The organism is Sinorhizobium garamanticum (genome assembly GCF_029892065.1).
Taxonomy (GTDB): Bacteria; Pseudomonadota; Alphaproteobacteria; order Rhizobiales; family Rhizobiaceae; genus Sinorhizobium; species Sinorhizobium garamanticum.
This window is the reverse complement of record NZ_CP120373.1, coordinates 278,067-334,111: the sequence shown is the minus strand read 5'-3', so window position 1 is coordinate 334,111 and position 56,045 is coordinate 278,067. Positions and strand designations below refer to the sequence as shown.

The 56,045-nt window shown below is 62.1% G+C and carries 54 protein-coding genes, 1 pseudogene and 1 riboswitch (2 of these 56 cut by a window edge); of the genes and pseudogenes, 33 read left to right on the top strand and 22 right to left on the bottom strand.

The genetic code is table 11. The features are described from left to right. Positions 1–302, bottom strand: the 5' portion of a protein-coding gene (locus PZN02_RS01650) for a DUF6656 family protein (RefSeq protein WP_280659912.1). 298 nt of this gene lie to the left of the window's left edge; the window shows 302 of its 600 coding nt (coding positions 1–302); its start codon is at positions 300–302; its stop codon lies off the left edge, out of view. 311 nt (positions 303–613) lie between these two features. Next, positions 614–813, top strand: a riboswitch (cobalamin riboswitch). Positions 814–920: 107 nt separating this feature from the next. Here PZN02_RS01650 and PZN02_RS01645 point away from each other — a divergent pair. Continuing rightward, positions 921–2,165 carry an aromatic ring-hydroxylating oxygenase subunit alpha gene (locus tag PZN02_RS01645; RefSeq protein WP_280659911.1) on the top strand — a complete coding sequence of 415 codons (1,245 nt, stop codon included), beginning with the start codon at positions 921–923 and terminating at the stop codon, positions 2,163–2,165. Between the two features lie 2 nt (positions 2,166–2,167). Further along, entirely contained in the window at positions 2,168–3,262 is a 1,095-nt protein-coding gene (locus PZN02_RS01640) for an FAD-binding oxidoreductase (protein WP_280659910.1), read from the top strand. A 26-nt stretch (positions 3,263–3,288) separates the two neighbouring features. On the opposite strand, the gene PZN02_RS01635 is transcribed toward PZN02_RS01640, so the two are convergent. After that, positions 3,289–4,353, bottom strand: coding sequence for a glycoside hydrolase family 25 protein (locus tag PZN02_RS01635; RefSeq protein WP_280659909.1), 1,065 nt, complete (start codon positions 4,351–4,353; stop codon positions 3,289–3,291). 313 nt (positions 4,354–4,666) lie between these two features. On the opposite strand from PZN02_RS01635, the gene PZN02_RS01630 reads away from it, so the two are divergent. Then, positions 4,667–5,098 (top strand): BA14K family protein, encoded by a 432-nt coding sequence (locus PZN02_RS01630; RefSeq protein ID WP_280661576.1) that lies wholly within the window; start codon positions 4,667–4,669, stop codon positions 5,096–5,098. Positions 5,099–5,171: 73 nt separating this feature from the next. Here the strand turns inward: PZN02_RS01630 and PZN02_RS01625 are convergent, their stop codons facing one another. Beyond that, positions 5,172–6,161: a transporter gene (locus PZN02_RS01625; protein ID WP_280659908.1), complete on the bottom strand. Its 990-nt coding sequence runs from the start codon at positions 6,159–6,161 to the stop codon at positions 5,172–5,174. 187 nt (positions 6,162–6,348) lie between these two features. Between PZN02_RS01625 and PZN02_RS01620 the strand changes: the two genes are divergently transcribed. From PZN02_RS01620 to mcpU, 3 genes are all read left to right on the top strand, one after another. Next, the gene (locus PZN02_RS01620) at positions 6,349–8,130 is read left to right on the top strand and encodes an acyl-CoA dehydrogenase family protein (protein WP_280659907.1); all 1,782 of its coding nucleotides are present in this window, start codon (positions 6,349–6,351) and stop codon (positions 8,128–8,130) included. A 16-nt stretch (positions 8,131–8,146) separates the two neighbouring features. Continuing rightward, positions 8,147–8,899, top strand: a complete 753-nt coding sequence (locus PZN02_RS01615; RefSeq protein ID WP_280659906.1) for a crotonase/enoyl-CoA hydratase family protein — start codon at positions 8,147–8,149, stop codon at positions 8,897–8,899. 698 nt (positions 8,900–9,597) lie between these two features. Beyond that, positions 9,598–11,697: a methyl-accepting chemotaxis protein McpU gene (gene mcpU, locus PZN02_RS01610; protein ID WP_483414601.1), complete on the top strand. Its 2,100-nt coding sequence runs from the start codon at positions 9,598–9,600 to the stop codon at positions 11,695–11,697. 49 nt (positions 11,698–11,746) lie between these two features. Here the strand turns inward: mcpU and PZN02_RS01605 are convergent, their stop codons facing one another. Continuing rightward, positions 11,747–13,003, bottom strand: a complete 1,257-nt coding sequence (locus tag PZN02_RS01605; RefSeq protein WP_280659904.1) for a class I SAM-dependent RNA methyltransferase — start codon at positions 13,001–13,003, stop codon at positions 11,747–11,749. Then, complete coding sequence (locus PZN02_RS01600; RefSeq protein WP_280659903.1) at positions 13,000–13,755, bottom strand: TlyA family RNA methyltransferase; 756 nt, start codon at positions 13,753–13,755, stop codon at positions 13,000–13,002. The genes PZN02_RS01605 and PZN02_RS01600 overlap by 4 nt, the downstream gene beginning before the upstream one ends. 242 nt (positions 13,756–13,997) lie before the next feature. Between PZN02_RS01600 and PZN02_RS01595 the strand changes: the two genes are divergently transcribed. Further along, positions 13,998–15,920 carry a methyl-accepting chemotaxis protein gene (locus tag PZN02_RS01595; RefSeq protein ID WP_280659902.1) on the top strand — a complete coding sequence of 641 codons (1,923 nt, stop codon included), beginning with the start codon at positions 13,998–14,000 and terminating at the stop codon, positions 15,918–15,920. A gap of 73 nt (positions 15,921–15,993) precedes the next feature. Here the strand turns inward: PZN02_RS01595 and dxs are convergent, their stop codons facing one another. From dxs to PZN02_RS01570, 5 genes are all read right to left on the bottom strand, one after another. Further along, positions 15,994–17,907 carry a 1-deoxy-D-xylulose-5-phosphate synthase gene (gene dxs / locus PZN02_RS01590; protein ID WP_280661575.1) on the bottom strand — a complete coding sequence of 638 codons (1,914 nt, stop codon included), beginning with the start codon at positions 17,905–17,907 and terminating at the stop codon, positions 15,994–15,996. A 160-nt stretch (positions 17,908–18,067) separates the two neighbouring features. After that, positions 18,068–18,991: a pirin family protein gene (locus PZN02_RS01585; protein WP_280659901.1), complete on the bottom strand. Its 924-nt coding sequence runs from the start codon at positions 18,989–18,991 to the stop codon at positions 18,068–18,070. A 284-nt stretch (positions 18,992–19,275) separates the two neighbouring features. Next, a complete protein-coding gene (locus tag PZN02_RS01580) occupies positions 19,276–19,530 on the bottom strand; it encodes an exodeoxyribonuclease VII small subunit (RefSeq protein WP_280659900.1) in 255 nt (84 codons plus the stop codon). A gap of 3 nt (positions 19,531–19,533) precedes the next feature. Next, positions 19,534–20,463 (bottom strand): histone deacetylase family protein, encoded by a 930-nt coding sequence (locus PZN02_RS01575; protein ID WP_280659899.1) that lies wholly within the window; start codon positions 20,461–20,463, stop codon positions 19,534–19,536. 62 nt (positions 20,464–20,525) lie between these two features. Beyond that, complete coding sequence (locus PZN02_RS01570; protein WP_342394708.1) at positions 20,526–21,494, bottom strand: zinc-dependent alcohol dehydrogenase family protein; 969 nt, start codon at positions 21,492–21,494, stop codon at positions 20,526–20,528. 14 nt (positions 21,495–21,508) lie between these two features. Here PZN02_RS01570 and PZN02_RS01565 point away from each other — a divergent pair, with 14 nt between their 5' ends. After that, positions 21,509–21,910: an acyl-CoA thioesterase gene (locus PZN02_RS01565; protein ID WP_280659897.1), complete on the top strand. Its 402-nt coding sequence runs from the start codon at positions 21,509–21,511 to the stop codon at positions 21,908–21,910. On the opposite strand, the gene PZN02_RS01560 is transcribed toward PZN02_RS01565, so the two are convergent. Genes PZN02_RS01560 through PZN02_RS01540 form a run of 5 tightly spaced genes read right to left on the bottom strand, consistent with a single transcriptional unit; the run spans position 21,898 to position 26,456 of the window. Then, a complete protein-coding gene (locus PZN02_RS01560; RefSeq protein WP_280659896.1) occupies positions 21,898–23,091 on the bottom strand; it encodes a thiolase family protein in 1,194 nt (397 codons plus the stop codon). The two genes, PZN02_RS01565 and PZN02_RS01560, sit on opposite strands and share 13 nt — an antisense overlap. Further along, positions 23,075–24,577 carry a class I adenylate-forming enzyme family protein gene (locus PZN02_RS01555; RefSeq protein ID WP_280659895.1) on the bottom strand — a complete coding sequence of 501 codons (1,503 nt, stop codon included), beginning with the start codon at positions 24,575–24,577 and terminating at the stop codon, positions 23,075–23,077. The genes PZN02_RS01560 and PZN02_RS01555 overlap by 17 nt, the downstream gene beginning before the upstream one ends. 4 nt (positions 24,578–24,581) lie before the next feature. Continuing rightward, positions 24,582–25,145: a biotin transporter BioY gene (locus PZN02_RS01550; RefSeq protein WP_280659894.1), complete on the bottom strand. Its 564-nt coding sequence runs from the start codon at positions 25,143–25,145 to the stop codon at positions 24,582–24,584. Positions 25,146–25,176: 31 nt separating this feature from the next. After that, entirely contained in the window at positions 25,177–25,782 is a 606-nt protein-coding gene (locus PZN02_RS01545) for a CbiQ family ECF transporter T component (protein ID WP_280659893.1), read from the bottom strand. Continuing rightward, complete coding sequence (locus PZN02_RS01540; RefSeq protein ID WP_280659892.1) at positions 25,776–26,456, bottom strand: energy-coupling factor ABC transporter ATP-binding protein; 681 nt, start codon at positions 26,454–26,456, stop codon at positions 25,776–25,778. Before PZN02_RS01540 ends, PZN02_RS01545 begins: the two co-directional genes overlap by 7 nt. Before the next feature lie 122 nt (positions 26,457–26,578). On the opposite strand from PZN02_RS01540, the gene PZN02_RS01535 reads away from it, so the two are divergent. The 3 genes from PZN02_RS01535 to PZN02_RS01525 all read left to right on the top strand — a co-directional run bounded on the left by PZN02_RS01535 (position 26,579) and on the right by PZN02_RS01525 (position 29,922). Beyond that, positions 26,579–27,778 carry a winged helix-turn-helix domain-containing protein gene (locus tag PZN02_RS01535; protein ID WP_280659891.1) on the top strand — a complete coding sequence of 400 codons (1,200 nt, stop codon included), beginning with the start codon at positions 26,579–26,581 and terminating at the stop codon, positions 27,776–27,778. Between the two features lie 178 nt (positions 27,779–27,956). Beyond that, positions 27,957–29,372 (top strand): metalloprotease TldD, encoded by a 1,416-nt coding sequence (gene tldD / locus PZN02_RS01530; protein ID WP_280659890.1) that lies wholly within the window; start codon positions 27,957–27,959, stop codon positions 29,370–29,372. Positions 29,373–29,406: 34 nt separating this feature from the next. Then, positions 29,407–29,922 carry a GNAT family N-acetyltransferase gene (locus PZN02_RS01525; RefSeq protein ID WP_280659889.1) on the top strand — a complete coding sequence of 172 codons (516 nt, stop codon included), beginning with the start codon at positions 29,407–29,409 and terminating at the stop codon, positions 29,920–29,922. 20 nt (positions 29,923–29,942) lie between these two features. Here PZN02_RS01525 and PZN02_RS01520 read toward each other — a convergent pair whose 3' ends face one another. Then, entirely contained in the window at positions 29,943–31,199 is a 1,257-nt protein-coding gene (locus PZN02_RS01520) for a D-alanyl-D-alanine carboxypeptidase family protein (RefSeq protein WP_280659888.1), read from the bottom strand. Between the two features lie 202 nt (positions 31,200–31,401). On the opposite strand from PZN02_RS01520, the gene PZN02_RS01515 reads away from it, so the two are divergent. Continuing rightward, positions 31,402–32,457: a polysaccharide deacetylase family protein gene (locus PZN02_RS01515; RefSeq protein WP_280659887.1), complete on the top strand. Its 1,056-nt coding sequence runs from the start codon at positions 31,402–31,404 to the stop codon at positions 32,455–32,457. Between the two features lie 12 nt (positions 32,458–32,469). On the opposite strand, the gene pdxH is transcribed toward PZN02_RS01515, so the two are convergent. Next, the gene (gene pdxH, locus PZN02_RS01510) at positions 32,470–33,090 is read right to left on the bottom strand and encodes a pyridoxamine 5'-phosphate oxidase (RefSeq protein WP_280659886.1); all 621 of its coding nucleotides are present in this window, start codon (positions 33,088–33,090) and stop codon (positions 32,470–32,472) included. Between the two features lie 141 nt (positions 33,091–33,231). Between pdxH and PZN02_RS01505 the strand changes: the two genes are divergently transcribed. From PZN02_RS01505 to PZN02_RS01490, 4 genes are all read left to right on the top strand, one after another. Then, entirely contained in the window at positions 33,232–33,684 is a 453-nt protein-coding gene (locus PZN02_RS01505) for an RT0821/Lpp0805 family surface protein (protein ID WP_280659885.1), read from the top strand. A gap of 212 nt (positions 33,685–33,896) precedes the next feature. Continuing rightward, a complete protein-coding gene (locus PZN02_RS01500; protein ID WP_280659884.1) occupies positions 33,897–34,955 on the top strand; it encodes a DnaJ C-terminal domain-containing protein in 1,059 nt (352 codons plus the stop codon). 200 nt (positions 34,956–35,155) lie between these two features. Next, the gene (gene fabI / locus PZN02_RS01495; RefSeq protein ID WP_280659883.1) at positions 35,156–35,974 is read left to right on the top strand and encodes an enoyl-ACP reductase FabI; all 819 of its coding nucleotides are present in this window, start codon (positions 35,156–35,158) and stop codon (positions 35,972–35,974) included. Between the two features lie 51 nt (positions 35,975–36,025). Beyond that, positions 36,026–36,610, top strand: a complete 585-nt coding sequence (locus tag PZN02_RS01490; protein ID WP_280659882.1) for a histidine phosphatase family protein — start codon at positions 36,026–36,028, stop codon at positions 36,608–36,610. 72 nt (positions 36,611–36,682) lie between these two features. On the opposite strand, the gene PZN02_RS01485 is transcribed toward PZN02_RS01490, so the two are convergent. Further along, entirely contained in the window at positions 36,683–37,111 is a 429-nt protein-coding gene (locus PZN02_RS01485) for a DUF4279 domain-containing protein (protein WP_280659881.1), read from the bottom strand. A gap of 116 nt (positions 37,112–37,227) precedes the next feature. On the opposite strand from PZN02_RS01485, the pseudogene PZN02_RS01480 reads away from it, so the two are divergent. Next, positions 37,228–37,407: pseudogene (locus tag PZN02_RS01480) on the top strand (transposase); the annotation flags it as partial. A gap of 105 nt (positions 37,408–37,512) precedes the next feature. On the opposite strand, the gene PZN02_RS01475 reads toward PZN02_RS01480, so the two are convergent. After that, a complete protein-coding gene (locus PZN02_RS01475; RefSeq protein ID WP_153442227.1) occupies positions 37,513–37,773 on the bottom strand; it encodes a DUF1344 domain-containing protein in 261 nt (86 codons plus the stop codon). Between the two features lie 286 nt (positions 37,774–38,059). Between PZN02_RS01475 and PZN02_RS01470 the strand changes: the two genes are divergently transcribed. From PZN02_RS01470 to ribB, 3 genes are all read left to right on the top strand, one after another. Continuing rightward, positions 38,060–40,777 carry a bifunctional diguanylate cyclase/phosphodiesterase gene (locus PZN02_RS01470; RefSeq protein ID WP_280659880.1) on the top strand — a complete coding sequence of 906 codons (2,718 nt, stop codon included), beginning with the start codon at positions 38,060–38,062 and terminating at the stop codon, positions 40,775–40,777. A gap of 214 nt (positions 40,778–40,991) precedes the next feature. Then, positions 40,992–42,089, top strand: coding sequence for a chorismate synthase (aroC, locus tag PZN02_RS01465; RefSeq protein WP_280659879.1), 1,098 nt, complete (start codon positions 40,992–40,994; stop codon positions 42,087–42,089). 17 nt (positions 42,090–42,106) lie between these two features. Beyond that, positions 42,107–43,207: a 3,4-dihydroxy-2-butanone-4-phosphate synthase gene (ribB, locus tag PZN02_RS01460; protein WP_280659878.1), complete on the top strand. Its 1,101-nt coding sequence runs from the start codon at positions 42,107–42,109 to the stop codon at positions 43,205–43,207. A gap of 76 nt (positions 43,208–43,283) precedes the next feature. On the opposite strand, the gene PZN02_RS01455 is transcribed toward ribB, so the two are convergent. Next, entirely contained in the window at positions 43,284–43,814 is a 531-nt protein-coding gene (locus PZN02_RS01455) for an invasion associated locus B family protein (protein WP_136507335.1), read from the bottom strand. Positions 43,815–44,165: 351 nt separating this feature from the next. Here PZN02_RS01455 and coxB point away from each other — a divergent pair, with 351 nt between their 5' ends. The 11 genes from coxB to rnhA all read left to right on the top strand — a co-directional run bounded on the left by coxB (position 44,166) and on the right by rnhA (position 53,426). After that, positions 44,166–45,050, top strand: a complete 885-nt coding sequence (gene coxB, locus PZN02_RS01450; RefSeq protein ID WP_280659877.1) for a cytochrome c oxidase subunit II — start codon at positions 44,166–44,168, stop codon at positions 45,048–45,050. A 20-nt stretch (positions 45,051–45,070) separates the two neighbouring features. Further along, entirely contained in the window at positions 45,071–46,759 is a 1,689-nt protein-coding gene (gene ctaD / locus PZN02_RS01445) for a cytochrome c oxidase subunit I (protein WP_280659876.1), read from the top strand. A gap of 98 nt (positions 46,760–46,857) precedes the next feature. Then, positions 46,858–47,814, top strand: a complete 957-nt coding sequence (locus tag PZN02_RS01440) for a heme o synthase (RefSeq protein ID WP_280659875.1) — start codon at positions 46,858–46,860, stop codon at positions 47,812–47,814. Then, positions 47,814–47,954 (top strand): hypothetical protein, encoded by a 141-nt coding sequence (locus PZN02_RS01435; protein ID WP_225105255.1) that lies wholly within the window; start codon positions 47,814–47,816, stop codon positions 47,952–47,954. The genes PZN02_RS01440 and PZN02_RS01435 overlap by 1 nt, the downstream gene beginning before the upstream one ends. Positions 47,955–47,965: 11 nt before the next feature. Then, complete coding sequence (locus PZN02_RS01430; RefSeq protein WP_280659874.1) at positions 47,966–48,568, top strand: cytochrome c oxidase assembly protein; 603 nt, start codon at positions 47,966–47,968, stop codon at positions 48,566–48,568. A gap of 64 nt (positions 48,569–48,632) precedes the next feature. Then, positions 48,633–49,511, top strand: coding sequence for a cytochrome c oxidase subunit 3 (locus tag PZN02_RS01425; RefSeq protein WP_280659873.1), 879 nt, complete (start codon positions 48,633–48,635; stop codon positions 49,509–49,511). 75 nt (positions 49,512–49,586) lie between these two features. Further along, entirely contained in the window at positions 49,587–49,970 is a 384-nt protein-coding gene (locus tag PZN02_RS01420; protein WP_280659872.1) for a DUF983 domain-containing protein, read from the top strand. Then, positions 49,963–50,751: an SURF1 family protein gene (locus PZN02_RS01415; RefSeq protein WP_280659871.1), complete on the top strand. Its 789-nt coding sequence runs from the start codon at positions 49,963–49,965 to the stop codon at positions 50,749–50,751. The genes PZN02_RS01420 and PZN02_RS01415 overlap by 8 nt, the downstream gene beginning before the upstream one ends. Before the next feature lie 158 nt (positions 50,752–50,909). Beyond that, a complete protein-coding gene (gene ispH / locus PZN02_RS01410; RefSeq protein WP_280659870.1) occupies positions 50,910–51,920 on the top strand; it encodes a 4-hydroxy-3-methylbut-2-enyl diphosphate reductase in 1,011 nt (336 codons plus the stop codon). Positions 51,921–51,987: 67 nt separating this feature from the next. After that, positions 51,988–52,968, top strand: a complete 981-nt coding sequence (locus PZN02_RS01405; protein WP_280659869.1) for a homoserine kinase — start codon at positions 51,988–51,990, stop codon at positions 52,966–52,968. Next, the gene (gene rnhA, locus PZN02_RS01400) at positions 52,965–53,426 is read left to right on the top strand and encodes a ribonuclease HI (protein ID WP_280659868.1); all 462 of its coding nucleotides are present in this window, start codon (positions 52,965–52,967) and stop codon (positions 53,424–53,426) included. The genes PZN02_RS01405 and rnhA overlap by 4 nt, the downstream gene beginning before the upstream one ends. Before the next feature lie 41 nt (positions 53,427–53,467). Here rnhA and PZN02_RS01395 read toward each other — a convergent pair whose 3' ends face one another. Further along, positions 53,468–53,953, bottom strand: coding sequence for a peroxiredoxin (locus tag PZN02_RS01395; RefSeq protein WP_280659867.1), 486 nt, complete (start codon positions 53,951–53,953; stop codon positions 53,468–53,470). 72 nt (positions 53,954–54,025) lie between these two features. Next, positions 54,026–54,883, bottom strand: a complete 858-nt coding sequence (locus PZN02_RS01390) for a protein-disulfide reductase DsbD domain-containing protein (protein ID WP_280659866.1) — start codon at positions 54,881–54,883, stop codon at positions 54,026–54,028. Between the two features lie 165 nt (positions 54,884–55,048). On the opposite strand from PZN02_RS01390, the gene PZN02_RS01385 reads away from it, so the two are divergent. Continuing rightward, positions 55,049–55,654 carry a YqgE/AlgH family protein gene (locus PZN02_RS01385; RefSeq protein WP_280659865.1) on the top strand — a complete coding sequence of 202 codons (606 nt, stop codon included), beginning with the start codon at positions 55,049–55,051 and terminating at the stop codon, positions 55,652–55,654. A gap of 114 nt (positions 55,655–55,768) precedes the next feature. Continuing rightward, positions 55,769–56,045 carry the 5' end (the start) of a zinc-binding metallopeptidase family protein gene (locus PZN02_RS01380; RefSeq protein WP_280659864.1) on the top strand. Its footprint extends 788 nt past the window's final position, so the window shows 277 of its 1,065 coding nt (coding positions 1–277); the start codon lies at positions 55,769–55,771; the stop codon falls past the right edge of the window.

Here is a 56,045-nt window from a genome sequence, read left to right as displayed (position 1 = left end):
GCGGTCACATGGCAGTAGCCGAGATGCGGACTGTTCGGCAGCGTGCGGTGAAAGATCATCCTCGGAAACTGGATCGATGCATGGAAAGCGTTGAGCCGCTTGTGGGTGGTCTCTCCGGCCGCCGCCAGTTTCCGCCCCGTGCGCTCGGCGACTTCCTCATGTGTCAGATAGCGCCGCTGCTCGGCTACCCAGTGCCGTCGGCGGTCGATCCGTCCGGTTCGGAGGAACTCCGCATGTGGTGTGGTCCTCGGCGCCGGCAGCGAGGCTCTCGGGGCGGCGTCATAATATCTGAGCTTTGCCATTAGCGTCGGCGCCATCCTGCACGCGAAAAGAAGTGATCCGTCTCGGAATGCTAGCCCCTCACGGTTAACAGATGATTTTTCAAACGCATTCGTCGATGGCGCTCGCTCGGGACGATGTCGCAAAATGGCCGGTCCACTTCGTGCCGGAGATGGCGCTGCCGAAAAAATCGCCAATTGCTTAAATTTTCCACTATCACATTGTTTATAATGAATAATCTTGATGGCTGCTTCGCGATTGAACACGAGAATATCGTGTCGTCTTTCCGGAAGCGGATGTCGTCAATCGGCAAATGGAAAGACACTGCGCGCGCTTAGATATGAACACTCAAGGTGCCGCTCCAGGGAGGGCGGAGAATTGGGAAGCCGGTCAGATCCCGGCGCTGCCCCCGCAACGGTGGTGGAGCGAAAGCCACGGCAAAAGGCCACTGGACGGTGTGTCCGGGAAGGCGCCGGGCGGGTCCCTCTGGGGCCGCTCCAGAGCCCGGAAACCAGCCTTGGGACGAAAATCGACCGTAACTGGTTGCGGCGGGCAGCCGGATCGGAGCCTTTGACGCGCCGGCATCATTGTCGGCGTCGGTTCCTGTCCTGCCTCTCCGAACTGATGAACGAGGACAGGACATGGACATTCAGAACGATATGCTGCGCCGGCTCACAAACCGCCGTGAGGGCTATAGCCTCGACCGGGCCTTCTATACCGACCCGGATTATTACCGGCAAGACCTCGAGCACATCTGGTACAGGGACTGGCTTTTCATCGGCCACGACTGCGAAATTCCGAAAGCCGGGAACTACTTTACCGTTCAGGTCGGCGACTATCCGATCGTTGTCGTCCGCGACCGGCAGGGAACGATCCGGGCGCTCCACAATTCCTGCCGCCACCGCGGCTCGCGCGTCTGCACGCAGCACAAGGGCTCATCGGCCAAGCTCGTCTGTCCCTATCATCAGTGGACCTACGAACTGGACGGCAAGCTGCTTTTCGCGCGGCAGATGCCCGAAGGCTTCGACCCGGCTCAGCACAGCCTGAAGCCTGTCCATTGCGAAACGGTTGGCGGCTACATCTTCATCAGCCTCGCCGACCAGCCGATGGACTTCCAGCCGTTCCGTGAAACGGCCGCAGCCTACCTCGCGCCGCATCGCCTTGGCGAAACCAAGGTCGCCTATGAGAGCACGATCGTCGAAAAGGGCAATTGGAAGCTTGTCTGGGAGAATAACCGCGAGTGCTATCATTGCGCTGCCAACCATCCGGAGCTTTGCCGCACCTACCCGGAAGCCCCGACGGTGACCGGTGTCCAGGGTGCGATGGATGATCCGGAGATCGGCTCCCATTGGGAAAGGTGCGAGGCAGCGGGGCTTCCGAGCACCTTCAGGATTGCGCCGACCGGCCAGTTCCGGATGACGCGGATGCCGCTGATCAACGGGGCTGAGAGCTACACCATGTCCGGACACGCGGCGGTCCGCAAACAGCTTTCCGCGGGCGTCAGCGAGCGCGGGATCGGCACGCTCTTGCTCTTCCATTACCCGACCACCTGGAACCATGTGCTCGGCGATCACGCGATCACCTTCCGCGTGCTGCCGCTCGGGCCGGAACTGACGCAGGTCACCACCAAATGGCTGGTCAGCAAGGATGCCGTCGAAGGTGTCGACTACACCATCGAGGATCTCATCCACGTCTGGACCGAGACCAACGACCAGGATCGCCAGATCGTCGAGGAAAACGCCTTTGGCGTCCGCTCGCCGGCCTATGAGCCAGGCCCGTATTCGGCCGAGCACGAGGGCGGCGTGATGCAGTTCGTCGAATGGTACTGCAACTTCATGCAGAGCCGGCTGCAGGGCGACGTAGCTCCTCTCTCGCGGGTGGCATAACCATGGAAATGGGCTCTTCCTTCCGCCATTTCGATGAGTTGCACCCGTGGATCGATCGGCAGCATATGCTTGAATGCATATCGTCCGTGGTCGAGACCACGGACGTGATGACCTTCACCTTCCGCTCGGACAAACCTGCCTGGTTCCGTTATCTGCCGGGGCAGTTCGTCACGCTGGAACTGCCCGTCGGCGATGAACCGGTGATGCGCACCTACACGCTGTCATCCTCGCCATCCCGTCCGCTCTCGGTTGCCGTTACCGTCAAGGCGCAGCCGGACAGCATCGGCACGCGCTGGATGTTCGACAATCTGAAACCGGGCATGAGGCTGAAGGCGCTCGGGCCGCTCGGGGATTTCAGCTTCGTTCGCCATCCGGGTGAGAAATACTTATTTGTCTCGGCCGGCTCGGGTGTCACGCCGATGATGTCGATGACGCGGTGGATGGCGGACTGCGCGCCCGACACGGACGTCACCTTCATTTCCTGCGCGCGCCGGCCGGAGGATCTCCTGTTTCGCTCCGAACTGGAGGTTCTCGCCCGGCAAATGCGGCGGCTCAATCTCGGGTTTCTCGTCGAAGGTCATGAGGCGCGCCACGGCTGGCACGGGCTGCGTGGTCGCATCGATGCGACGAAATTGCCTCTGCTCGCGCCGGACTTCCTGGAGAGGACGGTGTTTTGCTGCGGGCCTGAACCCTTCATGCGCGGCGTCAGGGAGATGCTGAAGGGCGCCGGCTTCGATATGGTGCGCTATCACGAAGAGAGCTTCCAGCCTGCCGCTGCACCGGCGGCCGAGGAGCTTGCGGTGCGCGCCGGACCCGGCGCCGGGGCCTCGGCGGAGGCGGCGCGGGTAACCTTCACCATGAGCGGCAAGGACGTGACGGTCGTGCCAGGTCAAACCATCCTGCAGGCGGCCCGCGCCAACGGCGTCCGGATCGGCGCTGCCTGCGAGGGCGGCATCTGCGGTACATGCCGGGTGATGAAGGTCGCCGGCGATGTCGAGATGAATCACAATGGCGGCATTCTCGATGACGAGATCGAGGAAGGCTACATCCTTGCCTGTTGCTCGCGGCCGCTCGGCGACGTGCAGATCGAGGCGTAAGGGCCGCGGCTTCCTGGAACGGGGCCTTAGCGCCGCTCCGCCTGGTGGGGCAGGTGTGCTTCGGCTGCTTTTACGGCAATCGAGCCGGTAACGGTCATGTCGACGCCGCTGCCGGACTTGCTTGCGGCCGTCGCGCGGCTGACGAGGAAGGCAGGCCGATCGAGGGAGACAACCGCCTTGGCGCTGGCCGCCGGCGCCGTCCCGCGCGTCGCCGAGGCGACAACGGTCAACACCGGCGGTTTCTCGGGCAGCAGGGCGCCCTGTGCCCAGACGGCCTTTAGCGCGGAGGCCGACATGGCGGCGACGTTGACGTCGATATCGTTAAGCGTGCCGGGCACCCGGTAGGGGCAGCGCCGCTTGCCACAATTGTGCGAAGAGGAGAACTGCCAGAGGGCGTAGCTGTCCCAGTTCCCCATCGGAAAGACCGTGCGGATGTCCGGCTTATAGCGGGCGTACCAGAGCGGAAGACGCGACAACAGCCGGTGCTTGTAACGGTTGGCGGCGATGTATTTCGCGGTGATGTGGTTGGTGTAGAGGATCGGGTAGCGGCCGGTGCGGGCCCTGATATGCCCGGCGAAGATGGCGGCGTCCTCCAGCGACATGAATTTTTCCGGATCGATCCCCTCGAGGTCGAGGACCATCACCTCGTCGTCACGGGGATCGGCATAGTCGAGGAAATGGTTGGCCTGATCGACAGGATTTCCGGGCCGGGCCAGATGATAGGCGCCCCAGAGCAGCCCGTGCGAGCGGGCGATCATTCGGCGCGTCTGGTAGAGTTCGCGGCTGACGGCGTACTTGCGCCACATCGTCTTGCAATGGGCGACCGTATCGCCGCCATGATCTCCGGTGCAGGAAAAACTTTCGGGCAGGCCGTCGGAGGCTTTCGCGATGAAGCCGACGATGCGCTTGTCCTTCAGCATCGCTTCCCAGTCGATGCTGTTCAATTCATAGGCATCGACGATGATGGCGTTCTGCCGCTGCTTCCAGGGTTCGAGATCACGCGCGTGAACATGCACCGCCGCGAAGGTCAGGCCCATAAGGGCCGCCAGGCGCAAGATCATCCCCCAGATCGAGAGTCCCCGCTTTTCCATTCTCTGAGATTGCCGACATTAGCGTTAAAAGGTCGTAAATCTCAGCCCCCTGTCGATCCTGCGCGAGACGATCGCTCCTGTACACCGACCTCCAGCAGAAGCGTCATGCGCAAGTTCGGCTTTGGATTGTGGCCGATCTGACCGGCAAAATCCTTGCCGAGGCGGTTTTCATCCCGCCATCCGTCCACTAAGTGTTGCGATGGCGAGGTGCAATCGCCGGCTGCATGTTCCAAAAAGAGGGAAAAAACCCGGTACTTATGCGTCCTCCGCCGTTGATTTCTGGCTTTCGGTCATGGAGGAAACCATGAAGACAATGACTGGGAAGTGGCTCTCGGCGGCGTTCGCCGCCTTGTTGCTGGCGACGTCCGCCGCACCGTCGCAGGCTTTCACACCCACGCCTCCAAAAATCGAAGCTGAGAGCGAAGTCACCGACGTCCAATACCGGCCGCGCGGATATTATCGCTACGGCGACCGTTATTATTACAACGGCTACCGCGGCTATCGTTACTATCGCCCTGGCTATCGCTATTACGATGGCTGGTGGTACCCAAGGGGAGCCTTCGGCACTGGCGTGATTATCGGCGGACCGATCGTCCGTCCACCGGTCGCCCGTCCGCCGGTTGTTCGCTATGGCAACAGGCACGTCGAATGGTGCTATGCCCGTTATCGCTCTTACAGGGCTTATGACAATACCTATCAGCCCTATGGCGGCTCGCGGCGGCAGTGCTATTCGCCCTACAGCTGAGGCGACCTGACTTAAAAGCCGGATGACGAAGGCCGCAGAGTTGCGGCCTTTCCACTGCGAACACCGCTGTGTCCTACAGAATGCCGATCCGGCGGAGAATGAGCCAGGCAAGGCCCATGGAGAAGGCGATGATCAACGCCGCGTAGAGCGTGCCGCTTCCATCGGCGAAGGGCAGGGCTCCCGTGTTCATGCCGAAGAAACCGGTCACCAGCGTCGGCGGCAGAAGGAACGCCGTCATCAGCGACAGAATATAAAGATGCCGATTGGTCTCCGAGGAAATCTTGCTGTCGATTTCCTCGTGCAGAAGCCTCGCGCGTTCCTGGAGTGCGAAGACATCCCGGTCTACCGCCTCCAGTCGATCGGAAAGCCTCTCGGACGCGTCGATGAAACCCGGCGGCACCTCGTCCTCCTCCGATGCCCCGGCCCGCCGCAAGAGGGCGAGAATGGTCCGCAGATGCCGATGCAGTCGCACCACAGTCCTGCGCAGCGGTGCCAGCCCTGGTTGCTGCCTATGGCCAGCCTCTCCGTAGACATGATCCTCGATGACATTCAACTCTTCGGTCAGTTCCAGGACGAGTGTGATCAACGTTCTCTGGAACTCGACAACCAGCATTTCGAAGAGGTCGATCGGCCGGTTGCATTTGGCGCTTTTCTCGACGGCCGCCTTCACGCGGTCGAGGCTGCGCAGCGGGTGCAGCCGCGTCGTGATGATGATCTTGTCGCTGACCGCGAAATGCAGCCAGCCGATCGTCTTGGTGACCGCGTCGAACGTGCGCTCGAAGTCCACCAGCGTTCCATGGACAACGTCCTCGGAAACGGTGATCGCAGCCTGTGTGTCGTGACTGGTCAGCGTGGCGATCGCGGCCTGCGGCAGTTTGCTGATGCGTTCGATCAACGTGGGCGTGCGCGCATCGCTGAGCGCCAGGTGCAGCCAGACCCAACCGTCGCCTGCCGAGAGGCTCTCTACCGAGGCGTCGGCTGCGATGCGCTGGCATCGGCTTTCCCCCGGTATGAAGCGGTAGGCCCAGACAAGGCCCGGTATCTCGGGAGAAATCAGGTTCATCGCAGCGCCTTGCCGAGGGCAATCCGGACTCGGCTTCTAATCGCCCTCGATGACAGTTTTGTTACAATCCTACGCAGTTCGAACCGACTGCAATTGACGTTGACGTTTACGTAAAAATAAATAGTGTCGGTTTGAACAGGACGCGCAGCGTGGTCGACAATGGCAATGGCTGCACGGGGAGGATATCATGTACAAGGCACCCGTCGACGAGATCGCATTCACACTGAAGCACGTGGCCGGCATGGCCGAGGCGTTGGACGCCGGTGTTTTTGGTGAGCTTGGTGAGGATTTGGTCGATGCGATCCTTGCGGAAGCCGGGCGTTTTGCGACGGAAGAGGTGGCCCCCCTTGGCGACGTCGGTGACCGGCAGGGCGCGCAGCTCGTCGACGGTGCGGTCAAGACGCCGGATGGCTGGCGCGATCTCTATCACAATTGGATCGACGGCGGCTGGAACGGACTGACAGCGCCCGAGGCCTTCGGCGGGCAAAACCTGCCGCACATGCTACACGTCGCCGCGATGGAGATGTGGAACGCCGGCTCGCTGGCGTTCGCGCTTGGCCCCACCTTGACCATGGGCGCCATCGAAGCCCTGGAAAAGCACGGCTCCGAAGCGCTGAAGGCGACGTATCTCGCGAAAATGGTTTCGGGCGAGTGGACCGCAACGATGAATCTGACGGAGCCGCATGCCGGCTCCGATCTGGGCGTGCTCAAGACGCGGGCCGAACGTCGCGACGACGGCAGTTATCGCATCTTCGGCCAGAAGATTTTCATCACCTGGGGCGAGCACGACTTCACCGACAACATCGTCCATCTCGTGCTCGCGCGCCTCCCGGACGCGCCCGCCGGCACGAAAGGCATTTCGCTGTTTCTCGTGCCGAAGTTCCTTGTCAACACCGACGGCTCGCTCGGAGCCCGCAATGATCTTTTCTGCCACTCGCTCGAGCACAAGCTCGGTATTCACGGGTCGCCCACCTGCACGATGATCTATGGTGACGGCAAGTTCGGCGACGAAAAGGGTGCGGTCGGCTATCTGGTCGGCGAGGAGAACCGTGGCCTCGCCTGCATGTTCACGATGATGAACAACGCCCGGCTCGCTGTCGGCATCCAGGGTGTCGCGATCGCCGACGCGGCCACCCAGAAGGCGATCGACTATGCCAAGGAACGCACGCAGGGCCGGGCGCCCGGCTGGAGCGGCGAGGGCATGAGCCCGATCATCGAGCATCCGGACGTCGCCCGCATGCTCTTGACGATGAAGGCGCTGACTCAAGGGTCGCGCGCGATCGCTTATGCCTGCGCCCACGCCGTCGACATGGCGCACGCCAGCAAGGGCGACCAGGCCCGCCATTGGCAGGAGCGTTCGAGCCTGCTGACACCGATCGCAAAGGCCTTCGCCACCGATGCCGGCGTCGATGTCGCGTCCCTGGGTGTCCAGGTGCATGGTGGCATGGGCTTCATTGAGGAAACCGGGGCCGCCCGGTACTTGCGCGATGCACGCATTGCGCCGATCTATGAAGGCACCAACGGCATCCAGGCGATCGATCTCGTCACCCGCAAACTGCCTTTGTCCGACGGTGCACATGTGCGCGACTTCATTGCCGAACTGAGTGAGATCGCCGCCGCTGTCAGGGCCACGAACAGGAAGGGCTTCGGCGAGACGGCGGTGCGGCTCGATGCTGCGATCGCCGATCTCTCCGACGCAAGCGAATGGCTGCTGGCTGCGCTGGGTGGCGGAAAGCTTACTGATGCGCTGTCCGGTGCAACCGCCTATCAGCGTCTCTTCGGGCTCGTGCTGACAGGCGCCTATCTCGCCAAGGGCGGGATGGCGGACGCCGGCGACGGAAAGGAAGATGCGCGCATCGCGCTTTGCCGGTTCGCGGCGGAGAACCTGCTCGCGGAAACAGGCGCGCTCAAGGATCGCGTCGTTAGTGGCGCCGCAAGTCTTGCAGCCGCGCGCGTCGCTCTCGTTTGACGTGGAAGGGGAACTCATGACCGATCATGTGCTTGTAGAACGCCCGGAGGCCTTCCCCGGCGTCCAGGTTATCCGCTTCAACCGGCCGGAAAAGAAGAACGCTATCACGCGCGAGATGTACGCGAAGATGACGAACGCGCTGACGGTGGCGGGAACCGATCCGGCTGTCCGGGTCACGGCCTTCCTCGGTACGGAAGGATGCTTTTCCGCCGGAAACGACATGGCCGATTTTCTCGCCTTTGCCCTGGGCGGGACGATGGGGACCGAGGTGCTCGAGTTCCTGCGAGCGCTTGCGGGCGCGAGAAAGCCGGTCGTATCCGGCGTCGACGGCCTGGCGATCGGCATCGGCACGACCATCCATCTTCACTGCGACCTGACGGTTGCTTCAGCACGCTCGGTCTTCAAGACACCCTTCGTCGACCTCGCGCTGGTGCCTGAGGCGGCATCCAGCCTGATCGCGCCGCGCATCATGGGGCACCAGCGCGCCTTCGCGCTTCTCGCCGCTGGAGAACCGCTCGCGGCCGCCGATGCCTTGCAGGCCGGGTTGATCTGGAAGGTCGTCGGCCAGGAAGCGGTGGAGGAAGAAACGCTCTCGCTCGCGGCGCGCCTCGCCAGGAAGCCGCCGGAGGCTCTGCGCATCGCGCGTGACCTCATTCGTGGGGATCGAAGTGACGTGCTCGCTCGCATCGACGAGGAGGCTCAGCACTTTGCGGCGCAGTTGAAGAGCGCGGAAGCGCGGGCGGCCTTCGAGGCCTTTATGCGCCGCTAGAGCCCTTCAGGGTTAAATGGAAGCAGTTCTGCCGGAGCAGGTTTTCGTCAGGGCAGAGGCGATCGGCGAAGGGGCGTACTCGGATGTACGTCTGAGCCGATCGCCTCTGAGCCTGGCGGAAAGATGCCCGGCCCTTCGGGTTGGCTGAAACGGGCCGCCTGATCGGCCGGCCGGCTTGGCCGTATGCTTTGGCTACGCCGCGCGCCGGCCGGTCGACCATCCGACTCCGTTTGAGCCAACAGAACTGTTTCCATTTAACCCTGAAGGGCTCTAGTTCCGCGGCGATTTCGAGCCAGTTTCGGGTGCGCGACAGCCAATCGCGTGTCGCGCGTATGGCGATCGCATTGCCGCGGATATCCTCAACTTGCATATGTCAATTTTAATCGGTTCTTAAATAGCAGTCGCTAGCGTGCAGCCTCAGTAGGCCTTCCCCTCGAGCATCCCGGCTTCAAAGTGGAAACACGAAAAAGCGGACAAGATGTTCCGAAGAAGAGCGCCGGGCGTCCCTGAGAACAGGCGGACGCCTGTCGCGCGGGCGGCCCTGGCCGCATGAAGCATGGCCGGTTTTGCCTTCGCGGCATGTCCATCATTTTCCCGCAACTTCGTCCGTCGCTTGCCGCGACCGATCCGCTATTCGCGGGAAATCTCACGAGCTCATGTCCGGCGAAGAATGCCGGCCACTCCAGGGGAGCCCTTCCTTGTCCAAACGATCGAATCTCATGACGCGCATTCTCGTTGCCGCATCCTGCGTTGTCGTCGGCGCCTTTGCCGGCTTTTCCGTCTATATCGATACGCTACAGAATGCTGCGACTACAAAGGCGGTCGAGGAGAATATCGCCTCGTCCGGCAACCAGGCGGCGACAAGCGTCGCCAACTGGCTGAACGGTCGTGTGACGCTGACGGCCATGGTCGCCGACGCCATCGGCCGCGTCGGAGACGACGCCGGTGTCCAGCCGGTTCTGAAGAACGACGTTCTCACCGCCGAATTCATCTCCACCTATGTCGGCAACGAAAGCGGCAAGTTCATCACCTGGCCTGAAATGCCGATGCCGGAAGGCTATGATCCGCGGCAGCGCCCCTGGTATCAGCAGGCCGTCAAGGCCGATGCTCGCGTGCTCACCGAACCCTACATCGACGCCTCCAGCGGCGATCTGATCATCAGCGCAGCTGTGCCGGTCAAGCACGACGGCAAGCTCTACGGCGTGGCAGGCAGCGACTTCTCGCTGAAGACCTTGGTCTCCATGGTCAACTCGATCGACGTCGGTGGCGAAGGTTTCGCGTTCCTTGCCAACAAGGAAGGCCAAATTCTCGTTCATCCGAATGCCAAGCTGGTGACGAAGACGCTCGCCGACGCCTTTCCGGTCGGCACGCCGAAGATCGGTAGCGGCATCGTCAATACCGAGCTCGACGGCAAGCCGATGCTGGTCAGCTTTGTCCCGGTCAAGGGGCTTCCCTCGGTCGAGTGGTATGTCGGCTTCGTCGTGGATGCGGACGTCGCCTATTCGGCGATCAGCCAGTTCCGCGTCGCCGCTACCGTCGCGACGATCCTCGCTGTCGGTGTCATGATCGCCTTTCTCGCGACGCTGCTCAGCCGCCTGGTTATCCGGCCGATCACCGAAATGACTGGCACCATGGAAAAGCTCGCCGCCGGCAACATCGACGTCGAAATCCCCTGCGAGGCGCGTCGCGACCAGATCGGGTCGATGGCTGCAGCCGTCGCCGTCTTCCGGTCCAATGCCGTCGAGCGCGCGCGTCTCGAGGACGAAGCGGACGCCAACCGTTCGCTCTCCGAGCGCGAGCGTCTGGACCGAGAGGCCCAGAAGGCGCGCGATGCGGCGGAAGTCCAGCAGGCGGTCGACGCGCTTGCGACCGGCCTTGGCCGGCTGGCCAACGGCGATCTCGCCTTCCGCATCGAAACTCCCTTCGCCGATCGCCTCGATCGCCTGAGGGCCGATTTCAACAACTCGGTCTCCAAGCTGCACGACACGCTCCGTGCGGTTGGAGTCAACGCCCGCGCTATCGATGCCGGCGCCAGCGAGATCCGTTCGGCCGCCGACGATCTTGCCCGTCGCACGGAGCAGCAGGCAGCTTCAGTCGAGGAAACGGCCGCGGCGCTCGAGGAGATCACCACGACGGTGAAGGATTCCGCGCACCGGGCGGAAGAGGTCGGAGCACTCGTCGCCCGCACCCGCGCCGGTGCCGAGAAGTCGGGTGAAGTCGTGCAGAACGCCGTCCAGGCGATGCACGCGATTGAGAAGTCGTCCGGTGAGATTTCCAACATCATCGGCGTCATCGACGACATCGCCTTCCAGACCAACCTCCTGGCGTTGAACGCCGGCGTCGAGGCGGCCCGGGCGGGCGAGGCCGGCAAGGGATTTGCCGTGGTCGCCCAGGAGGTGCGCGAGCTCGCCCAGCGTTCGGCCAACGCCGCCAAGGAAATCAAGGCGTTGATCACGACGTCAGGCGACCAGGTGCGTTCCGGCGTGACGCTCGTCGGCGACACCGGCCGCGCACTGGAAGCGATCGTTGCCGAGGTGCAGGAGATCAACAAGCACGTCAGCGCGATCGTGACCGCGACGCGCGAGCAGTCGACCGGTCTTCAGGAGATCAATACTGCCGTCAACACCATGGATCAGGGCACGCAGCAGAACGCGGCGATGGTCGAGGAACAGACGGCGGCAAGCCACGGCCTCGCTCAGGAGGCGGCAGCACTCAACGCGTTGCTCGCTCAGTTCAACCTTGGCGGGACGCAGGCGACCCATTCGAGCGCCGCAAGCTACCGACGCCGGGCGGCCTGATCAGAGGCGACTGGAAACATTTGGGGGCCCGGTAGCTGCCGGGCCTTCGTCATTTCTGGGGTTTTTCCAGCGTCGCGACCGCTTCCACATGCGCCGACCAGAGAAACTGGTCGATCGGCGTCACCGACGTGATCCGATATCCCGCAGCGGTGAGGATTGCGAGATCGCGGGCAAGCGTCACAGGATTGCACGAGACGGCTGCAATCTTCTTCACGCCCGAGCGGGCGAGCTCGTGGCATTGAGCCTCGGCACCGGCGCGCGGCGGATCGAAGACGACCGCATCATAGGCCTTTAATTCCTGTGCCATCATGGGTCGGCGGAAAAGGTCGCGCTTCTCAATCGTCACCGGCTTCAGGCCTTGCGTGTTGCGCGCGGCAAAGTCCAGCGCTTTCAACGCCTTGTCATCGCCCTCGACGGCATGCACGCGCGCCCTCTGCGCGATCCTGAGAGCGAAGGTGCCGATACCGGAGAAAAGGTCGGCGACGTGTTTGGCCTTGCCGACATGCTCGAGCACCTGCCTTGCCATCGCTTCTTCGGCAGGCCGCGTCACTTGGGTAAAACTTCCCGGTGGCGGTGTCACGGCAACGCCGCCAACATCGATCGCCGGCTTAACGGGTTCGACGATGATCTCGCCATTGAGACTGACGCGCGCAATGCCCCGCTCGGCCAACACAGCCTCTACTGTCAGGCGACGCTCTCTGTCCCCGAGCTTGATGCCTTCGAAGGCGAGGTCGAGACCGGCGTTGGTTTCAAGCACGGTGATGCGGAACGGCTCGGCGCCCGACGCCATCGCGGCCGCGATCTTGCGAATGGTCGCGAGCCGGGAGACGATGCCCGGGCTCGTGATGGGACATTCGCTGATCGCCACGATGTGGTGGCTTTCCGCCTGGTTGAAGCCGAGCAGCAATTCCTTCTCGGTCCGCCGCGCGGTGAAGACGACGCGCCGGCGCTCGCCGGGATGGGCAATGACCAGCGGCGCCACCTCTGGCGTCAATCCCTTCGACTTCAGCGCATCAATGACGATATTGCGCTTGAAGGCGTGATACAGGTCGTCGGATGCGTGCTGCAGTGTGCAGCCGCCGCAGGTGCCATTAACGCCGTCGGGGCCGAAGTGACTACACTTCGGCTCGACCCGGTCGGGGGAAGACTCCTTCACCGAGATCAGCGTGCCGTGAGCCTTGTTGACGGCAAGCGAGACGGTTTCGCCGGGGAGGGTGAACGGCGCATAGACCGGGCCCGCTTCGGTCTGCGCGATTCCGTCGCCCTGTGCACCAAGACGGGCGATCGTGACGGTCTGCGTGCTCATGGCTTCACACCGGCAAGGAGGAATTCGGTATTGCCCTCGCCGCCGGCGATGGGGGACGGAATGAGACCAAGGCTCCGCCAGCCCATGTCCTCCACAAGCCAGCGCTCCAATTCGGCGGCGACGGCAGGGGCGCTCTCCGGATCCTTGAGCAGCCCGGCCTTGCTGATCGCCTCGCGGCCGGCCTCGAATTGCGGCTTGACGAGCAGCACGCAATGCGCGCCGGGTTCGGCCATGCCGAGCGCGGGCGGGAGCGCCAGTTTCAAAGAAATGAAGGAGACGTCGGAAACGACGAAGGTGATTGCATGATCGCCGACGTCCGCGATCGTCATCGCCCGGGCGTTCAGCCCTTCGATATTGGTGACGCGCGGATCTTCCGCAATGCGCGGGTGTATCTGTCCGTGGCCGACGTCGACAGCCACGACATGGTGGGCGTCGCGCATGAGCAGCACCTCCGTGAATCCGCCGGTCGAGGCGCCGATATCGATGCAGGTCTGCCCGGTTGGGTCGAGGCCGAAATGGTCGAGGGCGGCGACGAGCTTCAGCGCCGCACGGGAAACATACGCCTGCGCCGGATCGTCGATGGTGATCGCGACGCCTTCGCCGAACGTGGCGGCGGGCTTGGTAACGGTGCGGCCGTCGACCTTGACGGTACCTCGCTGGATGGCATCGCGCGCGCGGGCGCGGCTGGCGACCAGACCCTTGTTCAGGAGCAACTGGTCGAGGCGGATCGTCATGTTTGTTTCAGTGGACATGGCCCGTCATCGCGCGTAGCGCGGCGCAATGCAAGAGATCAGGATGGCGGCCGACGAATTAAGCGAAATTAAATCAACGCGTGGGATCTTCCCGGCTGGCAAAGCCTTCCCGACGAACCATGATCGGTTCCGTTCCTCTGCCATATCCCATGTTTCTTGGCGCCATCCGAGCCGGCCGGCCTCCCACGGCACCGAACCGGGTGCGCGTCCGCGTGTATTCCTGAAGCAGGATCCTACCTCCCATGTCTCTGAAGAACATTTCCCTCAGCCGCAAACTCGGCCTGACCTTTGCGGGGCTGATTGCGCTCTTCCTGGCCGTGTCTGCGATCGTCTACTCGAAAGCCGAGCTCGCAAGGCAGGCATCGATCCGACAGAGCCAGTCTCAACGGCTCGTCACCCTCATCGACGAGGCTTCCCAGGCGATGCTGGAGCAGGCGGTCAATCTCCGCGGCTTCCTGCTCTTCCGCAGCGACAGCACTTACAACGATGTCTTCGCAAATCGCGAACGGATGGAGCAGAGCATTGCCGCTGCTCGCCAGGCGGCCTCGGACGAGGCGCAGCTGCTGACCCTTATCGGCAATATGCAGAAGGCCGCCGACGTCTATTACAACGAACTCGCCAAGCCGCAGTTGGAGGCACGCCGCACGACGGAAATGCCGATCATCGAGGTCATCGAGATTGGCCGCAACGCCACCAAGGGCCAGCTCGACGCGTTCCGCGAGGCGGCAGCCAAGATAAAGGAGCAGGCGCGCAATTGGTCGGCCGAACAGGAGGCTCTCCAGGCGAATGCCACTTCTGTTCTGCTTGCGGCGCTCGGTTTGGGCGCCGTCGCCGCGACCGTGGCGGCGGTCCTGATGGCGTGGGTGCTCTCGCGCGTGATCGTGCGCCCGATCGTCGGCATGACCGGGGCGATGGGCCGCCTCGCCGCCGGCAGTCATGACATCGGGGTACCGGCCCTCGACCGAAAGGACGAGGTCGGGCGGATGGCACGTGCGGTGCTTGTCTTCCGCGAAGCTGCGGTCGAAAAGCTCAGGCTTTCCGGTGAAACCGAAAGGATGAGGAGCGAGGCTGAAGCCGAACGGGGCCGAGCGGATGCAGACAGGGCACGCGAGGCGGCCGAGATCCGCTCCGCGATGGAAGCGCTCGGCGGCGGGCTCGCAGCCCTTGCCGAAGGCAATATCGCCCATCGTATCGAGGTGCCGTTTGCCGAACGCCTCGACCCGCTGCGCGTGGACTTCAACCAGTCGCTGGAGAAGCTTCAGGCGACGCTCCGCGCCGTCGGCGAGAATGCAAGCGCCATCAATGCCGGCGCCGCTGAGATCCGCGAAGCCGCAAGCGATCTGGCGAGGCGCACCGAACAGCAGGCCGCTTCGGTCGAGGAAACGGCGGCGGCACTGGAAGAGATCACGACGACGGTGCGCGATTCGACCAAACGCGCCGAAGATGCCGGGGTTCTCGTCGAGCGTACACGCCAAGGAGCGGAAAAGTCCGGCGAGGTCGTTCGCCGCGCCGTCAGCGCCATGCACGAGATCGAAAAATCGTCGGGCGAAATCTCGAACATCATCGGTGTCATCGACGAAATCGCCTTCCAGACCAACCTGCTGGCGCTCAACGCCGGCGTCGAGGCCGCCCGCGCCGGCGAGGCGGGCAAGGGCTTTGCCGTCGTCGCGCAGGAGGTGCGCGAGCTTGCGCAGCGTTCGGCAAACGCGGCCAAGGAAATCAAGGCGCTCATCATGACCTCCGGCAACCAGGTGCGCGCCGGCGTCGAACTCGTCGGCGAGACGGGCGAGGCCCTTGAAGCGATCGTCCGCGAGGTGCGCGAGATCAACCAGCATGTGAGCGCAATCGTCACTGCCGCCCGCGAACAATCGACCGGACTGCAGGAGATCAATACGGCGGTCAACGCCATGGATCAGGGCACGCAGCAGAATGCGGCGATGGTTGAGCAATCGACGGCCGCCAGCCACAACCTCGCGCGTGAGGCGACGGCTCTGGACAGCCTCATCGCGCAGTTCAATCTCGGCGATCGCCGCCGGGCGGCCGTGGCGGTTTCTTCGTCGACAGCGAGGCCCGTTGCGTCCCCCGCTCGGCAACTGGGTCAGAAACTGGCACGGTCCTTTGGCTCTGCGGCGCTGGCGCAGAGCCAGGATTGGACCGAGTTCTGATCGGTACGTTGACCTTGCAGAAACAAAAAGCCCGACCGCATTGGTCGGGCTTTTTGCCTTGCTGGGTAAAGCTTCAGCCAGCCGCCCCGAGGCCGACAGTTTGTTTTTGGCCAAGCGCCTGGAAGACGGTCGAGACGATGCCGGCCCGGTCGAGCCCGGCCGCGGCATACATGGCTTCGGGTTTGGCCTGTTCCATCCAGATGTCCGGCATCACCATTGGCCGCACTTTGAGTCCGCCATCGAGCAGGCCGTCCATTGCAAGGAACTGCAGCACGTGGCTTGCAAAGCCGCCGACAGCGCCTTCTTCGATGGTGACCAGCACTTCATGGTGACGCGCAAGCTGGCGGATGAGGTCGTGGTCGAGCGGCTTGGCAAAACGCGCGTCGGCAACCGTCGTCGAGAGGCCAGCAGCGTCCAGATCTTCCGCCGCCATCAGACAGTCGGCAAGCCGCGTGCCGAACGAAAGCAGCGCGATTTTCGAGCCTTCCTTGACGATGCGCCCCTTGCCGATCTGCAGGATCTGCCCACGTTCGGGCAGTTCGACGCCGACGCCTTCGCCGCGCGGATAGCGGAAGGAAATCGGGCCTTCGTCATAGGCCGCCGCGGTGCGCACCATATGTTTCAGTTCCGCCTCATCGGCGGCGGCCATCACCACGAAGCCGGGCAGCGTGGCGAGATAGGTCGTATCGAACGACCCGGCATGCGTCGGCCCGTCGGCGCCGACGAAGCCGGCGCGATCGATCGGGAAGCGGACGGGCAGGCCCTGGATCGCCACGTCATGGACGACCTGGTCGTAGGCGCGCTGCAGGAAAGTGGAATAGAGCGCCGCGAAAGGCTTGTAACCTTCTGCCGCGAGGCCCGCCGCGAAGGTCACGGCGTGCTGCTCAGCGATACCGACATCGAAGCAACGCGAGGGATGGACAGATGCGAACCTGTCGAGGCCGGTGCCGGTCGGCATGGCGGCGGTAATGGCGACGATCTTATCGTCAAGGCTCGCTTCCTGGATGAGCGCTTCCGCGAACACCGAGGTATAGGCCGGCGCATTGGGCTTCGCCTTCGTCTGGGCACCCGTGATCACGTCGAACTTGTTGACACCGTGATACTTGTCGGCAGCCGCTTCCGCCGGCGGGTAGCCTTTGCCTTTCTGCGTCACCACGTGGATCAGCACCGGACCCTTGGCGTTGTCCCGGACATTGCGCAGGACCGGCAGCAGGTGATCGAAGGAATGGCCGTCGATCGGACCGATGTGGTAAAAACCCATTTCCTCAAACAACGTGCCGCCGGTGACATAGCCGCGCGCATGCTCGACAGCGCGGGTGATCGCCCGGTCGACACTTTTGCCGAGATAAGCCGTCAGCTTCTTGCCGACCTCGCGGATGCCCATATAGGTGCGTCCGGAGGCAAGCCGCGCGAGATAGGCGCTCATCGCGCCGGTCGGCGGCGCGATCGACATGTCGTTGTCGTTGAGGATGACGATGAGGCGCGCGTCCAGCGCCCCGGCGTTGTTCAGTGCTTCATAGGCCATGCCGGCCGAGAGCGCGCCATCGCCGATTACGGCGATCACGTTGCGGGACTTGCCGTCGAGATCGGCGGCGACTGCCATGCCGAGCCCGGCGGAGATCGAAGTCGAGGAATGCGCCGCGCCGAAGGGGTCGTATTCGCTTTCGGCGCGCCGTGTGAAGCCGGAAAGGCCGCCTTCCTGGCGCAGGGTACGGATGCGGTCACGCCGCCCCGTCAGGATCTTGTGCGGATAGCACTGATGGCCGACGTCGAAGATCAGGCGGTCATGCGGCGTGTCGAAAATCTTGTGAATCGCAATCGTCAGCTCGACGACGCCAAGGCCGGCGCCGAGATGGCCACCGGTGCGCGACACTGCATCGATCATTTCCGCGCGCAGTTCACTTGCCAGCTGCGGCAGATCCCTGTCGTCGATCTTCTTCAGATCGTCGGGGAACTTAACCTGATCAAGCAATGGTGTCGCCGGCATAGGATTGGTTGGCAGTTGTGTCACGCTGCATGCCTCATGCGCGCCGGAGAAAAGGCGCGCGAACTGTTGATAATGTTCGTCGGAACGGCTCTTTAGACGCTATCGCCGTTGAATGCAAAATTAGGCTTTCCTGCGACTTCAACCAAGAGCTTAACGAAATTTAGCTTTCGGGCAAAGGTATGAACTCTTCCTCGTCCCCCGGCACGATATCGAAGCGCCCGGTGCGCCATTCTTCCTTTGCCTTGTCGATCCGGTCCTTGGACGAGGAAACGAAATTCCACCAGATGTGGCGCGGCGAGCCGAGAGCGGCGCCACCGAACAGCATGACGTGACAGCCCGCAGGACCCGCCGTCACGGTGATTTCATCGCCGGGGCGGAAGACGAGCAGCTGGTTGTCGGCAAAGTGATCGCCGGCGATGATCGCTTCACCGGAAAGGATGTAGAGCGCCCGTTCTTCCCAATTGGCCGCAAACGGCGCGCTCTTGCCCGGTTCGATCATCAGGTCGACGTAAATCGTATCGGTAAAGGTGGAGACCGGCGAGGTCGCACCCTCGAACCCCCCGATGACAACGCGCGCCTGGACGCCGCCATCGGAAAGAGCCGGCAGCATATGCTTTTCCGTGTGATCGAAGAGCGGGTCGATTTCTTCCTTGTGGTCAGGGAGCGCCAGCCAGGTTTGCAGGCCCGACAGCGAACGTTCGTGGTTGCGCTGATTTTCCGGTGAGCGTTCGGAATGCACGATGCCGCGGCCAGCGGTCATAAGGTTTACGTCTCCGGGGCGGATCACCATTTCGGTGCCGAGGCTGTCGCGGTGCTTGATCTCGCCGTCGAAGAGATAGGTGACGGTCGAAAGGCCGATATGCGGATGCGGGCGAACGTCGATTGCCTGGCCGGCCCGAAGTAGCGCCGGCCCCATCCGATCGAAGAAAATGAAGGGACCGACCAGGCGGCGCCTTGCGGTCGGCAGTGCCCGGCGAACCGCGAGGCCGCCGATGTCACTGGTGCGCGGAATGATGAGATGTTCGATGGCGTCGCAGGCGGGCTTGTCACCAGCGAGCGGATCGGGACCCGGAAAAAACGACATGGCAATCACTCCGTTGGTGGCGTATAGGTTGAGACTATCCTCAATGCTGCCGCTCCGGTGGCGACAATCGGGAGACGCAGTGTTTCGCGTACCGGCAACGCCGAACGCGCGGGCCGCCCCTCACCCTAGCCCCGCTCGCGGGGAGAGGGGACAGTTGCTTGTCGCGAGGATTTGTCCGGAACGGAACAAGCTGTGTGCCGCGAGTCTTCTTCGCCCCGCCTGCGGGGAGAAGGTGCCGGCAGGCGGATGAGGGGCGAAGGCTGGCACAACCTCCTCCCGCTAACTCACTGATCTGCGTCGAGTGGATCCACGCCCTGCGGCTTGCCGGCGCGGTCGAGCCGGATCTTCTCGATGCGGTCCTCGGCGGCCTTCAGAAGCATCTCGCAATGCTTCTTCAGCGCCTCACCGCGCTCGTAGATCTCGATCGACTTGTCGAGCGCGACGTCGCCGCGTTCGAGCGCCGAGACGATACGCTCCAATTCTTCGACGGCCTGCTCGAAGGAGAGGGCGGAAACGTCCTGTTGCGTGGTGGTGTTCATCAATTACCCTCTCATCAATCTCAAAATATGCATACCCGCCGATTCGGCGAGTCCCTGCAGGTCATAGCCGCCCTCGAGTAGGCTGACGATACGGTTGCCGGCGGTCCTGCCGGCGACTTCCATGAGGCGGCCGGTTGCCCAGTCGAAATCCTCGGCCACGAGGTTGATCTGCGCCAGCGGATCGCGGTGATGGGCATCGAAGCCGGCGGAGATCAGGACGAAGTCGGGACGGAAATCATCGAGTGCGCTGAGCACCCGCGTCCGGAAAGCGTCGCGGAAATGCTCGCTGCCGCTGTTCGGCGAGAGCGGGGCATTGACGATGTTGTCATCAACACCCGTCTCGTCCTTGGCGCCGGTGCCGGGATAGAGCGGCATCTGATGGGTCGAGCAGAAGAGCACCGACGGGTCGTCCCAGAAAATGTCCTGCGTGCCGTTGCCGTGGTGGACGTCCCAGTCGACGATCGCGACGCGCTCGGCCCCGTGCGCCTTTTGCGCATGGCGCGCGGCGATCGCAATCGTGTTGAAGAAGCAGAAGCCCATCGCCTTCTTTTTTTCGGCGTGGTGTCCCGGCGGACGTGCCGCGACGAATGCGTTGTGCGCCTCTCCGGCGAAGACGGCGTCCACCGCCGCGACGGCGCCGCCGATACCCGTCAGCGCCGCAACAAGGCTCTGCGGGCTCGCACAGGTATCCGCCTCGAACTGGTTTATGTCTTCTTCAGGAATCTCCCGGACGATCGACCTCAGGTGTTCTTCCGGATGGGCGAGCAGAACCAGATCCTCGCTGCCCCTTGGCGCCCGGATCCGTTTAAGCTCGGCAAAATTCGGATGCTCCAGCGCCAGGTTCAGCGCCCTCAGCCGGTCCGGCCGCTCGGGATGACCCTCGGGAACCTTGTGCTCCAGGAAGACCGGATTTTCGTAGAGGAACGTAGCCATGGCGGAAAACTAGTGCGCGGACTGCCAGAGGTCCATGGTGCACGCGGTGAAAGTGCCGATTTTCAACAGCGCGGATCGAGCAGGATCTTGCCTTCGCGGAGCGGATCCACCTGATGCGCCAGGGCTTCCGCGAGACGGCTCAACGGATAAATGGCTGCGACCGGACTGGCAAACAGCCCGTCGCGCAGACCCGCAAAGCTTCGCTCGAAGGCGGCTTCGAGCGCATCGCGGCCGGCCGAATGCACCCAGGTCCTAAGCCAAAGGAAGGCGAAACGGACGTCCAGCCGGCCGCTGATTGCCGCCTGCGGCACCGGCACACCGCTCAAGGCACCGTACTGGATGAAGATCCCACCTGACTGAACGGAGCGTGTAACCAACCCACCCGCCAAAGTTCCGCCCACGGCATCGAGCACGGCGTCGAAAGCGAGCCGTGGCGGAAGGCTAACGCCGTCTGCGACGATGGTCCGGTCCGCATGGCGAAGGCGGCTCATGCTCTTTTCGCTTCGAACGATGGCGGTCGTCGTCACTTCCTCCAGTGCGAGCAGGCGCAGGAGCATGCCGCCGATAGCGGAGCCGGCCGCGGTCACGCCGACGCTGCGGCCCTTAAGCGACCCGAAATGCTCTCGCAATTGCTCGACGAGCCTTAGAGCCGTCAGGGGGTTGACGTAACTCGTGGCAGCCTGCTGGTCGTCGATGTCGTCCGGAACGGTAAAACACCATTCGGCCGGGCGGACGAGGAACTGCTGCCACAGGCCGCTCGCGCCGATCGGGATCACCCGATCTCCGGGCTTCATATCCTTTACGCCCGCCCCGATCCGGGTGACCACGCCGACGCCCTCAAAACCGGGAACGAAGGGCAGCACGGTACGCGCGCTGTAGGCCCCCGTGACGGGGATCAGGTCCGATGGATTGATGGCCGAAAGCGAGATGGCGATCTCGACTTCTCGCGCTCCCGGCATGGCGCGATCGATATCGACGAGTTCGATCACTTGTCCGGGGTCGCCAAACTGTCTAACCAGAGAAGAGCGCATCGTGAGGGCCTCGCATGGACGGCACGCAACGGGAAAATGTAACGGAAATCCGCATTCCGTTTCGCGATATAGACATGCACGGCCACATGCACAATGCGGCCTACTACGCCCATGCAGAGGCTGCCTTGTCCGACCTCTGGCGCCACCGGCCGACCGTCAGGAACGAGCCTGCCTATCTCGTGCGCCGCTCGGCCTGCGTCTTCCACCGCGGTCTGCGCTACGACGAGCCGGCTCGTTTCATCGTCAACGTCTCGAAGATCGGCGGCAGTTCGGTGAGCTTTGCGGTGCGCGTCGAGGCTGGCGGCCAGCTTGTCGCCGAGGTCGAGATTGTCTGGGTGGCGGTCGATCCCACTCGCCATGCCCCGGTGCCGCTGCCTGTCGCCACACGCGAATGGCTGACCACCTATCTCGCGTGATTGGGCCGGAGGCTGCGGAAGTGGGCGACCACGCCCATGCCACCGCCGATCCCCATCATCGCCAGGCCCTCTGTGTCGGATGCAGCCGCAAGCATCTGCGAAAACAGCCTGACGACGAGAATTGTCCCCGACGCGCCGTAGGGATGGCCGAGCGCAATCGCCCCGCCGTCGAGATTGACGCGGGCCGATGCGATATCGAGTTGGTCGAGGCTGCCGAGAACCTGTGAAGCGAAAGCCTCGTTGAATTCGATGAAATCGACTGCGGCGACATCGAGCGCCGGATTGCGTGCGCGAAGTTTCGCCATCGCCGGAACCGGACCGAGCCCGAGCAGGTTCGGATCAACGCCCGCCGTCGCCGCGTCGACGAACTCCAGGGCAAACTGAACACCAAGCCGGCGCGCCTCGGTGAGGCTCGTTACCAGCACCATGGCGGCTCCGTCATTGATCGGACAGGCATTGCCGGCCGTCACGGTGCCATCCTTGACGAAAACCGGCTTCAGCCGCGCAAGCGTCTCGGCCGCCGCGTTTGCCCGGGGACATTCATCACTGGAGACAAGACCCGCTGGTGTCGACGCTGGAACGATCTCGCGCTGGAACCTCCCAACCGCCGCGGCCGCAACGGCGCGGCGGTGGCTTTCCAGGGCAAACTGATCCTGCCGTTCGCGGGAAATGCCGCAGGCAGCAGCGACGTTCTCGGCGGCAACGCCCATATCCGGGTCGCCGATAGCATCGGGTGCCATCCGCGCCCGCCTGACCGGCTGAAGTTCCTCGTCGCGCTCAAGCGGCGGGCGAAGCCGGATGTGGGCGCGGCTGGCGCTTTCGCTGCCACCAGCGAGGTAGAACCGTCCCGCGCCGGCCTGAATCTGCCGCGCCGCAAGTATGATGGCTTCGAGGCCCGAGCCGCATTGCCGGTCGATGGTGACGCCGGGAATCGCAACCGGCAGGCCGGCTTCGAGCGCCGCAAGCCGCGCAAGGTTTCCGGCGCTGTTGGCGGCATTACCGAGCAGCACGTCGTCGATTTCATCACGGTCGATGCCGAGGTCGGCAATGATCCGGGCAATCAGCGGGGCGGCGAGCGTCGCCGGTTCAACCTTGGCCAGGCTGCCGTTTACACGGCCGATCGGGGTACGCAATGCGGCGATGATGACGGGTGTGCGGGCCGGGTCATATGAGGCGTTCAAGGGCACCGTTCCCCTCCGCGATCCATTGCCGGAGCTCCTTGGTGGCGATCTTGCCGGAGGCCGTCATCGGCATTGCACGGCAGAGCCAGATCTTGCGCGGATGCTTGTAGCGCGGCAGGGCGGCAGCAAGATGACGTTCGAGTGAAAGATGGTCGAAAGCCTCGCCGCGCGGCTCGATGATGGCTGCGAGCTCGCTGCCGAGGTCGGGGTGGTCGAGGCCCAGGACCTGGACGGTGCTCACATTGTCGGCGGCCATGATAACGGCCTCGACCTCGGACGGATAAATGTTGTTGCCGCCCGAAAGCACCATCCCTCCAAAACGGCCGATCAGATGCAGCGTGCCGTCAGGGTCGAGGAAGCCCAGATCGCCGACCGTTGCGAGATCGCCGTGCCGGCGAAACCCTGCGCCATCGCCGCCCGCAACATAACCATCGGATATGAGCGCGCTTTCGACGAAGATCGTACCGGTCTCGCCTGCGGGAAGGCGACCTCCCGCCTCGTCGAGGATCTGGAGCCGGACGCCGGGGAACGCCTTGCCGACGGCCGTCGGCGCGTGGTTGTCGGCTGCACCGGCGACGGTAATGAAGCCGAGCTCGGACGCGCCGTAATACTCGATGACGCGCGCCTCGGGAAAGGCAAGGCGCGCGGCCTTCCGGTCCGCGGGCGTAAGCTTGGCGCCGGCGACGGTGATTGCTTCGACTAAGGGCAGGGTGGTCGAGCCTCGCACCTGCTCGCAGAGCCGTCGCAGCATCGTCGGCACCAGGACGAGTCGCTTGACCTTCCTCGCTGCGATCGTCGCCACGGCTTGCCGGGGGTCGAAATGGTGGGCGCCGATGAATTCGGCGCCTGCCTTCAAGCTTTCGGCAAGCGCATAGAGCGTCAGGCCGTGGGCAAGCGGCCCTGGAGCATAGGTTGTCGTTCCGGACCCGATCCCGAAAAAGCTCTGGCCGGTTTCGAGGCTGAGACGCCAGGACCGGCGATCGCGGATGATCGCTTTCGGTTCTCCCGTCGTGCCGGAGGTGAAGACGATGAGGAAAGGTTCGCCGCCGTCGCCGACAGGGATGGTACCGATGCCATCGGCGGCGGTGTCGATGGGAGTGTTTTCGCCCGCCGCCGGCTGTCCGAGCCGTAGCGTATCGCCCTCCGGATGGACGACGATGTCGGGCCGCAGCTGCTCGATCATCCGCCGGCGCGTCGGCTCAGGCAGATGCGGATCGATGAGCGCGGCGCAATTGCCGCCGGCGGTCGCGGCGATGAAGGCAGCGGCAAAGAGCGGGTGATTGCCGGTCTGCAGCGCGATCAGCCGCGCGCGGCCTGAAAGAACGCTGCCGTCCGTACCGGCTGGCACGGATTGTTCGATCGTGCGCAGGATGCGACTTGCGTCGGCGGCGAGTTCTCCGAAGGAGAAGACCCGGTCCTCGATGTGGAAAGCCGGGTCATGCGGGCGTTCACCCGCATGACCCATGATTGCTTCGGCGAGCGGCATTGGTTCAGGCGCGGACCGGCAGCAGCGGATAGCCGGCGTAGACGGCGCGGGCGGCAAGGGTCGCGATCGCCGCCTTCAGAAGATCGCCGGGGATGAAGGCGAGTGAACCGGTCGCGGCCGCGAGCAGCGGCGTGCCGGTGACGGCGGACAGCCATGGCACGCCGATCCCGTAGAGGACGACGATGCCGCCGACGACCGAGGCAAGGAAGAACCCGCCGAACTGACGGCTCTCCGACTGACCCTCGTGAATGAAGCGTTCGGCGATGATGCCCGTTACATAGGCGGCGACAGCCCAGCCAAGGATGAAGCCGCCCGAAGGTCCAGCCAGAACAGCGAGCCCGCCGCGTCCGCCGGAGAGCACGGGCAGGCCGATGGCGACCAGGAGGACGAACAGCAGGAAGGCGAGCGCCCCGCGTTTTGCGCCGATGATGCAGCCGGCGAGCATCACGCCCATCGACTGCGCCGTGATCGGAACCGGGATGAAACCGAGCGTGATCGGCGGGATAAGCCCAAGTACGACGACGATCGCGGCAAAAAGCGCGATCAGGACGAGATCTCTGGTGTTCATGTGGTCCTACCTTTTATTAGAAAGCGCGAATTTATTGCCGCCGAAATCCGCGAGCGTCAATGGCTGCGGCAATCGTATCCGCATCTTTGAGCGTAAGGATGATAAGCGGCCCGATGATCGTCAGCGGTCGTATTGGCAAGCCCCGCGCGCGATGCGCCTCGCGGATGGCCTCGTAGCGGGCGAAAATGTCGGGAACGAAACGCAGCACGAGACCGATTGCCAGGCTGACGTCGGCGGCATTGAGCAGCCCGATGCGCTCGAGCGGCTTCAGGAGGATCGTGATCTCGTCCATGAAGGCGCTGATTGTCGTCGTCGCTGTAACCGCGGCGGCGAAGAACACGAGCGCCATCAGCCGCAGCACCAGCGCGGCGACTTCGGGGAGGGGAAGAAGGAAAAGGTTGACGGCAGCAAGGACGAGGATGGTGAAAAAAACGAAACCGACGCGCGCGAGTGCCTGGCGCAGCGTCAGGCCGAGGGAGAAGTAGAGCCATCCAGAGAGCAGGAAGGCGGGCGCAAGCAGATAGAGCGATTGCGTCGCGAAAAGCGAGAGGCTGAGAAGCAGGAGAGCAACGAGTTTCGCGCGCACCGGCAGGCGGTGAAACCAGCTTCTGCCCTCTACATAGAGGCTCGTCAGCATCCGGCGACCTCGTGATAGCGCCGGATCGTTTCGGCAGGTTTGCCATCGGCGAGCAGCCGGCCCTCGTGGAAGAGCAACAGCCTTTCGACGCTTTCGACGAGCGCAAGGTCATGGGTGATAACGATGGTGTCTTCGTCGAGCGCATCGATCGTGTTGGCGACCATGCGGCGGTTGCGGAGGTCGAGCTGGTTGGTCGGTTCGTCGAGGATCAGGATCTTCGGCCCAGTGACGACGACGCTTGCCATGGCGACAAGCTGCGTTTCTCCGCCCGAAAGCTCATGCACGCGACGCCGGGCAAGGTGGGTCACGCCGAAGCGCGTCAGCGCCGCCTCCGTGCGTGCGGCGATTTCGCGCTGAGGCAAGCCGCGATTCTTCAGTCCGAATGCGATATCGTCGGAAACGATCGGCATGATCAACTGGTGCTGCGGGTTCTGGAAGATGAAGCCTGCTTCGGCGAGGACGGCTCTGTCGTCCATGATAGTATCGAGCCCGTTGACCGTCACGTAGCCTGTGGTCGGCTTGACAAGCCCGTTGATCAGCCGCGCGAAGGTCGTCTTGCCGGAGCCGTTGAGGCCAATGATGCCGATGCGGCGTTCGTCAAGGGCGAGCGTCAGGGAATGGAGCGCGACTCGTTCGCCGAAGCTGACCGAGCAATCGGTAAAGCGAATATCCAAGCCTTGTCCCTTTGAGTTTGCGTGGTGGCTCTATAGGGCAAGTCGATCGGGAAGTGCAATGCGGCCAGACCTTTGCACCGCGGCATTTCAATAATGGGAATAAAAGCCTACTCTTTCGAACCATGACGATTCGCCTCTCCAATCGCGATGCCCGGCGCATCTTCCTTGCAAAACAGGGCCTCACCGCCGCGCCGCAGCGCGCGCTCGGCAAGGACGGGCTGTTGAAGCTCATCCGCGACCTCGGCTTCGTCCAGGTCGACAGCATCGCGACGGTCGAGCGGGCCCATCACCAGATCCTTTTTTCCCGCAACCAGACCTATCGTCGCGAACACCTGACTGAATTGCTGGAAAAAGACCGCGAGCTCTTCGAACACTGGACCCACGACGCCTCGATCATTCCGAGCGCCTTTTTCATCTATTGGAAACATCGCTTCAAATGGGAAAGCGAGACGCTGCGCGAGCGTTGGATCAAATGGCGGGGCGAGGGGTTCGACGACGGTTGCGAGGAAACCTACGAACGCATCGTCAGCGACGGTGCGGTGATGGCGCGCGATCTCAAGGTGGACGGCCACGTATCCGGTGGCTGGTGGAACTGGCATCCATCGAAGACAGCGCTCGAAGTACTATGGCGCCAGGGCAGGCTGGCGATCGCCCGGCGGGAGAACTTCCAGAAAGTATACGACCTGACTGAGCGCGTCATTCCTCCGCACCACTACGAGGGAGAGGTGAGCCACACGGAGTTCGTCGACTGGGCCTGTCGCAGTGCCCTCGATCGGCTGGGCTTCGCCACCCACGGAGAGATCGCCGCCTTCTGGGATTTGGTGTCGCCAGATGAGGCGAAAGCCTGGGTCGCCGCGCATCGCGACGAGCTTTCAGACGTCCTGATCGAATCCGCCAATGGTGGCAAGCCGCGTCCGTCCTATGCTTTTTCCGGATTCCCCGACAATCTTGGCGGCCTTGCTGATCCGCCGGCGCGCATCCGCGTGCTCAGCCCGTTCGATCCCTTGCTGCGCGATCGCAATCGAACGGAGCGCCTTTTCGGCTTCTCCTATCGTATCGAGGTTTTTGTGCCGGAGCCGAAACGCGAATACGGCTACTACGTCTTTCCGTTGATCGAAGGCGACCGCTTGATCGGCCGCATCGACATGAAAGCAGACCGAAAGCTCGGACGCCTCGATGTCCGACGCCTCTGGCTGGAGCCGGGTGTCAGGGCCTCGTCCGGCCGCATGGAAAAGCTTAATGCCGAACTCGATCGCGTCGCCCGGTTCACCGGCGTCGAAGAGGTCAACCTTCTCGACGGCTGGAACGCATCCTTTTCCTGAGATTTTCCTTGGCTTGCGGCCCCTTGCTTCCTAAATGGAGGGCATACAGCGCCGCGCGCCTTATCAGACGCGCAAGGGACGCTGTAGCACTTTGAATTGCTGCATGTTTTTATCCTTAAATCGGCTACGATTTAAGGAAACATGCAGTGGGACCTCGAACCAGCGGGAGCGGACGACCATGAACACCGATCTGATAAGCCTCTTCGATGCGGACGAGGCTACGGTCCGCAAGGTTCTGTCCGAGACGCTTTCCGGCGCGGATGACGGTGAGCTCTTTCTGGAGCACGCGCAAGCCGAGGTCCTCTCCTTCGACAACGGGCGCCTCAAGGGTGGCAGCTTCAACACCGATCAGGGTTTCGGCTTGCGCGCTGTCGCGGGTGAATCGGTCGGTTATGCGCATGCCGGCGAATTGTCGCTTGCCGCCCTGCACAGGGCGGCAGACGCGGTTGGTCAGGTGACGCGCGGCTATGCCGGTTCCTACGCCGCAGCCCCCCAGCGCACCAATAAGAAACTCTATGGCGACGAAAATCCGATCGGCGAACCGAGCTTCGAGTCCAAGGTCGCCTTGCTCCAGGAGGTTGACGCCTATCTGCGCGCGAAGGATCCGAAGGTCAGGCAGGTGACCGCCTCGATCTCCGCGAGCTGGCAGGTGGTCGATATTCTGCGGACCGACGGTCACCGTGTTCACGACGTGAGGCCGATGACCCGCATCAACATCTCGGTCGTGGTTGGCGATGGCGATCGGCAGGAAACGGGGTCGTTCGGCACCGGCGGACGCCGCGGGTTCGGCGACTTCGTCACGGAGGAGAACTGGAAGCGCGGTGCCGACGAAGCGTTGCGGCAGGCGCTCGTCAACCTCGAAGCCATCGATGCCCCGGCGGGCACGATGGACGTGGTGCTCGCCTCCGGTTGGCCCGGCGTCATGCTGCACGAAGCGGTCGGCCACGGGCTCGAGGGCGACTTCAACCGCAAGAAGACGTCCGCTTTTGCCGGCCTCCTGGGTGAGCAGGTGGCAGCCAAGGGTGTCACCGTCGTCGACGACGGCACGATCGAGGCGCGGCGCGGCTCGCTCTCCGTCGATGATGAGGGCACCCCGTCAGGCTACAACGTCCTGATCGAGGACGGGAAACTTGTCGGGTATATGCAGGACCGGCAGAATGCACGGCTGATGGGCATGAAGCCCACTGGCAATGGCCGCCGGCAGGGCTATGCACATGTGCCGATGCCTCGCATGACCAACACGTACATGCTTTCCGGCGATCGCACGCCCGAGGAAATCATCGCCTCGGTCAAGAAGGGCATCTACGCCGTCTCCTTCGGCGGCGGTCAGGTGGACATCACCTCCGGCAAGTTCGTGTTCGGCTGCACCGAGGCTTATTTGATCGAGAACGGCAAGGTCGGCGCGCCCGTCAAGGGGGCGATGCTGATCGGCAATGGGCCGGATGCGATGAAGCGGGTGACGATGGTCGGCAACGACACGAAGCTCGACACCGGCATCGGCAATTGCGGCAAAGCCGGTCAATGGGTGCCCGTCGGCGTCGGCCAGCCGCACCTCAGGATGGATCAGATCACTGTCGGCGGCACGCAGGCGTGAATGAAGCACCGGTTGAGGGATGAGGGACGACGTCATGACCGATGAGGCGCGTGGGGAGGTGGAAATCCGCCGCTTTGCACCGGCGGACGAAGAGGGCGTCATCGACGTCATTCTGCCGATCCAGCGCGACGAATTCGGGATTGCAATCACCGTCGGCGATCAGCCGGATCTGCGCTCGATCGCCGACTTCTATCAGAGCGGGACCGGAGACTTCTGGGTTGCCACCGTGGGCGACCGGGTCGTTGGTACCCTCGGACTCAAGGATATCGGCGGTTCGCAAGCGGCAATCCGCAAGATGTTCGTCGCCTCCGATTTTCGTGGCCACAGCCATGGCGTGGCGGCACGCCTGCTCGAGAGCCTGCTTGCCCACGCAGAGCACCGGAAGATCGCAGCCCTCTTTCTCGGCACCACGAACAAGTTCCTCGCTGCGCATCGTTTCTATGAGAAGAACGGATTTGCCGAGATCGGGAAGGATGATCTGCCAGCCGGCTTTCCCGTCATGAGCGTCGACACGAAATTCTACGTTCGACGACTCGCGCCCGCCGCATAGTTTTGCAGGTTGCGGGCAGACTAACCGCGGTCAGGTAGCAGCGTGCAATCATAGGATCGCTTCCTCAGGACGGCGCAGGCGGAAGTGGCCGCCTCCTTGCTGGCGAAGCCGACGAAACGGGCGCGATATTGCTTGGCGCTGCCGGTTCCGGACACTTCCGTATGCGGCGAGGCGCCGAGCAGGACTGCGCCCCCGGCCGATTGCGCTTCGACCAGAATCTTCCTGGCGCCTTCCGCCGTTGGAGCGGTGGAAATCTGAATTTGCCAGGGGCCGTTGGTGGTTGCTGTTACACTTGCGCTGTCACCCACGGCCGTAGGGCGATCGGATGGCATCACTGGTGCGGTGGATGCCGCAATGGCCGGCGCGAGGCCGCTTTCGCTCGTCCGGGCGGTAGCGGTATAGGATAGCCGGACGCCCGGCAGCCCAGCCACTTCAACGGCGCCTTGCGAACTCGCCGCGGCGACCAGCTGGCCACCGGCGGGCGCTGCCGCCCTGCCCAAATGCTGGTCGAGGAGAGAAGCCATCTTGTTGTCCCGGCCCTTCGCCGACCGGCCGCCGAGCACCACGCCGACTACGCGGCGGTTGCCATCTCTGACGGCGCTCACAATGTTGTAGCCCGATGCATTGGTGTAGCCGGTCTTGATGCCGTCCATGCCCGCGTATCGATACATCAGGTTGTTATGGCCGCGGATCGTGCGGCCGCGAAAGGTGAAGCCCTGGGCCGCGAACATGCGGTACTCGGCCGGAAAATCCCTCATGAGTGCAATTGCAAGCCGCGCCATGTCGCGCGCTGTCGTTACCTGTTCGCGGGCGGGCAGACCGGACGCGTTGACGAAGTACGTGCGGGTCATGCCCAGCCGACGCGCTTTTGCGTTCATCATCTGCGCAAAGCCGGCCTCCGACCCGCCGAGCGCTTCGGCGACCGCCGCCGCCGCATCATTGGCGGAGCGAACAATCATGCCGTAGACAGCTTCCTGAACTGTGATCGTATCGCCGGCCTTGACGCCAAGCTTGGTCGGCGGTTTGCGCGCTGCGGTCGGCGACATCACAAGCGGTGTGCTCCAGCCGATCTTACCCCGATGCAGCGCCTCGAAGGTCAAGTAGAGCGTCATCATCTTTGTCAGCGACGCCGGGTGGTTGAGCGTGTCGGCATTCTCGGCCGCAAGAACTCTGCCTGTCCGCGCATCAAGAACGAGAGACGCGCTGCCCGCTACCGCATGCGCGGCGCCGAACACGAAGGCGGCGATCGCCGCCAGGGCAAATCGGAAGCCCTTCATCGGATTTCCCCTCTCCAAGAGCACGCTCGTTAGGAACGGTGTTTCGCTTTGTGACAGGGTAGCCGCTTTGTTGCAATATCGAGATCCATAACCGCCTCTCAAAAAAGCGGAACGCTGGTGGCGAATGCCGCGCGTAACCAGCCAGATTCAGTAAGGCTTAACCGGCCGGCGCTAGTTTCCCCCTCGCAGGCAGGGTAACCGGATGAAGCAGGGCATCGCGCGGGTGGTCAGAAACCGAGTGAGGCGCGTCGCCATTGGCGGCGGGCTCGAGATCGCGCAACTGCTGGCGCGCTCCGGATTGATGACGGGGGCGCGTGGATGCGGTGCGATCTTCACCCTGCATCATGTTCGCCCCAGGGTTCCGCGGGGTTTTGACCCGAACGCTCACCTGGAAATTACGCCGGCGTTTCTCGAGGAAGCGATCCTGGCGCTGAAGCGCGACGGTTATCGCTTCGTCGCGTTGCAGGATCTGCCGGAAAGCTTAGGTCTCACCGATGCACGGCCCGTCGCTTGCTTCACGCTTGATGACGGCTACCGCAATAACCTTGATTATGCGCTCCCGGTTTTCGAGCAACACGGCGTGCCGTTCACCGTCTTCGTCACGGGCGGCTATGTCGATCGCACCCACACGCTCTGGTGGGAAACACTTGCCGACATGCTGTCGGTCGCAAGCGAATTCCGTTTCGATTTCGGGTCCGGAACGGAGACCATGAGAGCCGTAAGCACTGCCGAAAAGCAGGCTATATTCGACCGCATCTCCACCTATGTTCGACGTCACGACGAAGCAGGCGCCGTCGGCAAGCTGAATGAGCTGGCGCGTGCCCAGGGCATTGATCCCCTTGCGATCACCTCGCGCTTGACGCTCGATGCCGCGGGGTTGCGTTCCTTGCTGCAAAGCCCGCTGGCAAGCCTCGGCGCGCATACGATCAGCCATCGCGCACTGGCGCGGCTGAGCGACGCTGAGGCGCAACGGGAGATGTCGGAATCTGCCGCGCGCGTCGAGGCCATCGCTGGCCGCTGGCCGGCGACATTCGCCTATCCCTATGGCGACAGGCATGCCGTTTCGGAACGCGACCATCGTCTGGCCGAACGGCTCGGCTTCACGGTGGCGGTAACGACACAACCCGCCACGCTTTCAGCCGACACCGTTTCAAATTTCCACGCGCTGCCGCGAATTTCCCTCAACGGACATTTCCAGAACCGCCGCCACGTCTCGGCCCTGGCTTCCGGAATTCCCTTTCGGCTGATGGCGGAATAATCCACAGGCCCATCACGGATACATCCGAACCTTTGCCCAGCCGCCCTCCGGTGTGTGGCGACGGAACTCCACACGGTCATGCAGCCGGAAGGGCCGGTCGTGCCAGAATTCGATCGAGGTAGGGAGGATGCGGAAGCCGGACCAGTATTCCGGGCGCGGGATCTCGCCGATGGCGTGGCGTGCCGTGTATTCGGCAACCGCCTTTTCCAGAGCGAAACGGCTTTCGAGCGGACGCGATTGTTTCGACGCCCAGGCGCCGATGCGGCTGCCGCGCGGCCGGCTTCTGAAATACTCGTCTGCTTCTTCGTCGGAGACAATTTCGACCGGACCGCGGATTCGCACCTGCCGGCGCAGCGATTTCCAGTGGAAGCACATGGCGGCTTTGCGGGCGGAAAGAATTTCACGGCCTTTCTGACTCTCGAAATTCGTGTAGAAGACGAAACCGCGTTCATCGAATCCCTTGAGCAGCACCATGCGGACATTGGGCAGCCCATCCGGATCGACGGTCGCAAGCGCCACGGCGTTCGGATCGTTGATCTCGTTCTCTTCGGCGTCCTTCAACCATGTGCCAAAAAGGGAAAAGGGTTCGTTTGCTTCGGTGAAGTCACCGGTTATTAACTCATTCGCGGTCATAGTGCCTTCCAATGCCGTGATATCTGGCGCGGGAACACGTCGGGATGAACCCGATCGGTGTTTCCGCATCGAAAAGTGTCAGAGCCTGCCTGTGGACTTCCTCGGAAAACGTGCAGCTCTTGCGAGTCTGACAGGATTGCCGTGCAAGACATAGCAAAGTCGATCGATGGCAAGAAGGGTTTTTCCTTCGCCTTGCTGCGCAGCGGAATGCTTTGTATGGCAGTTCTCGCTCTGCCGGGGTGCATGGGCGCGGGCCTCGATCTCTTTGGCGGTCCAAGCGTCGATCGCGTGTCGACGGGAACCGTACCGGTTGCGAAAACCTCGGACGGTCTCTCGGACGCCGTCGCCGTGCGCAACGCCGTTTCCTCCGCCGATATCAGTCAGGGTGGCGAAAACCCGATCCCGTGGGCAAACGCGACGTCCGGCAGTGCAGGCGTGATCAGTGCCATCCAAGAAGACCGCGCAAGCGGCATGCTCTGCCGGCGCTTCACCACGACACGCCACTCCTACGAAGGCATAGCGAAGTTTGACGGAAGCGCCTGCCAACTCGGCAATGGCGAATGGTACCTGACGAGTTTCGGCCCGCAGGACTGAAAAGCCTCGATTAACCACGTTGCTTCAAAGCCGCGGAAAACAACCGCGACCAGTCCGCTCGCGCCAATCCCGCATCCGCCGACTAACCGATATTTAGCAACTTCTCCAGATCATCGCCCAGAAGAAAGCCGCAAGCCCGGCCTTCTCCCGGGGACGAGCTACGAGCCGAACACCGGGGAGAGGCCGCCGGTCGGAGAAGATGGTGACAAACCATGCGTGATCCCTATGCAATTCTCGGTGTGCGCCGCAATGCCGGGCAAGATGAGATCAAGGCCGCTTGGCGATCCGTAGCCAAGGCCGTCCATCCCGACCACAACCAGGACGATCCCTTGGCGACACATCGCTTTGCCGAGGCGGGAAAGGCTTACGAACTGTTGCGCGATCCGGTACTGAGAAGCCGTTACGATCGCGTTCGGCGGGAAGCCGAGTTGCGCCGCATGGAAGCGATGAAGCAGAAGATGCGTGGACCGGAGCCTGCCGAGGAGCCGGTCGACGCCGAGACTGCGGAAGAGGCGATCTCGCGCATTTTCGGTGTTGAACCGCAGGCCGCGCCATCTCCCTCGAAGCCAAGACCGGCGTCTGCGCGGCCAGTCGAGAAGAGCGAGCCGCCGACGGATACCAGGCCGGAGGCGACCGCGGATTCAAAACGAGAGGAAGCTTCCAAGGTCGAAGCGGCGGCCGTCCGGCGCTCCGCTGCACCGGCGGCGGATTTGGTCGCGGCGATCGTACGGCGAATTCGTGGTCGCGTTGCAAAAACCGCCGAGAAGGTGCCGGATCTGGCGGTGGACGTGAATGTGAGCATCGAGCAGGTCGTCAATCGCGCCCGGGTATCCGTCGAGCTTCCGGACGGAGAAACTGTGAAGCTCTCGATCCCGCCCGGCGCAACCGACGGCCATGCCATGCGGCTCAAGGAACAGGGTTATCGGGTGACAGGCATGGCGCGCGGCGATGTCCTGGCGACGTTGCGGATCAACCAGGAGGGGCCGTTCCGAACGCAAGGTCTCGATCTGGTGACCACCCTACCGCTCGACCTTGAAGATGCCGTGCTCGGCTGTGATACTGTCTTAGAAACGCCAAGCGGGCCGGTTACGGTGACCGTTCCTGCCTGGTCCGGATCGGATAAGGTGATCCGAATTGCCGGTGCGGGGTTGCGCGGCGCGGATGGAGAAGCCGGAGATCTGCTCGTCGAACTGCGACTGATGCTTCGCGAAAAGCCGGACGACAAGGTAACGGACCTGATGCGGTCCTTGCGCCATGGCCTTTATCTGTGACGGTTTTCTGACAAGCTGAACCAATATTACGGGGACTAACAGTTCCTGATCTGCGCCGCGCTTGAACCGTTTTAACGGCTATGCCATAGGCAATGCTCGACAATTTGCCGCACCGCACAGATGCTGCGCGGCGGCGTTGAGATTCGTGAACTCTCGCACCGGCGGCGGCCGGTGCAGGCAGACAGTATTGGGGACATTCCATGGCTCAGGCATCGGGTCTGATGAATGGCAAGCGCGGCGTCATCATGGGCGTCGCAAACAACCGCTCGATTGCATGGGGCATCGCAAAGGCTTGCTCGGAAGCAGGTGCTGAAATCGCACTGACCTGGCAGGGCGACGCACTAAAGAAGCGTGTCGAACCGCTAGCGCAGGAACTTGGCGCCTTCATGGCGGGCCATTGCGATGTCACCGACCTTGCAACGATTGACGCCGTTTTCTCAACACTCGAAGACAAGTGGGGCAAGATCGACTTCGTCGTGCATGCCATCGCCTTCTCCGACAAGGATGAACTGACAGGGCGCTACCTCGATACGAGCCGCGACAACTTCGCTCGTACGATGGATATTTCCGTCTACTCCTTCACGGCCGTCGCCGCACGTGCCGAGCGCATCATGAACGACGGCGGTTCGATGCTGACGCTCACCTATTACGGCGCTGAGAAGGTCATGCCGCATTACAATGTCATGGGCGTTGCCAAGGCGGCGCTCGAGGCGAGCGTGCGCTACCTTGCGGTCGATGTCGGCAACCGCGGTATCCGCGTCAACGCGATCTCGGCCGGCCCGATCAAGACGCTTGCCGCGTCCGGCATTGGCGATTTCCGCTATATCCTCAAATGGAACGAGTACAACGCGCCGTTGAAGCGTACCGTCTCGATCGAGGAAGTCGGCAATTCGGCGCTCTATCTGCTCTCCGATCTGTCGAGCGGCGTCACCGGCGAGGTGCACCACGTCGACTCCGGTTATCATACGGTCGGCATGAAGGCTGTCGATGCACCGGACATTTCCGTACTGAAGGACTGATTTCCTTTTTTATGCGACGGCGGTGATGACAGCTCGCCCGGAGTGAACGCTGTGCTCGTCTACATGGTTCGGCATGGACAAACGGATTGGAATGCCGAAAGCCGTCTTCAGGGACAGAAGGACATTCCTCTCAACGAAACCGGTCGCCGTCAGGCGACCGGGAACGGCGTTGTCCTGGCGGAGATCCTCGGGCGCGAAGCCAGCAACTTCGATTTCGTCGCCAGCCCGCTCGGCCGCACACGCGAGACCATGGAACGTCTGCGGCACGCCATGGGGCTTGATCCGCTTTCCTATCACACCGACGACAGGCTGAAGGAAGTCTCCTTCGGCGACTGGGAAGGCTATACCCTGCCCGAATTGAAGCGCCAGGTACCGCAGCGCATCGCCGAAAGGCGCGTTGCCAAATGGGACTTCATCCCGCCCGGCCAAGCTGCGGAAAGCTACGAGATTCTCTCATGGCGCGTGGGCGCCTGGTTGAAGGACGTGACGCGACCGACGGTCTGCGTCACGCATGGCGGCGTCATTCGCGTGCTGTTTAAGCTTCTCGGAGAAATGAGCGCCGACGAGGCGGCGGCTTCCGCCATTCCGCAGGACCGGCTGCTGCGGATAGCTGACGGGACGATCGGCTGGGTTTAGATCGGTGTGCGCGGTTTTCCGCCCGCATCCCGCTCTAACTCATCCAGGCCGTAAACTCATAACGAGATGGTTTCAAACGATCTCTTGGTCGGTGTCGTCACCACTATAGATGTCGAGGTCGAGCTCCAATCCACGTAATCCGATCGCACTCGTTGTCGCCGGCGAGAGGCCAAGTCCTTCATTGCAGCCGTATAGGAACAGACCTACGAATATGTTTCCGCGAAAGCGTGCTGCAAGTGCCCTCCACGCATCGAGATCATTACTCAATGCGGAGAAGAGTGCGCCTACTTGCTTGTCGAGATCGCCGGGACTTTCTTCAGTGGCGGATAGATGCCAGAAGCCATGCCGAGCAACTATCTCTTTCCCGTTAGGCGTTACCCAAATGCCGCCCTTTTTCGCGCATTTTGTCGGCTGCGCCCCAAGTGTGCGGGATATTTCCTCCGGATCAAGGTCGTCGCCATAAAAGCGTAGGGATGCGGCGGTTCGATGCACTTCAGCCATAGTGTTCCTAAGCCTTTATCGCTCATTCATGAATCTTCGCTCCGATGCGATTCAAAAATCACTTTCACCTCCGCGCGGCTCATGATTCAAGAACTTTCATTTGGAGGAGGCAATTCATGGCGCGTCGCCGCTTCGATCTGAGCGATTTCGAATGGACTGTCATTCAACCGTTGTTGCCGAACAAGCCGCGCGGCGTGCCGCGCGTTGATGACCGCCGTGTGATCAATGGCATCTTGTTGCGGTTCCGCACTGGCTCGCCATGGGCAGATGTTCCGGATCGGTATGGCCCTTACACGATCCGCCATCTATATCAAAGCAAATGCGAAGCGCATCCGGCGTGCTACAGCGTCCTTTCGGTGCCTGCTAAGACGCGCGGAGGTGTAGGGCGGGCCTGATCACGGCTACTGGACGATTTCCAAGTCGTTGATGACGCGTTTGCCATCAATTTCGGTGTAGAAGACGAGAACCTTGACGCCTGCCTCGAGGCCCTCGAAGTTGAACTCTTCAGGAGCCTGATAGCTCTTGCCGTCATCGAGCGAGAGGCTCAGGCGCTCGGTGTCCACGCTGGTGATCACCGCCTCCACGTCGGCGCTTTCGGCGTGAGCGGAAAGCGGCGAAAGCAAACCTGCAGTGGCCATGAGTGCGGCAATGACAAATCGCATCTTTTTTGCCCTCCTCAATGATTCTGCGAACATTCTTGTCATCACCATTTGATCCCCGATTGTGGCAAAAGTTGCCTTATACCGTTGCTTTAGCGCAACTGTTGGCTGGTTTGGGACAGCGCGGCCGGCGATCGGAGAGTGGACGTCGTCGCGGCGAATTTCAAGCCAACGAGGTTGTTCGGCTGCCCGGCGGAGGGCCGTTGTCACCACGTTTTCCAATGAAATTTTTGCGAAAGCCTATTTTAAGACTCCAAGGCTACCGTGCGTCGGGGCTTGGGGAAAACAATTGAACATCATCGTCGCTCTGCGTCGCCGCATTCGTGCGATTGCCAATTTTGCGAAGCCGTCGCTCATTCCGGCGGTGATCGCAGGCGCCGTGGTCTTCATCGGCGGCAACATCTATGAGCGCCAGCACCGCGAGAACTTTCGCAAAGATCTCAAGATCGATGTCGAAAACGAATTGAACCTGATTGCGGGTCGTTTGCGCGCGGAATTCAACACCAACATCGCCGCTCTCAATGGGCTCGCCAACGGGATCGCCGTTCAGCAAGAGACGACGGCGAGCGAGTTCAGCAAGCTGGCGGCGAAGCTGCTCCTGCAAAATCCTCAGCTGGTTCGCGTTTCCGCGGCACCAGCGGGCGTCGTCACGATGACTTTTTCGCGAGAGCGTCAACCATCTTTTGTCGGCACAGATCTCGGCCGGTTCCGAGCAGTGCGGGTGGCGCTAGACCGTGCCGCTTCGACGACAAAGCCCGTGGTCGTTGGACCGGTACGCCTGCCAAGTGGCCGCAATGGCTTCGAGATCTTTGTGCCGGTCTCCTCGAATGTCGGGGGACGAACCGCATTCTGGGGTTTCGTTGAGGCCATCCTCGATGAGGAGGCGCTCTATCGGTCCGCGCGCTTTAACGAGGAAAGCATGGAGATGCGCGAGACGGCCAGCCGCGACCATCGGCATGTGCCTATTCATCTTGCCATTCGCGACGTTTCGGTCAGCGACAACATCCTGGAGCCGTTTCTGGACGAGACCGGGGTCTTCCTGAGCTCGCCGGTCGTCCGCGAGCTGTCTTTGCCCGGTGGAGTGTGGGAGTTGGCCGCTACTCCCGTCGGCGGCTGGGCGCAGGAACCGGAGGACAGCCACGACATCATGCTTGCGACCATCGCCGCTGTCGTGGTGGTCGTTGTGCCCATCCTTCTTGCCGGTGGTCTCGTCAATGAGCGGCAGCGCAACATAGCCAAGCTGAAGGCGCGCGAAGGCGAGGTGGTGGCCTTGTCCCATCGTCTCAACCTAGCTCTGGATGCTTCGAAGATCGGAATCTGGGAAATCGACATTGCCACGCAAGCCCGGTCCCGGGATGACCGGATGTTCCATCTGCATGGGCTCTCCCGCACCGGGTCCAATCCCACTCACGAGGAGTGGCGCGCGACCGTGCATCCTGACGATATCGCCGCTGCCTCCATCGCCTTGTTCCGCAGCCTGGACGAAGGGCTTGAACATCGCTCGCAATATCGCGTCGTGATGGCGGACGGCTCCATCCGCCACGTTCGCCATGTGGGTTCGGCCCACGAGGGACCTGACGGCCGGGCGAAAATCACCGGTATCAGCTGGGACGTCACCGACGACGTGCTGATGACCGAGCAGCTTAGGGCGGCCAAGGCGATCGCTGATATGAAGAATGCCGAACTCGCCGATGCGAAGGATCGCATCGAGCACAATGCCCTGCATGATCCGCTGACGGGGCTTGGCAACCGGCGGATGCTCGACAAGGCGCTGGATCGGCTCTTCGCGGCGAGTGTCGAAAAGTCCGAGAGCATCGCCATCCTCCATATCGATCTCGATCGCTTCAAACAGATCAACGACACGCTTGGACACGCCGCCGGCGACGCCATGCTTGTCCATGCCTCCGAAATTCTGCGCTCGAGCATCTCTTCGGATGACATTGTCGCCCGCATCGGCGGAGACGAATTCGTAGTGGTGATATCCGGAGCGCCGGACGATAAAGCCTTGGCCGCGTTGTGCGACCACATCATCGCCCAGATGCGTCAACCGGTGGACTATGACGGGTTTCCGTGCCGCTTCGGCGTCAGCATCGGCGTTGCAGTGGCCCATCGTTCCACGGCGGACGCGCGCAAGCTGCTCGTCAACGCCGACATCGCGCTCTATCGAGCCAAGGAAAGTGGACGCAGCCGCTACCAGTTCTTTACCGAGGCACTGCAGGCCGAAGTGGTGACCAACAAGCGCATCGCCGATGAAATCCTGGAAGGGATCGAACGCGACGAGTTCGTGCCGTGGTACCAGCCGCAGTTCGACGCCTCGACGCTCGCACTCTCCGGTGTCGAGGCACTCATCCGTTGGCGCCATCCGCGTGAGGGAATCCTAACCCCAGACCGGTTCCTGGGGATTGCCGAAGAACTGAGCGTCACTGCGACGCTCGATCGGCTGGTCCTGCAAAAGGCTCTTGCCGACCGGATGCGCTGGGCCGCGGTCGGTGTCCAGGTGCCGAAGATTTCCGTGAACGTCTCTGCCAAGCGCCTGCAGGAAAGGGATCTGCTCGCCTCGCTCGAGGGGCTGAGCATCATGCCCGGCCAGATTTCGTTCGAACTGGTAGAGTCCATCTTCCTCGACGAAAGCGACGACATCGTCACAGCCAATATCGACGGGATCAAGAAGCTCGGCATCGACATCGAGATAGACGATTTCGGCACCGGCCACACCTCGATCGTCAGTCTTTTGAAAATCAAGCCGAAGCGGCTGAAGATTGATCGTCAGCTGGTGGCGCCGGTGCTCGGCGCCCGAACCGAGCAGGCGCTCGTGCGCTCGATCATCGACATCGGCCGCTCGCTTGGCATTGAAACCGTCGCCGAAGGCGTGGAAACCATGGCGCACGCGGAAATGCTCGGCATTCTCGGTTGCGACCTTCTGCAGGGCTACGCCTTTTCCAAGCCGCTGAGCAGCGAAAGCTTCATCGCCTTCGCCACGGACCGCGGATTCCGCCTCGCTTCGTGATCGACAAAGCCCGCTGGTGCTGCGGAAAGTCTTTTCCCTTTGACGGCTTTCCACTACAGCGCCGTGCGTCTTTTTCAGACGCACAAAAGGTCGCTTTAGCACTTTGATTTGCTGCGTGTTTTTATCCTTAAATCGGTTCCGATTTAAGGAAACATGCAGTAAGAGAGGGCGCGCGTCTGTTTTCGCGCGCGGTTATCAGCGTTCGGTTATCGTCATGTCGCACAATAGCTTCGGTCACCTCTTCCGCGTCACCACCTGGGGCGAAAGCCATGGGCCGGCGCTCGGCTGCGTTGTCGACGGATGCCCGCCCGGCATTCGCTTCACGCTCGCCGAAATCCAGGCCTGGCTCGACAAGCGCAAGCCGGGGCAATCCCGCTTCGTGACCCAGCGCCGTGAGGACGACCTGGTCAAGATCCTGTCCGGCGTGATGTTCGACGATGACGGCGAGACGATGATCTCGACCGGTACGCCGATCTCGATGATGATCGAGAACACCGACCAGCGCTCGAAGGACTATTCCGAGATCGCCAAGCGTTACCGCCCCGGCCACGCGGATTACACCTACGACGTCAAATACGGCATTCGCGATTATCGCGGCGGCGGCCGCTCTTCGGCGCGCGAAACGGCGGCCCGCGTTGCAGCGGGCGGCATCGCCCGCAAAGTGGTGCCCGGCCTGGTCGTCCGCGGGGCGCTCGTCCAGATCGGCAAGCACAGGATAAATCGGGCCAACTGGGACTGGGCCGAGGTGAACAAAAACCCGTTCTTCGCTCCCGACCCGGCGATCGTCCCTGTTTGGGAAGAATATCTCGATGGCATCCGCAAGGCCGGTTCATCGATCGGTGCAGTCGTCGAGGTGGTTGCCGAGGGGGTGCCTGCGGGTATCGGCGCCCCGATCTATGGCAAGCTCGATCAAGACATCGCCTCAAACCTGATGTCGATCAACGCGGTCAAGGGCGTGGAGATCGGCAATGGTTTTGCCGCGGCCGAGATCAGTGGCGAGGAGAACGCCGATGAGATGCGCATCGGACCCGGTGGTGAGCCGGTTTTCCTTTCCAACAATGCGGGCGGCATCTTGGGCGGCATCGCCACGGGTCAGCCGGTCGTTGCACGCTTCGCGATCAAGCCGACGTCATCCATCCTGACCGAACGGCGCTCGATCGACAGTGACGGCAACGAGGTGGATGTGCGCACCAAGGGCCGCCACGATCCTTGCGTCGGGATTAGGGCCGTGCCGATCGGCGAGGCAATGCTCGCCTGCACGATTGCTGACCATTACCTGCGCGACCGGGGCCAGACCGGGCGGTTGAAGTAGTTTGCGGGAGAGTCTTGATGTCCTATGACCAGAAGCGCGTCGTTGACGCCATTCGCGCCTTCGAGGCCGGCGAGATCGTCGTCGTCACCGATGACGGCGGCCGCGAGAACGAGGGCGACCTGATCGTCGCAGCCGTGCATTGCACGCCCGAAAAGATGGCCTTCATCGTCCGCCACACCTCCGGCATCGTCTGTGCACCGATGCCGCGCGAGGAGGCAAAGCGCCTCAATCTGAATGCGATGGTGGCAGAGAACGATTCCGCCCATACGACCGCATTCACCGTTTCAGTCGATTTCAGGCACGGAACCACCACCGGTATCTCGGCCGACGACCGGACGTTGACCGTTCGCAACCTTGCCAATCCGAACATCGGGCCGGCCGATTTCGTCCGCCCGGGCCATATCTTTCCACTGGTGGCGCGCGAGGGCGGTGTGCTGATGCGTTCGGGCCATACCGAGGCGGCCGTGGATCTCTGCAAACTCGCGAGCCTCCCGCCGGTCGGCGTCATCTGCGAGCTCGTCAACGACGACGGCACCGTGATGCGTGGCCCGCAGGTCGAAAGCTTCGCCGAGACCCATGGCCTGAAACAGGTGTCGGTGGCGGATCTGATCGCCTATCGCCAGCGCAAGGAAACACTGATCGAGCAGGGAAATTGCTTCGAGATCGATACGCCTTACGGCAAGGCAAAGGGTCACACCTATTCGCTGCCCTGGGATCCGATGCAGCATCTTGCTGTCGTCTTTGGCGATATTCGCGACGGCGTCGACATCCCCGTTCGTCTGCACCTTGAGAATGTCGGTGCTGATGTCTTCGGCGGGGACCGCCAGATCGACGCGATCATGAAACGCATCGCCGGAGAGGGCAGGGGCGTCATCGTCTATCTGCGCGAGGGTTCCGTCGGCGTCGGCGTTTCACAAACGGCGCGCAAGGGTAAGCATGACCGCGAGGTCCATTCGGAAGCCCAGGCCCGCGAAAGCGAATGGCTGGAAATCGGTCTCGGCGCGCAGATCCTCAAGGACCTCGGCATTACGTCGATCCGTCTCATTTCCTCGCGCGAGCGCCACTATGTCGGCCTCGAGGGTTTCGGCATCAAGATTGCCGCCACCGAGATTTTGTAAGCAGCGGTCTTTCTATACCGCAAGAAAAAGCCGCGCCCGTAGCGCGGCTTTTTTAGATTCCGCACGACCCCCGAAATCAGGGGAGGGCGTCGTAACCCTCGCCGAAACCCTTGAGATCGACCGGGATGCCGATACCTTCTTCCGGCGATTGGAAAACGATGAATGTCGCGGTCGCGCCGGCGCGAAAGGTCTTCAGGAGTTCGTCCTCGAGCACCACTTCAGCATAGCATCCATCAGAGAAGCAGCGCACGAAATAGGCGCGGCCAATATCCTTGCCATCGACGTTGAGACCAAGGCCGTTCGGCAGAAGCACGCCGAGCGGCGCGAGAACGCGAAGGATCTTCGCCTTGCGATCGGCAGTTTTCAGCACGACGACCGAAAGCCCGACTTCCGGCCTGTCCTCGGCGATGACGTTCTGCATCAGCGCGCATTGCTCAGCCGAGGCGCCCGCCGGCTGATCGCAGACGATCGACCAAGCGCCGTGGTTTGACTTCACCGTTCCGGGCGTTCCGCCGGATTGCTGGGCCATGCTTGCGGTGGGAAAGACGAGGGTGGCAATTCCGAGCGCGGCCAGAACCGGCAGCCGGGAGAAGAGGGACAGGCCCATGTAAACCTCAAAACGTCGAATCATCAGGGCTATTCTTGATGCGCGCGAAGATAAATGAAAAGCCCTGTATGCTACATTCCAGCGCCATATGGCGGAAATTGGGCTCGTCGGCGAAGCTCTGGAACGCAAATCTTAAACTGGCAGTCGCGCGGGCCGCGATAGGCCTAACCCAATTCGCGAACGGGCGCGAGGGTCGCCTGTGTGAAAAGCGGCCTTTGTGCAAAAATGCCGCACGGGCTTGATTGGACAGATGTTGCGGCGCTAGTCAAACTGTGGTTTGAAGCGCTGCAGTATCGCAGGGATTCTGCGGTTTCGGTTTGATCCTGATAAAGCGCATTGGGGAGACACATTGTGAAAAACAAGGCTTATGCAGTTCTGGCAGCGCTTGCCTGTCTGCTTTTTGCTTCGAGCGCCTTTGCTGACAAGCCTGTCGAATGGCAGACGCGTCTTCAGACGGCCGCGACGGGCATCATGGAAGAAATCACGTGGTTTGAACAATATACCCTGTGGTTCATCATTCCGATCACGCTCTTCGTTCTCCTCCTGCTGATTGTCGTTGTGGTCAAATTCCGCGAAGGCGCCAATCCGGTTCCTTCCAAGACCAGCCACAACACCGCGATCGAAGTTCTCTGGACCGTCGGTCCGGTTATCGTTCTGCTTTTCCTTGCCATCCCGTCCTTCCAGCTTCTGACGGCGCAGCTGACGCCGCCGCAGAATCCAGACCTGACGGTCAAGGCGACCGGCAACCAGTGGTATTGGTCGTATGAATACGAGGTTGGCGAAAATCCGCTTTCGTTCGACAGCCTGCTGATGAAGGAAGAGGATCGCGCGAGCCTCGGCAAGGAAGACAAGGCCCAGTACCCGCGCCTTCTCGCCGTCGACAACGAAGTGGTCGTGCCCGTCGGCAAGACAGTCCGCATGCTCGTGACGGCTGCCGACGTTATCCATGCCTTTGCCATGCCGGCTTTCGGCGTGAAGATCGACGCCGTCCCGGGCCGCCTCAACGAAACCTGGTTCAAGGCGGACCGTGAAGGCCTCTATTACGGCCAGTGTTCCGAGCTCTGCGGCAAGGATCACGCCTATATGCCGATCGCTATTCGCGTGGTCGCGCAGGATAAATACGACGCCTGGCTCGCTGCCGCTGCAACCAACATCGGCGAAGCGAACAAGGCGCTCATGGCGTCCATCGACGGCGCGGCCAAGACCGTTGACGTCGCCGCAAGCGCCGCACAGTAATCGGAAGGGGAGCTCGACCCATGGCTGGAACAGCCGTTCATCACGATCACCGGCATGATCACTCGGATCATGCCCATGCAGACCATGCGCACAAGCCGTTGAGCTTCTTCCAGCGCTGGTTCCTGTCGACCAACCACAAGGACATCGGTACGCTCTACCTGCTGTTCGCGATCGTCGCCGGTCTCATCGGCGGCACGTTGTCGGTCTTTATGCGCGCCGAGTTGCAGGAGCCGGGCATCCAGATCTTCCATGGCCTGGCCCAGATGGTCTACGGCTTCGAGGGCGATGCTGCCATCGACGGCGGCAAACATATGTTCAACGTGTTCACGACCGCGCACGCCCTGATCATGATCTTTTTCATGGTCATGCCGGCGCTCATCGGCGGTTTCGCCAACTGGATGGTGCCGATCATGATCGGCGCGCCGGACATGGCCTTCCCGCGCATGAACAACATCTCGTTCTGGCTGATCGTACCGGCCTTCCTGCTCGTCCTGCTTTCGATGTTCGTCGAGGGTCCGGCGGGTGCCTATGGTGCTGGCGGCGGCTGGACGATCTATCCGCCGTTCTCGACCTCCGGCATGCCCGGGCCGGCAATGGATCTGGCGATCCTCGGCCTTCATATCGCCGGCGCGTCGTCGATCCTCGGTGCGATCAACTTCATCACGACGATCCTCAACATGCGCGCTCCGGGCATGACGCTGCACAAAATGCCGCTCTTTGCCTGGTCGGTGCTGATCACCGCCTTCCTGCTCCTGCTCTCGCTGCCGGTGCTCGCAGGCGGCATCACCATGCTGCTCACCGACCGCAACTTCGGCACGGCCTTCTTTGCGCCGGAAGGCGGCGGTGACCCGATCCTGTTCCAGCACCTGTTCTGGTTCTTCGGTCATCCGGAAGTGTACATCCTGATTCTGCCGGGCTTCGGCATCATCAGCCACATCGTCTCGACCTTCTCGCGCAAGGCGATCTTCGGTTATCTCGGCATGGCCTACGCTATGGTCGCGATCGGCGCCGTCGGCTTCATCGTGTGGGCGCACCACATGTATACGGTCGGCATGTCGCTCGACACGCAACGCTACTTCGTCTTCGCGACGATGGTTATCGCGGTTCCGACCGGCGTGAAGATCTTCTCCTGGATCGCGACGATGTGGGGCGGCTCGATCCGCTTCACGACGCCGATGGTCTGGGCGATCGGCTTCATCTTCCTCTTCACGGTTGGCGGCGTCACCGGCGTTCAGCTCGCCAATGCCGGCCTCGATCGTGCGCTGCATGACACCTACTACGTGGTTGCTCACTTCCACTACGTTCTGTCGCTCGGCGCCGTCTTCGCGATCTTCGCTGCCTGGTACTACTGGTTCCCGAAGATGACCGGTTACATGTACTCGGAATTCGTCGGCAAGCTGCATTTCTGGGTCATGTTCATCGGTGTGAACCTGATCTTCTTCCCGCAGCACTTCCTCGGCCTCGCAGGCATGCCGCGCCGCTACATCGACTATCCGGATGCCTATGCCGGCTGGAACATGGTGTCGTCCTACGGCTCCTACATCGCCGCCGTCGGCGTGCTGATCTTCCTCTTCGGTGTCGTTGAAGCCTTTGCGCGCAAGCGCGTTGCCGGCGACAACCCGTGGGGTGAGGGTGCGAACACGCTCGAATGGCAGCTCTCGTCGCCGCCGCCGTTCCACCAGTGGGAGCAGCTCCCGCGGATCAAGTGACGGGGAACGAACAGAAGCCGCCGGTTCCGGCGGCTTCACACCGCCGGCTTCCCGGCAGAATGCGGCTGCCATGGCCGCAGTATTTTCAAGGACGAGACATGACGCTCATCGACAATCACGAGGCAGTCGGCATGGAAGGCGCACCGCGCCTGTCCGAGGCCTCTGCGCGCGATTATTTCGAGCTCCTGAAGCCTCGCGTCATGTCTCTTGTCGTCTTTACCGCTTTTGCCGGGCTGGTCCTTGCGCCAGGACAAATTAATCCGTTTATCGGCTTCATCGCCATCCTGTGCATCGCCGTCGGAGCTGGTGCCTCCGGTGCGCTGAACATGTGGTACGACGCCGATATCGATGCGGTGATGAGCCGTACCGCCAAGCGTCCGATTCCGGCCGGCAAGATCCTGCCTGAGGAGGCGCTCGCCTTCGGCCTGACGCTATCAGCATTTTCCGTGATCATCCTCGGGCTCGCCGTCAATTGGCTCGCAGCCGGGTTGCTCGCCTTCACGATTTTCTTCTACGCTGTGATCTACACCATGTGGCTGAAGCGCTCGACGCCGCAGAACATCGTTATCGGCGGTGCTGCAGGAGCCTTCCCGCCGATGATCGGTTGGGCCTGTGTGACCGGCGGTGTGTCGATCGAAAGCATCGTACTTTTTCTCATCACCTTCCTGTGGACGCCGGCCCATTTCTGGGCGCTGGCGCTGTTCAAGATGCGTGACTACGGTGCCGTCGGCGTGCCGATGATGCCCAATGTGTGCGGCGAGGCGACGACGAAGAAGCAGATCGTCATCTACGCCGTGTTGACCGCACTCATCGGCATCTGTCCCACCTTCCTCGGCTTTGCGAGCCTTGGCTATGGGGCGTTCGCCACGGCCATGGGGCTGGGCTTCGTTTGGTATTCCATCGCCGTCCTGCGCATGCCTGAGGGAGATGAGAGAATGGTCCCGGCCAAGAAGCTCTTCGCCTTTTCGATTGTCTATCTTTTTGCGATCTTCTCGGCCCTCGTGGTCGACCACGTGATCGCCCAGATCTGGCTCAACGCCGGAGGTATCGCCTGATGCAAACCGTCAAACTCAGCGAGGCGCAGCGCAAATCGCGGCGCAGCCGCAACATCGCTCTTGGTCTCGTACTCGCCGGCCTCGTCGCACTTTTCTACGTCGTCACGCTGATAAAGTTCGGCAACGGCATGGTCCATTGAGAAAGCCGCGCATGACCAATAGCCCGCAGTCGACCCGGAAAGAGCGCGCAAACGGCGTGATCGTCGGCACCTGCGTTGCCTTCGTGGCAGGCATGGTGGGCATGGCCTATGCCGCAGTGCCGCTCTATGACATGTTCTGCCGGGTTACGGGCTATAACGGCACGACGCAGCGGGTCGAGCAGGCCTCGGACATCATCCTCGATGAAAAGATCAGGGTCACGTTCGACGCCAATACGTCGGGCCTGCCGTGGGAATTCAAGCCCGTCCAGCGCGACATTGACGTCAGGATCGGCGAGACGGTGCAGGTCAGCTATCGGGCCAAAAATCTGTCGTCGAAGCCGACGACCGGCCAGGCGACCTTCAACGTGACACCGATGGCGGCAGGCGCCTATTTCAACAAGGTGCAGTGCTTCTGCTTCACGGAAACAACCCTTCAGCCGGGCGAAGAGATGGAGATGCCGGTCGTCTTCTTCGTCGATCCGGAGATCGTCAAGACGGTCGAGACCAAGGGCATCAAGACACTTACGCTGTCCTACACCTTCTACCCCCGCGAGCCGTCAAAGCCGCTCGCTGAAGTGAAGGCTAAGGCGGGGGAAGCTCAGAACAAACTTTGACAGAGACGCCGTTTCGGCTATGCCGGGCGGGCGACAAGAGAAAGACCTATCGGGGATTACTGACATGGCCGATGCGCATCAGAAGAATCACGACTACCACATCATAGACCCGAGCCCATGGCCGTTGCTCGCCTCCATCGGCGCCTTCATCATGGCTTTGGGCGGCGTTGGCTTCATGCGCTATGTCGCCGGTGGTTCGTTCAAGCTGTTCGGTGCGGAGCTTGCCAATCCCTGGGTCTTCTTCATCGGCTTGGCGCTCGTGCTCTACACGATGTTCGGCTGGTGGTCGGACACGATCAAGGAAGCGCATGAGGGACATCATACCCGCGTCGTGTCGCTGCACCTGCGCTATGGCATGATCATGTTCATCGCCTCGGAGGTGATGTTCTTCGTAGCCTGGTTCTGGGCCTTCTTCGATGCGAGCCTCTTTGCAGGCGAAGCGATCCAGGCCGCGCGCACGACCTACACCGGCGGCGTCTGGCCGCCGAAGGGCATCGAGGTGCTCGATCCGTGGCACCTGCCGCTTTACAACACCGTAATCCTGCTGCTGTCCGGCACCACCGTTACCTGGGCGCACCACGCGCTGCTGCACAACGACCGCAAGGGCCTCGTCTACGGTCTGACGTTGACGGTCCTGCTTGGCGCACTGTTTTCGTTCGTCCAGGGCTATGAATATGCGCACGCGCCGTTTGCGTTCAGGGATTCGATCTACGGCGCCACCTTCTTCATGGCGACCGGCTTCCACGGTTTCCACGTTCTGGTCGGCACGATCTTCCTGCTGGTCTGCCTGTTGCGCGCAATGCGTGGCGACTTTACTCCGAAGCATCACTTCGGCCTCGAGGCAGCTGCCTGGTACTGGCACTTCGTTGACGTGGTCTGGCTGTTCCTCTTCTTCTCGATCTATATCTGGGGTAGCTGGGGTGCGCCGGTCGCCCACGGCTAACAGGCCGGCGAAGGTGTACTGAATTCGGGGCGGCCTGCGGAAATGCGGCCGCCCCTTGCATTTGGAGGTTGAGCAATGACTGACGACAAGGCGCTCTATCCGCCGGTCGATCCGATCTTGACTGGCATCAAGGGGCACTGCCCGCGCTGCGGCCAGGGTCAGCTTTTCGATGGCTTCCTGAAACTGCGCCCGGTTTGCAGCAATTGCGAACTCGACTATCGCTTTGCCGATTCCGGCGACGGACCTGTGGTCTTCGTCATCCTGGTCGTCGGCTTCATCGTCGTCGGCGCGGCGCTGTGGATGGAGGTCAACATCAATCCGCCGCTGTGGCTGCATTTCCTGCTGTGGATACCGCTAGCAACGGTCCTTAGCCTCGCTCTCACGCGGATGCTGAAGGGCGTGCTGATCAATCTGCAATACCGGCACAGCGCGCGTCCGGGTGAGATTGATCGTGGTTGAGAAGCGCAAGCCTGAGGGGCGCGGCCGCCTCGGCAAGATTGCCGGCCTTTTCCTGGTGGTTGCGGCTCTTGGCGTGCTTTTGTCGCTCGGCACATGGCAGATGCAGCGGCTTCAGTGGAAGGAGGCACTGCTGACCGCGATCGCGGAGCGGCGCACGGCGCCGCCGGTCTCGCTCAAGGAAATCGAGACGATGGCTGCTGCGGGCGAGGACATCGACTACCGCACCGTTCGTGTATTGGGCACCTACGATCACGGCAAGGAGCGCCATTTCTTCGCCACCCACGAAGGTCGCACCGGCTACTACGTCTTCACCCCGCTGATGCTCGAAGATGGCCGCGCCCTTTTCGTCAATCGCGGCTTCGTGCCGTTCGAGAAGAAGGACGCGTCGGTGCGCCCCGACGGGCAGGTTGCCGGAACGGTAACGGTGAACGGGCTTGCCCGCCCGAGACTTTCGGAAAAGCCTTCCTCTCTCGTTCCCGATAACGACGTCGCCAAGAACATTTTCTACTGGAAGGACCTCGACGCGATGGCGGCCGCGGCCGGTATTGCGACCGGTCGTCTTGTCCCCTTCTTCGTGGACGCCGATGCCTCCCCAAATCCAGGCGGTCTGCCGATCGGCGGCGTCACGCAATTCGACTTGCCGAACAACCATCTGCAATATGCCGTTACGTGGTACGGCCTTGCAGCTGCGCTCGTGGCGGTGAGTGGCGTTTACTTCTATCGCCGCAGGCGGCAGCCCAATCAGGAAAATTCCGCTTCCGACGTCGGATCCCGGACATGAGGCGCATGCGATCTTGTCCGGCGATCCGAGCCGGGACGCGGCATTTGCTCGGTTGAAGGTGTTCTTCCTTGTGTGCGTTGCCGTTGCCGCTATATATGGCGCATGGCCGGGTTAGCCCGGCTATGTTCGCCCCTGTTTGTTCTACAGTTTCGTGACTCATGGCCTCATCCGCGGCAGCAAAATCTCCGGTTACCATTCGCCTCTGCGGCCCGCGTGGCTTCTGCGCCGGCGTTGATCGGGCGATCCAGATCGTCGTTCTGGCGTTGAAAGAGTTCGGCGCGCCGGTCTACGTCCGCCACGAGATCGTGCACAACCGCTATGTTGTCGAGGGGCTTGAGGCCAAGGGTGCGATCTTCGTCGAGGAGTTGGACGAGATTCCGCCGGAGCATCGCAAGCAGCCGGTGGTCTTTTCGGCCCATGGCGTTCCGAAGTCCGTGCCGGCGGATGCGGATGCGCGCAATCTCTTCTATCTCGACGCCACCTGCCCGCTTGTGTCGAAGGTGCACAAGCAGGCGATGCGTCACCATCGGCTGGGACGCCATGTCGTGCTCATCGGTCATGCTGGGCACCCGGAGGTTATCGGCACGATGGGCCAACTGCCCGAGGGCGCCGTGTCGCTTGTCGAGACCGTCGAAGACGCGGACGTCTACGTGCCGCCGGATCCCGATAATCTCGGATTCGTGACCCAGACGACGCTGTCGGTCGACGACACCGCCGGCGTAATCAAGCGGCTGCACGAGCGCTTCCCGAATCTGACTGCGCCGGCGGCCGATTCGATCTGCTACGCGACCACGAACCGCCAGGAAGCGGTAAAGCAGGCGGCACTGGGCTGCGACTTGTTCCTGATCGTCGGCGCGCCGAATTCGTCCAATTCCAAGCGCCTCGTCGAAGTGGCGCTGAGAGCCGGCGCAAAGAAATCGGTTCTGGTCCAGCGCGCGTCGGAAATCGACTGGGAAGCGATCGGGGACATCTCTACGGTCGGCCTGTCGGCAGGCGCGTCTGCGCCGGAAGTCATCGTCAACGAAATCATCGAGGCGTTCCGCGAGCGTTACGATGCGGTGGTAGAGCTTGCCGATACGGTCGAGGAAAATGAGAACTTTCTCGTCAACCGGGAGCTCCGCCACGTCGAATTGACCACCGCCGACATGGCTTTCGTCAACGGCGAATAATCAAAGCGCGGTGTTCCGCCCGCGGCTGCTCCAACTACCCGAATTGCGTTTCTGAAAGTGGCGAACCTTGGCAGTTTATACCGACATCACGGAAGACGATCTGATCCGTTTTCTGGCAGCCTATGACGTAGGTGCCCTGACCTCCTACAAGGGCATTGCGGAAGGGGTCGAAAACTCGAACTTCCTTCTCCACACGACCAAGGGCTCTTATATTCTCACGCTTTACGAAAGGCGTGTGAACGCGGACGATCTGCCGTTCTTCCTTGGCCTGATGCACCATCTGGCCGAACGGGGGCTGTCCTGCCCGCTGCCGCTGCCGCGCGCGGACGGCGAGCTTCTGGGGGAACTGTCCGGCCGTCCGGCCGCCGTGATCTCCTTCCTCGAAGGCATGTGGTTGAGAAAGCCCGAGGCGCAGCATTGCCGTGAAGTCGGCCGCGCACTTGCAGCCATGCATGTCGCAGGCCAGGATTTTCCTTTGAAGCGCGCCAACGCGCTCTCGGTTGCTGGCTGGCGTCCGCTCTGGCAGAACTCGGAGGCCCGTGCCGATGAAGTGCAGGCCGGCTTGAAGGATGAGATCGCGGCGGAGCTGAGCTATCTGGAGGCACGCTGGCCGAAGAACCTGCCGGAAGGCGTCATCCACGCCGATCTCTTCCCCGACAACGTCTTCTTCCTTGGCGATCGCCTATCGGGCCTCATCGATTTCTATTTCGCCTGCAACGATTTCCTTGCTTATGACGTCGCCGTCTGCCTGAATTCCTGGTGCTTCGAGAAGAACGGTTCCTACAACATCACCAAGGGCATGGCGCTGCTGTCGGGTTACCAGAGTGTACGAAGGCTGACGGCAGAAGAAGTGGCGGCCCTGCCGTTGCTTGCGCGGGGGGCAGCCCTGCGCTTCTTCCTGACCCGCCTTTACGACTGGCTGATGACGCCTCCCGGCGCACTCGTGGTGAAGAAGGATCCGCTCGAATACCTGACGAAGATCCGCTTCCATCGCGCTATCCTGTCGAGCGCCGAATACGGCCTCACGCGTCAAGAGGCATCGGCATGAAGCACGTCGACATCTTTACCGATGGCGCCTGTTCGGGAAATCCCGGCCCGGGCGGCTGGGGTGCAGTGCTTCGCTACGGCGACGTCGAGAAGGAAATGTCCGGTGGAGAGGCCGAGACTACCAACAACCGCATGGAGTTGCTGGCCGCGATCTCGGCGCTGAATGCGCTGAAGCAACCCTGCGAAGTCGATCTTCACACTGACAGCAAATACGTCATGGACGGCATCTCCAAATGGATTCACGGCTGGAAGCGCAATGGCTGGAAGACCGGGGATCGGAAGCCGGTGAAGAATGGCGAGCTTTGGCAGGCGCTCGATGAGGCGAGGGGACGCCACAAGGTGACCTGGCATTGGGTCAAGGGCCATGCGGGACATCCGGAGAACGAGCGCGCGGATGAGCTCGCGCGCAAGGGCATGGAGCCGTTCAAGAAAGCGCGCCGCCCGGATATCGTCTCATAAGAAACGGGCCGGACCCGGCCCGTTTGATTGATCCGAGCTTTTCAAAGCTGCTCCAGCATGGCGGCCGCGCCCGAAACGGTCGCCTGACCGGGGGAGTCCTCGACGTTCAGCGCCTTTACCACCCCGTCTTCGACCAGCATCGAGTAGCGCTTGGAGCGGATGCCGAGCGTACCAGCGGATAGATCGATATCCATGCCTAGCGCCTTCGTGAAAGCGGCATCCCAGTCCGACAGGAAGTGGATTTTGCCCAAGCCGCCGGACGCGGTTGCCCAGGCGCCCATGACGTGCAGGTCATTGACCGCGACCACGGCAATGTCGTCGACGCCGCGGGCAAGGATCGCGTCGCGGTTTTCGAGATAGCCGGGAAGGTGATTGAGCGAGCAGGTGGGCGTGAAGGCACCGGGAACGGCAAAAAGAACGACGCGTTTGCCTTTGAAGAGCTCTTCCGTCGTCACCTCAACCGGGCCGTCGGCAGTCTTTTCCTTGAAAGTTGCGGTGGGCAGCTTGTCTCCGACGGAAATAGTCACAGTTCTCTCCCTGATATGAACGAGTTCGGTGCGATGGGAGCGACCGAACGCGTGAGGGACTATAGGTCGCGATCAATCAAAGGCAAGGGTCGTTTCCATGCTCCGGCTGCCAGCGCGCACAGTCAGTGCAATCGGCTTTCCCTTGATGTTCTTGTCCTTCCCCGAGAGCTTTACCGGGATGTCCGCGGTGCGCTGAATGCCCGTTTCAGCTCCGAAGGCCGGCTCGCCGAAGCTCATGCCGGAGGGGCCGGCGAGAAAGAGATCCGGCTGACCAGTCTTTGCCTCCGGAGGTAATTGAAGGCGGAGCCGGATCGCTCCAGCCTCTGCATCGAAGCTTGCTGTCGTGACGTTGAAATCGGTCGACGGGGCTTGCGGCAGGGCCGCCACGGCATCGGCGATGCGTGCCCTGTCGAGCGGATTGTCGAACTCGCCCTTCTTGAGGACAAGGTTCAGTTCGCCTTGGACCGGGATGCAGATGTCCTCGCAGATGCCCAGGAAGACGGACGCGCGGAGGGCGAGGTCGCCGTCGCCACGTGTTCTCTTCAGCGCGAGCGGGAAGGTGACGGGGGTGTCATACCCGACATAGCGCGCCGGTCCTTCACCGAAGGTCCTCGGTGCGGGGAAATCGATGCCCTTCAGAACAACGCCAGAGGAGGGGTCGATCGTAATCTGTGGGGGTATTCCGCTTGCCCCCGGATTGCGCCAGTAGGTCTTCCAGCCGGGTTTGAGCTTGACCTCGAGAATAGCCGGTATGGTGCCGTCCGCTTCGGGCTGCGCGGCGACGAGACGGATGGCGCCACCGGCCGACGTCACCCATTCGCTGGCGGCCGCATGCGATTTGGCGGGAGGAAAAAATAGAAAAAATAAAGGCAGAAGACTTGCCGTGGCGGCGCGTTGGACCATCTTCTCTACTGTGGGGCGCGTGGTCATGGGTTAAGCATTACCGCTCTTCGGCCCGTGCCGCCAGCCACCGCTGCCTATGCCGGCGATCATAATCGCTTGATCGGCACGCGGGAGCGGCGTGCGTGCAAATTTTCGCAGCCGCCACGTAGAGGCGCTTTTCATTTCGTGACGAATTGGTAGGCTATACCCATTATGGCGACAACGGTGCTGCACAAGACACGCGAGCGTGGTTTCCTTGACGGTCAATTCCTGATCGCCATGCCGAGCATGTTTGATGCCAATTTTGCCCGCACAGTCATTTTCGTCTGCGCCCATTCCGAGGACGGGGCGATGGGATTCGTCCTCAACCGGCCCCAACGGCTGACCTTCCCGGATGTGCTCTTGCATCTGCAGATCCTTGACGAGGAGGAGGCGATCCGCCTGCCCGCAACGACAAGGGAATTTCAGATACAGGCAGGCGGTCCGGTCGAGACCGGCCGCGGCTTCGTGCTGCATTCTGACGATTATTTGAGCGATTCCAGCATTCCCGTCAGCGATGACATCTGCCTGACGGCAACGCTCGATATCGTCCGAGCCATTTCGCGTGGCGAGGGACCCCTCAAGGCGACGATGCTGCTTGGTTATGCAGGATGGGGGCCCGGCCAACTCGAGAACGAGATCGCCCAGAACGGCTGGCTGACTTGCCCCGCACGCGAGGAGCTGATCTTCGACCGCGCCTTGGACGAGAAATATGACCGGGCGCTCGAGCTGATGGGCGTCAGCTCCGCGATGCTTTCCACGGATGCCGGCCACGCTTGACGGTGAAGCCGGTCGCGTTGCCGACCCTGGGGAACCTCTCCAGCCCTGTTTCGTTACCGAGCGCAGTTCCCGCTCGTGACGCATGCTGTGTTAACCCGTGCAGCCGGTGGCTCTATGAAGCTCTTCCAGTGCAGCAATTGTGGCCAGCCGGTCTATTTCGACAACCGTGTCTGCGTCGCCTGCGGCGGCCAACTTGGCTTTCTCCCCGAACAGAGTGCGATGTACACTGTGGTGCCGGCTGACGGCAAACTCTGGCAAAGTGCTGCGCTGCCGGACAGAAGCCTGCGGTTTTGTGCCAATGCAGCAACCGACGTTTGCAATTGGATGCTGACCGACGCGGAATCGGGTTCCTATTGCATGGCATGTCGTCACAATCGGATCGTGCCTGTGA

Coding starts and splice junctions, on each gene's coding strand:
- PZN02_RS01645 (WP_280659911.1), top strand. CDS start 921: ATGGACATTCAGAACGATATGCTGCGCCGGCTCACAAACCGCCGTGAG.
- ispH (WP_280659870.1), top strand. CDS start 50,910: ATGGCCTCATCCGCGGCAGCAAAATCTCCGGTTACCATTCGCCTCTGC.
- PZN02_RS01635 (WP_280659909.1), bottom strand. CDS start 4,353: ATGGAAAAGCGGGGACTCTCGATCTGGGGGATGATCTTGCGCCTGGCG.
- PZN02_RS01420 (WP_280659872.1), top strand. CDS start 49,587: ATGACTGACGACAAGGCGCTCTATCCGCCGGTCGATCCGATCTTGACT.
- PZN02_RS01515 (WP_280659887.1), top strand. CDS start 31,402: ATGAAGCAGGGCATCGCGCGGGTGGTCAGAAACCGAGTGAGGCGCGTC.
- PZN02_RS01555 (WP_280659895.1), bottom strand. CDS start 24,577: ATGCCGCTCGCCGAAGCAATCATGGGTCATGCGGGTGAACGCCCGCAT.
- PZN02_RS01595 (WP_280659902.1), top strand. CDS start 13,998: ATGTCTCTGAAGAACATTTCCCTCAGCCGCAAACTCGGCCTGACCTTT.
- PZN02_RS01550 (WP_280659894.1), bottom strand. CDS start 25,145: ATGAACACCAGAGATCTCGTCCTGATCGCGCTTTTTGCCGCGATCGTC.
- PZN02_RS01440 (WP_280659875.1), top strand. CDS start 46,858: ATGACGCTCATCGACAATCACGAGGCAGTCGGCATGGAAGGCGCACCG.
- tldD (WP_280659890.1), top strand. CDS start 27,957: ATGAACACCGATCTGATAAGCCTCTTCGATGCGGACGAGGCTACGGTC.
- rnhA (WP_280659868.1), top strand. CDS start 52,965: ATGAAGCACGTCGACATCTTTACCGATGGCGCCTGTTCGGGAAATCCC.
- PZN02_RS01625 (WP_280659908.1), bottom strand. CDS start 6,161: ATGAACCTGATTTCTCCCGAGATACCGGGCCTTGTCTGGGCCTACCGC.
- PZN02_RS01385 (WP_280659865.1), top strand. CDS start 55,049: ATGGCGACAACGGTGCTGCACAAGACACGCGAGCGTGGTTTCCTTGAC.
- PZN02_RS01430 (WP_280659874.1), top strand. CDS start 47,966: ATGACCAATAGCCCGCAGTCGACCCGGAAAGAGCGCGCAAACGGCGTG.
- PZN02_RS01600 (WP_280659903.1), bottom strand. CDS start 13,755: ATGTCCACTGAAACAAACATGACGATCCGCCTCGACCAGTTGCTCCTG.
- PZN02_RS01455 (WP_136507335.1), bottom strand. CDS start 43,814: ATGGGCCTGTCCCTCTTCTCCCGGCTGCCGGTTCTGGCCGCGCTCGGA.
- PZN02_RS01500 (WP_280659884.1), top strand. CDS start 33,897: ATGCGTGATCCCTATGCAATTCTCGGTGTGCGCCGCAATGCCGGGCAA.
- PZN02_RS01485 (WP_280659881.1), bottom strand. CDS start 37,111: ATGGCTGAAGTGCATCGAACCGCCGCATCCCTACGCTTTTATGGCGAC.
- aroC (WP_280659879.1), top strand. CDS start 40,992: ATGTCGCACAATAGCTTCGGTCACCTCTTCCGCGTCACCACCTGGGGC.
- ctaD (WP_280659876.1), top strand. CDS start 45,071: ATGGCTGGAACAGCCGTTCATCACGATCACCGGCATGATCACTCGGAT.
- PZN02_RS01640 (WP_280659910.1), top strand. CDS start 2,168: ATGGAAATGGGCTCTTCCTTCCGCCATTTCGATGAGTTGCACCCGTGG.
- PZN02_RS01575 (WP_280659899.1), bottom strand. CDS start 20,463: ATGGCTACGTTCCTCTACGAAAATCCGGTCTTCCTGGAGCACAAGGTT.
- PZN02_RS01615 (WP_280659906.1), top strand. CDS start 8,147: ATGACCGATCATGTGCTTGTAGAACGCCCGGAGGCCTTCCCCGGCGTC.
- PZN02_RS01435 (WP_225105255.1), top strand. CDS start 47,814: ATGCAAACCGTCAAACTCAGCGAGGCGCAGCGCAAATCGCGGCGCAGC.
- PZN02_RS01580 (WP_280659900.1), bottom strand. CDS start 19,530: ATGAACACCACCACGCAACAGGACGTTTCCGCCCTCTCCTTCGAGCAG.
- dxs (WP_280661575.1), bottom strand. CDS start 17,907: ATGCCGGCGACACCATTGCTTGATCAGGTTAAGTTCCCCGACGATCTG.
- PZN02_RS01585 (WP_280659901.1), bottom strand. CDS start 18,991: ATGTCGTTTTTTCCGGGTCCCGATCCGCTCGCTGGTGACAAGCCCGCC.
- PZN02_RS01475 (WP_153442227.1), bottom strand. CDS start 37,773: ATGCGATTTGTCATTGCCGCACTCATGGCCACTGCAGGTTTGCTTTCG.
- PZN02_RS01425 (WP_280659873.1), top strand. CDS start 48,633: ATGGCCGATGCGCATCAGAAGAATCACGACTACCACATCATAGACCCG.
- PZN02_RS01630 (WP_280661576.1), top strand. CDS start 4,667: ATGACTGGGAAGTGGCTCTCGGCGGCGTTCGCCGCCTTGTTGCTGGCG.
- PZN02_RS01620 (WP_280659907.1), top strand. CDS start 6,349: ATGTACAAGGCACCCGTCGACGAGATCGCATTCACACTGAAGCACGTG.
- PZN02_RS01535 (WP_280659891.1), top strand. CDS start 26,579: ATGACGATTCGCCTCTCCAATCGCGATGCCCGGCGCATCTTCCTTGCA.
- PZN02_RS01570 (WP_342394708.1), bottom strand. CDS start 21,494: ATGCGCTCTTCTCTGGTTAGACAGTTTGGCGACCCCGGACAAGTGATC.
- ribB (WP_280659878.1), top strand. CDS start 42,107: ATGTCCTATGACCAGAAGCGCGTCGTTGACGCCATTCGCGCCTTCGAG.
- PZN02_RS01545 (WP_280659893.1), bottom strand. CDS start 25,782: ATGCTGACGAGCCTCTATGTAGAGGGCAGAAGCTGGTTTCACCGCCTG.
- PZN02_RS01565 (WP_280659897.1), top strand. CDS start 21,509: ATGGACGGCACGCAACGGGAAAATGTAACGGAAATCCGCATTCCGTTT.
- PZN02_RS01520 (WP_280659888.1), bottom strand. CDS start 31,199: ATGAAGGGCTTCCGATTTGCCCTGGCGGCGATCGCCGCCTTCGTGTTC.
- fabI (WP_280659883.1), top strand. CDS start 35,156: ATGGCTCAGGCATCGGGTCTGATGAATGGCAAGCGCGGCGTCATCATG.
- PZN02_RS01605 (WP_280659904.1), bottom strand. CDS start 13,003: ATGAGCACGCAGACCGTCACGATCGCCCGTCTTGGTGCACAGGGCGAC.
- pdxH (WP_280659886.1), bottom strand. CDS start 33,090: ATGACCGCGAATGAGTTAATAACCGGTGACTTCACCGAAGCAAACGAA.
- PZN02_RS01390 (WP_280659866.1), bottom strand. CDS start 54,883: ATGACCACGCGCCCCACAGTAGAGAAGATGGTCCAACGCGCCGCCACG.
- PZN02_RS01525 (WP_280659889.1), top strand. CDS start 29,407: ATGACCGATGAGGCGCGTGGGGAGGTGGAAATCCGCCGCTTTGCACCG.